The organism is Kitasatospora sp. NPDC032757, assembly GCF_055579305.1.
This window is the reverse complement of record NZ_JBVINN010000002.1, coordinates 140,087-195,836: the sequence shown is the minus strand read 5'-3', so window position 1 is coordinate 195,836 and position 55,750 is coordinate 140,087. Positions and strand designations below refer to the sequence as shown.

Here is a 55,750-nt window from a genome sequence, read left to right as displayed (position 1 = left end):
GCCGCCGAACGGGTACCAGGCGTAGCGGTGGCGCTGCTTCTCCCGCTCGGGCAGGAAGCGGTCCGGGTCGAAGCGCTCCGGCTGCTCCCAGTGGTCGGGGTGCCGGTGGGTGACCAGCGGCGCCAGGATCACCTGCGCGCCCGCCGGGATGACGTGCCCGCCGATCACGCACTCGGCCACCGCCCGCCGTCCTGTCACCGAGGCCGCCGGGTAGAGCCGCATCGCCTCCTTGAGCACCCGGGTGATGTACGGCAGCGCCTCCAGGTCGGCGGCGGTCGGCTCGCGGCCCGCGAGCACCGCGTCGGCCTCCTCCTGGGCCCGGCGCCGCTGCTCCGGGTGCCCGGCCAGCAGGTGGAGGGCGAAGGCGAGCGAGGTGGCCGTGGTCTCGTGCCCGGCCAGCAGGAAGATCAGCACCTGGTCGCGCAGCTCGTCCGGGTCGAGCCGTTCGCCGTCCTCGCCGCGCGCGAGCGTGAGCAGTGCGAGCAGGTCGTCGGACTTGCCGCCGGCGCCGTCCGGACGCAGGGCACGCTCGGCGATGATCCGGTCGCAGATCCCGTAGAGGTCCCGCTGCGCCTCGGCGCCGCGCCGGTTGGCGGGGGTCGGCCAGTTGCGCGGGGTGCGCACGGGTGAGAAGCCGCGGTCCAGGAGGTACTCCCCGAGCGCCGGGAAACTGCGGTGCACGACGTCCACCGCCGCCTCGACGTCGGCGCCGAACAGGATCCGGGAGACCGTGCGCAGCGCGAACCGGGACATCTCGTCCGCCGCGTCCACCACGCCGTCCGGCACGGCCATCCAGCGCTCGGCCAGCACCCGTGCCTCCAGGGCGATCGCGTCCACGTAGCCGTCGACCCGGCGGCGGGTGAACAGCGGCTGGATCAGCCGGCGCTGGCGCTGGTAGTCGTCGTCCTGGCTGGTGAGCAGGCCGTTGCCGACACTGGTCCGCAGCTCGTCGTAGAAGGCGCTCTCCTTGCGGAAGTTGGCCGCCTCGCTGCCGAGTACCTGGTGGGCGCCCTCCGGGGAGAAGATCACGAAGAACTCGGCCCGCAGCCCGGGCGGCCCGGCGGTGAACCGGACGACGTCGCCGTAGTCGCGCCGCGCGGCCAGGTAGGTCCGCAGCGGCCGGCGGGTGAGGTCGAACATCGAGCCGAACAGCGGGTGTCCGGACGGGCCGGGCACCCGGGCTTTCACAGTGGTCATGAGGGGGCCTCCTTCAATGGCGACCCACCAACGTAACTGACACGGCGTCACCGGAGAAGGGGGCCCCGGGGTGGCCGCGGACCGCCCGCGACCACCCCGCCCGCGCCGGGAGCGGCCCGGTCACTCGTACTCGGTGCCGCCCTTGCGGGTCAGGTAGGCGTCGCTGACCACCTTGGCGATCGCCCGCCCGCCCACCACCGGGCTCCAGCGCTCCGTCACGGGCCGGATCACCACGCCCTCGCGCAGGTGCAGTTCGCGCCCGGAGACGGTCTCCCGCCCCTGGGCGAACGCCAGCGCGGTGTCCGGGTCGAACGGCCCGCGCCACAGCTCGGGCACCACCGGCAGCTCGCCGTCCAGCAGTTCGGCGGCCGGCAGCCAGCGCAGCTGCCCCTCCACCACGGCCGACACGTCGAACGCGGCATAGCCGGGCAGCTCGGTGCGGCCGGACTCGCCGTAGGTGAGGTCCTGCACGCCGGCGCCGAAGACCTCGCCGAAGATGCCGACCCGCTCGGCCCCGAGCCGCTCCGCCAGCCGGGCGGCCACCTCCGGTATGCGGTGCGCGCGCACCGCCCGCCAGTAGAGGTTGCGCTCGTCCTCGGCCAGGGCCAGCCCCTGGGCACCGATGCCCTTGGAGGAGACCTGCACCTCGCCGGTTTCGGCGTGGTAGGTGACCAGACAGCAGCTGCCGTGCAGCTTCTCGGTCAGCACGACCGGCTCGCCGGGCTCGAAGATGCCGGGGAAGCGCTTGAGGTTCTCGATGTCCACCCAGGGCAGCAGGTCGGGCGCGCGGACCACGTCGCCGTTCATCGAGGTCGGGATCGGCGGCTGCCACTTGGTGACGCCCAGGACGTCGGCGAAGTCCTCGCCGCTCTCGGCGGCGGCGGCCAGGTCGGTGCCGGCCAGCGCGCCGGGCCGGCAGACGATGCCCTGCGACAGCTCGCCGCGCAGCCGGACCGCCTTGACCCGGTCGGCCTTGCTCCCGGCGAGCCGCCCGGTCAGGCCCAGCTCCTCGATCAGCACGGCGGGCAGCACGGCCTGCTCGGGGATGTAGACGGCGTGGTCGCCGGTGCGGTAGGCGCCCTTGGCGACCACGGCACGGTAGAGGCCGACCTGGGCGAGTTCGAGGGCGTCCGCGTTGGGATGGGCCAGGATGGTCAGCCGCTCGGCGGTGACGCGCAGTGTGGACATGGGTGTGCTCCTCCCCTTGGCTCGGCCGGTCGGCCGGCGGTGCGTACCAGGTGCCGTACCGCGTGCGGACCTGCCACACCCCGTGCGAACCGGGTGCGGCAGGCCGTGCGGACAGGTCGTGCGTGCGAGTCGGACCGACGACCTGCGCGGGTACGGACGGTGACCACTCTGGCCTCTCGGGGCACCCGTGCGCGAACGGTTTTCCCCACGGGTTCTCCAGGGTTGCCGGAGGGATTGCCGGAGGGGTTTCCTGGGATTCCTCCGGCGGTCCGGGGTGGAATCCGGGGCCCGCCGGCGCAGCGGTGCCCACCCGGTTTGAGCCTTCCGACAACCGGGCAGTGATCGGCGGCGGTCCTTGCCTGTGCAATGCGACAGACGATTTTCAGCTGGTATTTGCGGCACTATGATCGCCGTAAAGGCCGCAGCTGCGGCTGCACCCCCGCGCCCCTTCCGGCGCCCCCAGGAGGGGAAACACCCATGAGCACCCGCACCGCCCGCACCCGCAGACTCGCCGTCGCCGCCGCGGCCCTCGCTCTCAGCCTCGGGGTCACCGCCTGCGGCAGCGACGGCGACACCAAGGCCTCGGACGCCTCCGCGGGCAGCACGTCCACGAGCGCCTCCACCGGCAGCAGCAGCGCGCCGAAGGCCACCGGCGGCATCACCGTCTTCGCCGCGGCCTCGCTCAAGGAGAGCTTCACCGACCTCGGCAAGAAGTTCGAGGCCGCCAACCCCGGCGCCAAGGTGACGTTCAACTTCGGCGGCAGCTCCGCCCTCGCCAGCAGCATCAACTCCGGCGCCCCGGCCGATGTCTTCGCCGCCGCCAGCCCGGCCACCATGAAGACGGTCACCGACGCGGGCGGCGCCACCGGCGCACCCAGGACCTTCGTCAGGAACACGCTCACCATCGCCGTCCCCAAGGGCAACCCCAAGCACGTCGCGGCGCTGAAGGACCTCGCCGCCCCGGGTGCCAAGGTCGCGCTGTGCGCGAAGGAGGTGCCGTGCGGGGCCGCCGCCCTGACGGCGCTCAAGGCCGCCGGCGTCGACCTCACCCCGGTCACCCTGGAGCAGGACGTCAAGGGCGCACTGACCAAGGTCGAGCTCGGCGAGGTCGACGCGTCGCTGGTCTACAAGACCGATGTGAAGGCCGATGCTGCGAAGATCGACGGCGTGGACTTCCCCGAGGCCGACAAGGCCGTGAACGACTACCCGATCGCCGCGCTGGCCAAGGCACCCAACAAGGACGGCGCCGCCGCCTTCGTCGCCTACATCCAGTCGCCCGAGGCCCAGCAGGTCCTGACCGCGGCCGGGTTCCAGGCACCGTGAGCCACCGCACCGGCCGGTCCGCCGCCGGGGTGGCCGCCCCGGCGGCGGACCGGCCGCCCCGGCGGCGGCGCGCGAACCGCGTCCCGGTCGTGCTGCTGCTCCCGGCGCTGCTCGGGCTGGCGTTCCTCGTCCTGCCGGTGGTCGGGCTGCTGGTCCGGGCGCCCTGGAGCAGCCTCTCCGACCAGCTCACCAGCACCGAGGTGTGGGAAGCCCTGCGCCTCTCGCTGGTCTGTGCCACCGCGGCCACGGGGGTGTCGCTGGTGCTCGGAGTGCCGCTGGCCTGGCTGCTGGCGCGCACCGATCTGCCGGGCCGGCGGCTCGTCCGGGCGCTGGTCACGCTGCCGCTGGTGCTGCCGCCGGTGGTCGGCGGTGTGGCACTGCTGCTGGTGCTCGGCCGGCGCGGCATCGTCGGCTCCTGGCTGGACTCCGCCTTCGGCATCACCCTGCCGTTCACCACCACCGGTGTGATCATCGCCGAGGCGTTCGTGGCGATGCCGTTCCTGGTAATCAGTGTGGAGGGCGCGCTGCGGGCCGCCGACCCGCGCTACGAGGAGGCGGCCGCCACCCTGGGCGCCTCCCGGCTGACCGCCTTCCGCCGGGTCACCCTGCCGCTGATCGCGCCCGGCATCGCCGCCGGCGCCGTCCTGGCGTGGGCCCGCGCGCTCGGCGAGTTCGGCGCGACGATCACGTTCGCGGGCAACTTCCCCGGCCGGACGCAGACCATGCCGCTCGCCGTCTACCTGGCCATGGAGTCCGATCCGGAGGCGGCGATCGCCCTCTCGCTCGTCCTGCTGGTGGTCTCGGTCGCCGTACTGGTCGGCCTGCGCGAACGCTGGATGTCCGCCCCGTGAGCGCCCTGCGGCCGCTGCCGCCGTCCGCCCCGCCGGCGCCGGTGTCGCCGCAGTCCGCCCTGCCGGTGCCGGTGTCGCCGCCGTCGACGCTGCCGCCGTTCTCGCCGTCGCGGCCTGCGCCACCACCGCAGGAGCGGGAGGTCCGACCCGCCGGACTCCCCCTACGCCCTCCGCGCCGGGCCCCACTCGACCACGCTGCCCCCTGGACACCCACACCGTGACTGCCGCCGCCCCCGCCCTCGACGCCCGGCTGCGGGTGGACCGCTCCGCCTTCCGCCTCGACCTCGCACTCACCGCCGCCCCCGGCGAGGTGGTCGCCCTGCTCGGCCCGAACGGCGCCGGCAAGTCCACCGCCCTGCGCGCACTCGCCGGGCTGCTCCCGCTCACCGGCGGCCACCTCCGGCTGGACGGCCGCGTCCTGGAGGATCCGGCCGAGCGCCTGCACACGCCCGCCGAGGAGCGCCCGGTCGGCGTGGTGTTCCAGGAGTACCTGCTCTTCCCGCACCTCAGCGCGCTCGACAACGTCGCCTTCGGCCCGCGCTGCCAGGGCCGCCCCAAGCGTGAGGCCCGCGCCGAGGCGGCCGGCTGGCTGGAGCGGATGGGCCTGGCCGAGCACGCCGCCGCCCGCCCCGGCCGTCTCTCCGGCGGTCAGGCGCAGCGGGTGGCACTCGCCCGGGCGCTGGCCGTCCGGCCCCGGCTCCTTCTGCTCGACGAGCCGCTGGCCGCCCTGGACGCCCGCACCCGGCTCGACGTCCGCTCCCAACTACGCCGCCACCTCGCTGAGTTCGAGGCGGTGGCGGTCCTGGTGACGCACGACCCGCTGGACGCGATGGTGCTGGCCGACCGGCTGGTGGTGATCGAGAACGGGCGCGAGGTGCAGTCCGGCACCCCCGCCGAGATCGCCCGGCGGCCGCGCACCGACTACATCGCCCGGCTGGTCGGCCTCAACCTGTACCAGGGCAGCGCCGACGGCCACCGGGTCACGCTGGCGGACGGCACCGAACTGGCCACCAGCGAGGAGCTGACCGGTCCCGCCTTCGTGGCCTTCCCGCCGTCCGCCGTGACGCTCCACCGGGAGAAGCCGCAGTCCAGCGCGCGCAACGTCTGGGAGATGGAGATCGCGGGCCTGGACCTGCACGGCGACCAGGTCCGCGCCGACCTGGCCGGGGCCCTCCCGATGGCCGCCGACCTCACCCCGGCCGCCGCCGCCGATCTCGACCTCGCCCCCGGCACCATCGTGTGGGCGACGGTCAAGGCGACCCAGACGCACGCGTACCCGGCCTGAGCCCGCCGCCCCACGGGGCTACCCGGGTCCGCGGGGCCACCCGGGTCCGCGGAGCGAGCCGGGTCTGCAGGGCCACCCGGGTCCGCAGGACTACTGCGCCGGCTCCACGAATCCGGACTCGTACGCGGCGATCACCGCCTGGGTCCGGTCCCGGGCACCGAGCTTCGCCAGCACACTGCTGACGTGCGTCTTCACCGTCTGCACGCCGAGGAACAGCTGATCGGCGATCTCGCCGTTGGTCAGGCCCTGCGCCACCAGGCGCAGCACCTCGGCCTCACGGTCGGTCAGGGCGGCGCGGGCCATGGCGTCCCGGGCCGCCCGGTTGCCCTGGCCGGCGGCGAGGCGGCGGATCGTGGCGGGGAACAGCAGCGACTCGCCCGCCGCGACCAACCGGACGGCGTGGGCGATCTCGGCCGGCCGGGAGCGCTTCAGCAGGAAGCCGTCGGCGCCCGCGCGCAGGGCCTGGTAGACGTAGTCGTCGATCTCGAAGGTGGTGACGACCAGGATCTTCGGCGACCACCCGCCGGGCGTGGCGCCGTCCCGGACGAGCTCGCGGGTGGCCGCCAGACCGTCCACCCCCGGCATGCGGACGTCCATCAGCACCACGTGCGGTCGCAGTTCACGGGCCAGGGCCACCGCCTGGGCCCCGTCGGCCGCCTCGCCGACCACCCGGAGGTCGCCCTGCGCCTCCAGTACGGCCCGCAGGCCGGCCCGGACCAGCTCCTCGTCGTCGGCCAGCAGAATGTCGGTCATCACGCACCCAAGCGTAGGGGCACCCGCACGGCCAGCACCCACTCGCCGGACTCCGCGCCGGCCGAGGCCTCACCGCCGAGCAGCACGGCCCGCTCGCGGATGCCGCGAAGTCCCTTGCCGCCCCGCCGCGGTGTGCCGCGGGCGGGCGCCGCCACGGGTAGGGCGTTGGCGCAGCGCAGCTCCAACTGACCGTCCCGCAGCGCGACCCGGACGCTGATCGGCTCGCCGGGCGCGTACTTGAGGGCGTTGGTGACGCCCTCCTGGACGATGCGGTAGCCCTCGCGGGAGAGCACCCCGGGCAGCCTCCCGGACGGCACGTCGATCCACGCCTCGACCGGGCTGCCGGCCGAGCGCGCGGTGTCCAGGAGCGCGGGCAGCTGCTCGATGCCGGGCCGCTCGCGGGCGTCGCCTGCCCCGGGCGTGCCGTGCGCCCCGCCGATGCCGCGGGCGCCACCGATGCCGTTCGCCCCGCCGATGCCGTGGGCGCCGCCGGCCTCGGCGGGGTCGGCTGCCTCGCCGGTGTCCCGGAGCAGGGCGAGCGTGCGTTCCAGGTCCTCCATCGCCTGCCGCCCGGTCTCCTCGATGACTTCGAGTGCCTTGGCGACGAACGCCCCGTCGCCCACCTCGCGCGCCGCACCGGCCTGAATGACCGTCACCGTCAGGGCATGGCCGATGGAGTCGTGCAGTTCCCGCGCCAACAGGTTGCGCTCCAGCAGGCGTTCGGCCCGCAGCTCGGCGGCGGCCAGCCGCTCGGCCGGGGACGGCCCCAACAGCCTCCGGGCCATGGCGAGTTGGAGGCGGCCGGCCCAGACGACCAGCCAGCCGAGGGCGAACAGCAGCACCGGCGCCAGCATCGGGTACCACGGCAGCCCGTCCGCGGCGGGGAGCCGGAGGCCGCCCGGCAGCTGCGGCGCGGGACGGACCAGCAGGTCGAAGGCGGCGGCGGGCACCACCACGGAGAACATCCCGACGAGCGAGCCGAGAGCCACCCGTCCGGCCAGCCAGGCCGCCGTCCGGCGCCGGTCGGCCCAGCTGCGGGCGGGCTCGGCGGCGATGTCCTGCTCGCGCTCGGGCATCAACAGCAGCCGCGCCTGCACACCCTCCGCCCGGCGCATCGCCGGGAGCAGGGCGGCGAGCACCAGCAGCGCCGTGTCCACCGGGACCGCCCGCAGCAGGATCCCGCCGGGGCCGAAGGCGTACGTCCCCGGATAGATCATCAGGACGACCCCGGCGAAGATCCATCCGATGGCCAGGTGCAGCCACCGCGCGTAGGTGGCGGCGCTCAGCAAGGGCGCGAATATTCGGGGCATCCCGCCATCCTGCCAGGTCAGCGTAGTACGGGGCCCTCCCTCCCGAGAGGGAGTCAAGTCCCCTCCCCGGCGGGATCCGCCGGGAGGTCCGCTCCGGTCGAATGGGGCCATCGACAGCCGGGGCGGCTGCCGGGCCGGGGCCATCCAGACCCGGGCCGGCCCGGTCCGCACCGACCACCGGCGCGCCGGCCAGGACCGCCCACGACCGCCCACGACCGGCCCGGCCCGCCCACGAGCGGGTCGCCGGCAGCGGGACCGACAGCGACAGGACAGGGAGGGCAGCCGTGATCCAGGTTCAGGGCCTCACCAAGGAGTACGACGGGACGCGCGTGGTCGACGACCTCAGTTTCGAGGTCCGGCCCGGCGTGGTGACGGGCTTCCTCGGGCCGAACGGCGCGGGCAAGAGCACCACCATGCGGCTGATCCTCGGCCTGGACCGGCCCACCGCCGGCCACGCCCTGGTCGGCGGCCGCCCGTACGCCGGGCTGGCCGACCCGCTGCGGCAGGTCGGCGCGCTGCTCGACGCCCACGCCGTGCACGGCGGCCGCACCGCCCGCGGCCAACTGCGCTGGCTCGCCGCCAGCAACGGCCTGCCCGACCGGCGGGTCGACGAGGTGCTCGCCCAGGTCGGCCTCGCCGACGCGGCCGGCCGCCGGATCCGCGGCTTCTCGCTCGGCATGCGCCAGCGCCTCGGCGTGGCCGCCGCGCTGCTCGGCGACCCGCCGGTCCTCATGCTGGACGAGCCGGTCAACGGCCTCGACCCGGAAGGGATCCGCTGGATCCGCACGCTGCTGCGCGACCTCGCTGCCGAAGGCCGCTCGGTCCTGGTCTCCTCGCACCTGATGACGGAGATGGCGCTCACCGCCGACCACCTGGTGGTGATCGGCCGGGGCCGGCTGCTGGCGGACGCCGCCACCTCGGAGTTCATCGACCGGCACGGCCGCACCCGGATCCGGGTGCGCGCCGTGGACGGCGCCAAGCTCGACGCGCTGCTCCGCGGCTCCGGCCTGGCGGCCGAACCGGTGGACGGCGGCGCCTGGGAGATCACCGGCGCCGAGCCCGAGCAGATCGCCGCACTGGCGGCGGCCAACGGCGTGGTGCTGTACGAGATCGCCGTCCAACAGGACTCCCTGGAGGAGGCGTTCATGCGGATGACCGCCGACAGTGTCGAGTACCGGGCGGTGGCGGCATGAGTACCTCCACCGCTCTCGGAGGGAACGTCCTGCGGGCCGAGCGGATCAAGCTCACCACCCTCCGCTCGCTCTGGCTCACCCCGCTGCTCTCCGTCCTGCTCACGGCCGGCCTCGGCACCGCCGTCGCCGCGGCAATCGGCGACACGGACCCGACCCTGACCGACGACCCGGGCACCGGCATCCACTACGGGCTCAACTTCGGCCAGGCCGCACTGGCCTGCTTCGGGATCCTGCTGATCGGGCAGGAGTTCAACACCCGCATGATCGGCGTCTCCCTCACCGCCGTGCCCCGGCGCGGGCGGCTCTACGCCGCGAAGCTCGCCCTCGGCGCACTGACCGCCCTCGGTGTCGGCCTGCTCGCGACGGCCGGCTCCTTCGCCGGGTACGCCGCCTTCGCCTCCGGTGACTGGGACGGGCCCGCCTTCGCCCGCAGCGCCACCGTCGGGGTGCTCTACCCGGTGCTGCTGGTGGTGCTCTGCCTCGGCCTGACGGCCATGCTCCGCAACCTCACCGCCGCGATGGGCCTGCTGGTGCCGACGGTCTTCCTGCTCTCCCCGCTCCTCGGCGGCGTGCCGGGCGTCCGCGACGTGGTCCAGTTCCTCCCCGACCGGGCCGGCCAGTACGCGCTGCACTACGCCGACGACCCGAAGACCGCGTACGGGCACTGGACCGGCCTGCTGATCATGGCGCTCTGGGCCGGGGCGGCGGCGTACGGAGGCCTGCGCTCGATACGCCGCTACGAGGCGTGAACCGGGGCGGCCCCGCCGTCACGCCCCACGCCCCCGCCAACACCCCGCCCCGCCAACACCCCGCCCTGCCACCACACTGCTCCGCCACCACGCTGCTCCGCCGCCTGCCGCGACGACACCCGCCTGCGCCCTCCGGCGCCCGGGGAAGGGACGCTACCGATGACCACCGCCACCGCCGTACTCCGGTCCGAGCGGATCAAATTCACCACGCTCCGCTCCCAGTGGATCGTGCCGCTCGTCGCCGTCGGGCTCACGGTCGGCATCACCCTCGCGGTCAACGCCGCGTACGGGGAGGCGGACCACACTCCGGGCGAGGACCAGGCGGGCGGGATCTACTACGGCCTGCTGTTCGGCCACGTCGCCGTCGCCTGCCTCGGCATCCTCCTGATCGGCCAGGAGTTCAACACCCGCATGATCGGCGCCTCGCTCACCGCCGTGCCCCGGCGCGGGCGGCTCTACGCCGCGAAGCTCGCCCTCGGCGCCGGGCTGGGGCTGCTGCTCGGACTGGTCTCCACGGCCGGCTCGTTCCTCGCGGTCGCCGCCACCGTCGGCCTGGACCTCTCCGCCCCCGGCATGGGGCGCAGCTTCCTGGCGGGCGTGCTCTACCACCCGCTGCTGGTGGTGCTCTGCCTCGGCCTGACCGCCATGCTGCGCAACTTCACCGCCGCACTCGGCCTGCTCACGCCGATGGCCTTCCTCGGCACCACCGTGCTGGCCGCGATCCCCGGAGTGCGCGAGGCCGGCCAGTTCCTGCCCGACCGGGCCGGCCTGTACGCGATGCACACCCAGCCCGACCCCACCGTCCACTACGGGCACTGGACCGGCCTGCTGATCATGACCCTCTGGGCCGCCGCCGCGGCGTACGGAGGCCTGCGCTCGATACGCCGGTACGAGGCGTGAACCGGGGCGGATCCTCCCTTGCGGAAGCCCGGTGGCCGCCCGCCACGCGGTCCCCCGCGTGCTGTCTGCGCCCGGTCAGCCGTCGGCGGCGAGCCCTCTGCCCGGCGCCCTCCGCCGACGCTTCCCGCTCACCGGCGCAGGGCCGGGTGCTCCGCCACGACGGTGCAGCTCCCCGGGGCGATCTCCGTGAAGCCCGCGTCCTGGACCAGCGGCAGGCCGCTCGCGACCAGCTCCGCCCAGGCCGCCGGGTCGGCCGTGCGAACCGCCAGCGCGAAGCCGGTCTCGGCCCACTCCTTGCGCTGCGCGTCGTCCAGCCGCCACCACGCCAGCTGGGCGGCGTGACCGGTCTGGGCCATGGTCTTCCCGGCGCTCATCTCCAGCTCGGGGTTGAGCCAGAGCACGGGCACGCCTGGCTCGGGAGCGCCGACCGGGCCGGTCTCCTCGAGGTCGGTGCCGGAGACCTGGAGCTTGACGAGGTCCTTGGGCCAGCCGTCGAGCGGGATCGGCGGGAACACCCGGACCTCCGCCTCGCGCCCGCTCACCGTGATCCCCGGCAGCTCGCCGGCCCGGCGCCACTCGCCGCCCCGCGCCCGCCGGACCACCTTGCGGATCCGGGCGTCCTCCCAGGCCGCGACCCGCTCCGCCCACTCGCCGTCCGGCTCGGTGACCCGGGGGTCGGCCAGCAGGGTGAGCACGGCTCGCGCCGAGGTCTCCAGCGCGTCGGTCCGCCCGGGCGGGGTGGCCCGCTCCAGCCGGACGAGGAGCGGCAGCACGTACTGCGGCCGGGCGTCGCGGTCCTCGGGGGCAGGGTCAGGGACGGGGGCGTCGAACGGAGAAGTCACCCGTCAAGCATGCCAGCCCCCACCCCGCCGCGATCACGCCAGGTGGAGATCGTCAGGGGGCCGGGAGGAACGGAAGGACCGATCCGGTCGAGCCGACCTGGGAGGCCGGGGAAGCCTGGGAATCCGGGGAAGCCGGGGAAGCCGGCGAGGCCGGGGAAGCCGGCACCGGTAGGGGTCAGGAAAGGCAGGCGTCAGGAAAGGTAGTCCTCCGCCCCGCCGTCCCGCCGGATGTCCAGGGTCACGCAGTGGAAGCCCCCGCCGAGCACCCGTGAGTGACGGAGCCGGTGCGGAAGGACGGTGATGCCCGCGTGTTCCAGCTGCTTGACCAGACTCTGCTGGCCGGACTCCACGATGGCGGTGTCGGGGCTGACCATCAACAGGTTCATGCTGATCCAGCTCTCACTGAGCGCATGCTCGGGCGAGTCCGCAGCCGGCTCGGCGGGCGGGCACCAGAGGATGTCCCAGCCGCGCAGGGGCTCGGGCACCGTCTCGGGGCTGATCCGCTCCGGGTTGAGCAGCACCAGGCCCGGCCGCAGCAGAGCGATGGTGCTGTCGATGTGGGTGTAGCCGTAGATGCCGCGCAGCGGGTGCAGCCGCAGGTCGCCGAGCAGTCCGAGGGTGGACTCCAGCCACTTCAGGCCGAGTTCGTTGCCGCTTCGGGAGACCTGGTAGAACACGTCGCGGCCGAGCCTCAGCACGTTGGCGGCGTCGAACACGGGCTCGGCCTCACCGAGCAGGGGCAGCCCGTCGGTGTCGAACTCGAAGAGCGTGTCGTCCAGTCGCGGACGCGGTGCGGCCAGCCACCGTGCCCCGCCTCGCAGATACTCCTGGAAGAGGTCACGCAGGCCGAACACCTCGAAGTAGCGGTGGCGCATCGGGCTCGCCACCTCGATCACCGTCTCGCCGACGACCAGGGTGAGGTCACGCGGGCAGTAGGAGTGGAAGCCGCCGTCTGCGCGCCACTCGGGGGCGGCGAACTCGGCGCTGTGGTCAACGATTTCGGGCCGGCGCACGGTGACGCCGAGCCCGCGAAGGGTGGCGGCCAGCGCGTCCAGGTCCTCCTCCGTCTCCTCGATCACCTGCTGCGGGTAAGCGCCGACCGGGATCGTGGCGAGCTCGGCGGCGCTGGTCTTCGGGAAGCAGGACAGCCAGGACGAGGGGTCGGACTGCTCGGGCAGCCGTGCGCCCACCGCGCTGCCGACCACCACCTCACGCAGCGTGGTGAACTCGTCCCAACTGTGCACCGGACGGGCCGGCTGGGCCGGGCTGGCCGAACTGGACATGACTCCCCCTTGACGCGGATTCGGGATCGGTAGGGACGGCTGGAACACCGGGTCGGCCCCCGACTGCGGGAGCCGCTCCGCACGACGGAGCGCGGGAGGAACCGGCGAAGAACGACAACCCCCGGCGAGCAACCGCGAGGAACGGCAAGAACGACGGGTAACGGCGACGAACGGCAAGAAGTGGCGAGAACCGAAGGAACATCGGACACGGCAGGGCAGGGCAGAGCACAGCGCGAACACCCACAGGAAGCGGCTACCGAAAAACGCCGATCCGGCGGCGGAATGGCCTCGAACGTCGGTAAACCACCGCAGCGGCGCCGGCCGATCACGATGGACGGGAAATCCCCGGCCGGGCAGGCGAATTCACAGGTTGCCTGAGCCGGGATCGATCGCCAAGCTACCCGGCCGCCCGACGGCCGCGCAAGCAGGTGATCGACATTCCCGGCCCCGGCCGATCGGCCCGCCGATCAACAACGCCGTTGTTCAACTCCCTTTTCCCCGAGGCCGATCAAAGCCGCCAGGCGCGCCGGATCCGGTGCCCGCCCGCCAGCGTCAGCAGCGCCCCGCCGGCCGCCGCCACCCCGGCCAGCGCCAGGCTCTGCCGCCGGGCCCGGCGGCGGTCGGCGGCGGCCGCACGAAGCGCCGCCGCCAGGAACGCCCGCTCGACCCCGCCCGAGGCCAGCTCACCGGACGCCATCCGCCGGCGCACCTGGTCCAAGCGGGCGCCTCGGTAGAGCAGTTCGGGGTCACGGTCGGCTGCCGCCCAGCTCCGCGCGGCCACGGTGAGCCGCCGCTGCTCGCCGCGCTCCTCCCGGCCTTCGGCCAGCCAGTCGCGCAGCCTGGGCCAGGCCTGCGGCAGGGCGTGGTGGGACAGCTCCACGGTGTCCCGGTCCAGTACCACCAGCCGGGACCGGACCAGCCGTTCGAGCATCGCGGGCACTCCGGGGTCGTCGAACTCGCCGCGCCCGACCGGCTTTCGCGCACCCTCACCGCCGGCTCCCGGGGCGGGTTCGCCGCCGAGTCGCAGGAACACCGCCCGGGCCCGTTCCCGGTCGGCCGCGCCCAGCCCGTCGAACAGCGCCTCGGCGGTCCGCGCGAGCGCCCCCTCGAATCCGCCGGTGGCCTGGAACCCGGCCAGGGTGAGCGCGTTACCGCTGCGCCGCCGCCACGTCTCCAGCAGGGCCGAAGACAACAGCGGCAGCGCTCCGGGCTGTTGGGCCACGGCGGAGATCAGGACCGCGAGCAGCGCGCCCTCGACGGTGCAACCGGCCCGCAGTGCCGGCTCGGTGATCGCCCGGCGCAGCTCGTCCGGCGCGGGTGCGCCCACGGTCAGCACGGCGTCGTGGCAGGCGGCGGCCAAGCCTGGGTGCTCGGCCCGCAGCGCGGCACTCCGGTCGGACCGGACCACCAGGACCACCTTGCACCGGAAGCCCTCCCCGCCCCCGACGCCGCGGGAGGTACCGTCGGCGGCCGCCACCAGGGCGTCCAGGAAGCGCGTGCGCTCGCCGGCGTCCCCGCACCGCGTCCACAGCTCCTCGCCCTGGTCCACCACCAGGACCGGATCGCCGCCCCGCGCCCGCTCGTACCCCTCGCTCCCGGCGGCGTCCAGGCCGGCTCGCACGCCCCGGGCCTGCCCGGCTCGCTGCCCGAGCCGGGCGATCGCGGGCCCGTACGCCTCCATCGGCCGTTCGCCCGGGGTGAGCAGCGCCACCGGCGCCGCGCCGGCGCCCGGCCTCCCCGCACCGGCCCCGCCGCGATGGCCCGTCGCACCGCGAGGCCCTGCGCAGCCACCGGTTCCGTCACCTCCGCCCGGGCCCCCGGCTCCGCCCAGGCCCCCGATCCGGGCCAGCAGCCCGGCCCTGACCAGCGAGGACTTGCCCACCCCGGACGGCCCGGTGACCAGCACCAGCCGCCGCTCGCCCAGCAGTCCGACGAGCTGGTCCAGTAGCGCCTCGCGCCCGAAGAACCGCTCCGCATCCGCCGCCTCGTACGCCGCCGCACCCGGGTAGGGGGCGCGTCCGGCGTCCTGGGCCCGGCGCCGGGCGGCGGTGTCGGCGGCCAGTTCGGCGGCGAGCAGCTGCCAGCGGTGCTGCCACTCGCGGACGTCGCCGCCGCACGCCTGCACGTACGCGAGGGTGACGGCGAGGCTGGGCAGTCTGCGCCCTCCGGCGGCCACGGAGAGGCTGGCGGCCGAACAGTGCGCCCGGACGGCGAGTTGGCGGTAGGGCGGTGTCCCGGCACGTTCCCTGAGCGCCCGTAGGTCGCCGGCGAACCGCAGCAGCGGCCCGTCCCCCTGGTCCAGTGGACTCTCCCGACGCGGCACAGCAGTCCCCTTCTCCGTTGAAGTGGTGACCTTCACGCGCATCCCCCAAGATTCATCATGCGCAGGACAGTTGGCGTCAAACAATGGGACCTTCGGGCCGGTTGTTCCGAGTTGATGTTCAATGTCCAGCCGCACGGCGCCGAACAAAGCCGGTGGGATAGAACCGGGAGCCGCAGACTTCGCTGACTTCGGAGATTTCCATGAAGTTCACGCGGTACTGCCGTTCCCTGCTGTCCACACCCGCGATGGCGGTGGAGCGGTACGCCAAGAGCCACCAGTCCGGGGCCGATATCGCCATGGTCGATCTGGAGGACTCGGTCCCGCCCGCACGAAAGGAGGAGGCCCGCCGGCTCGCCGAGGAGTTCTTCGCCCTGCCGTCCAGCAAACTCGCCCGGAGCGCGGTCCGTATCAACTCCCTTTCCGGCCCGGACGGTTTGCGCGATCTGATCGCCATCACGCGCTACCGCGTGAAGCCGGACATCGTCCTGATCCCGATGGCGGAGTCCCCCCGCGACATCGAGATCGCGGCCGGTGCGCTCGGGCCGGACTGCCCGGAGACGGAGTTCCTCGCCGTTGTGGAGACGCCGCTCGGGATCGAGCACGCGCCCGCCGTCGCGGCGGCCGGACACCGGCTCCGCGGGCTGGTCTTCGGCTCCGCCGACTACGCCTTCGCGGTGGGCGCCCGGCTCTCCTGGGAGGCGCTGGCGCACGCCCGCGGCCGGGTCGTCAACAGCGCCCGCGCCGCCGGGGTGGAGGCGATGGACGCGCCGTTCTTCGAGGTCGCCGACATCGACGGACTGCGCCGGGAGGCCGCGCTCGCCAGGGACTTGGGCTTCAGCGGCAAGATCGCCGTCCACCCGCGCCAGCTCCCGCTCATCAACGAGGCGTTCAGCCCGGACGAGCAACTGCTGGAGCGGGCCCGGCGGGTGGTGGAGGCGGGGCGGGAGAACGGCCGCTCGGTCACCGTCGTGGACGGGGTGATGGTCGGCATGCCGTTCTTCGAGGCCTCCCAGCGCCTGATCGAGCAGTTCGCCCCACCGGAGCCGCCCGTACCACCCGCAACGCCCGTGTCCCCCGTCCTGGCCGCACCGCCCGGGCTCCCCGCAGCAGCCGCGCCAACCGCACCGATCGCACCGACCGATATCAGGGAGAAGCGACCATGACCGCAGCAGCCGAATCGATCCGGGGCCCACGCCGGTACCGCAACGCCGAAAAGATGCTCGCCACCGCCGACCCGGTCTGGCAGACGGCGGGTGCCAACGGCCTGATCGGCATCAAGGTGGACTCGGAGTCCAACAACCGGCTGATCGTCCGGGAGACCGGCCACGAGTTCGCCAACATGGTCTCCTGCGCGTACCTGGGCCTGAACAACCACCCGCAGGTCGCGGCCGGTGCGGTGGACGCGCTCACCGAGTCCCGGAGCACCTGGCTGGTCACCTCCACCACCCGGATCCGGCACAACCTGCTGGTGCAGCTGGAGGAGGAGCTGGGCGAGCTGTTCGGCGCGCACATCCTGCCGGGCGCCTCCTGCACCGCGCTGACCGCCGGCATCCTGCCGCTGATCGCCTCCGGCCACCTCGACGGCACCTGCGACGGCACCGGCGGCGGGCCCCGGGTGATGGTCTTCGACCGGTTCTGCCACTTCTGCATGGCGTACGTGAAGCCGATCTGCGCGGACGAGTCGCTGGTGCTCAACTGCCCGCACAACGACCTGAACTACCTCGAGGACATCTGCCGCAGGTACCCGCGGGTCGCCTACGTGGCCGACGGCGCGTACTCGATGGGCGGCGCAGCGGCCCTCGACGGCCTGCTCGAACTCCAGGACCGCTACGGCCTGTTCCTCTACATCGACGACTCGCACTCGCTCTCCATCATGGGTGAGCGCGGCGAGGGATTCGTCCGCTCCCGGCTGGAGATGAACCCGCTGACCGTCATCGCCGCCAGCCTCGGCAAGGGCTTCGGCACCGGCGGCGGCATCGCGATGCTCGGCAACCGGGAGCAGTTCGAGTTCCTGCACCGGCACGCCGGGCCGGTCGGCTGGTCGCAGAACGTCGCACTGCCGCTGGTCGGCGCCTCGCTGGGCAGCGCCGCCATCCACCGGTCGCCCGAACTCGCCGAACTCCAGGCCAGGTTGAACCGCAACATCGACCTCTTCGACGAGCTGCTGCCGACCACCTTCGCCGGCAACGGCCTGCCGGTGCGCCGGGTCGACGTCGGTGACGCCGAGCGCGCGGTCAAGCTCTCCGCCCAGCTCTTCGAGCGCGGCTTCTACAGCTCTGCGGTGTTCTTCCCGATCGTCCCCAAGGGCGAGGCCGGCCTGCGGCTGATGCTGCGCTCCGACATGGACGAGCGCCTGATCACCGAGTTCGCCGGCCACGTCAAGGAACTGACCTCCGACCTCTGACACTTGGGAGCAGCGCATCATGGACGAACCCGAGCCGGCCGGCTACCGGCTGATCGGCGAGCGGCGCTACCGCGAGGTGGTCGGCCGCTACTACGAGGAGTTCACGGTCGGCGACGTGATCGAGCACCGCCCCGGGCGGACGGTGACCGAGTTGGACAACGTGCTGATGAGCATGCTCAGCATGAACGACGCCCCGCTGCACATCGACGCCGCGTACAGCGAGCACACGCCCTGGGGGCGGCCGATCGTCTCCAGCCTGGTGACGCTCAGCATCGTCGGCGGCATGACCGCCCGCTCCACCAGCGGGCGGACCATCGCCAACCTGGGCTGGGAGAACATCCGGATGACCCATCCGGTGTTCACCGGGGACACCCTCTACGCGGAGACCGAGACGCTGGCGAAGCGGCTCTCGAAGAGCCGCACCGGGCAGGGCATCGTCAGCTGCCGCACCACCGGGACCAAGTCCACCGGCGAGGTGGTGGTGGTCTTCGAGCGCAGCTTCCTGGTCCCGCTGCGCGGCCACGGCCTGGACGAGGTCACGGGCTACTGAGAGGACGCCGAACCGCCGGCGAACGGCGACCGGCGCATGACGACCGGCAGCCGACGGATCTCACCGTCCGTCAGCTGCCGGACGTCCACTCCCGCCTGCCACCTGTCGCCTGTCACCTATGACCGGCTACCGGGCACCGGCTACGGGTTCTGTGCCGTCGCCCCGCCGCGGGACTCCCGCCGCACGTCCACCAGCACCTTGCCCATCGTCTCGCGCCCGCCCATCGCCCGGTGCGCGCCGGCCACGCCGTCGAGCGGAACGACCCGGTCGATCCGCGCGACCAGCCGCCGCTCCCGCGCCAGCCGGAACAGGTGCTCGGCGACGCCGGCGAACAGCGTCCGGTCGTCCAGCAGGTGCTGCAGCCAGAAGCCGAGCACGCCGGCCGAACCGTCCGCCAACTCGGCCACCGAGAAGGACTCCTCCGGGCCGCCGCGGGCCCCGACGCAGAGCAGCCGGCCGAACGGCGCCAGCGCGGCCAGGCCGGAGCGCAGCACCGCGCCGCCGACCGAGTCCACGAAGAGGTCCACTCCCCCCGACTCGCCCAGCCGGGCGGCCAACTGCGGGTCGGCCGGGTCGAGTGCGGCGTCCGCACCGAGCGAGCGGACGAACTCCCGCTTGGTCGCCGTCGAGGCCAGGCCCACGACCCGCCCCGCGCCCAGCTCACGGGCCAGCTGCACCGCCAGGTGCCCGACCCCGCCGGCCGCCGCCGTCACCGCCACCCGCTCGCCCGGCCGCAGCCGCCCGAGCAGGGTCAGCGCGCCGTAGGCCGTGGCCCCCTGCTCCAGCAGCGCCAACGCCTGCTCGTCACTGACGCCGTCCGGCACCTCCACCGTGAACGCCTGTTCTGCGCAAACCACTTGGGCGTATCCGCCGCCCGTGCGAAGGAGGGCCGCGACCCGCCGACGGTCGCCGCGCCGCCGGCCGACCACGTCCGCGCCGAGCACGGCGGGCAGCGGGTAGCGCTGGTACTCGCCCGCGCGGCAGTGCAGGTCGGCGTAGTTGAGGCCGGCCAGGGTGACGTCGATCAGTACCCGGCCGGGCCCGGCTCCCGGTTCGGGCACGGTCTCCGTCCGGAACTCCTCCGGCCCGCCGTAGCGGTGGATCACCGCCGCCCGCATCACCGGAGGCCCGACAGCAGCCCCGCCGGTCACTGCGCGAAGAGTCCGAGCAGCCGGCCTTCCGCCGCCCTGGCCGCCGCCGCGTCCTCGGCGATCACGCAGTACATCACCGAGCCGTCGGCGGGGCCGAAGTCGGCACTGAACACCACGCCGGTGCGCGTCGCCGGATCGAAGGCCAGTCCGGCCCTCTCGACCGCCGCGACGGCTTCCGGGAAGGACGGCACGTGCAGGCCGGCCAGCTCCAGGATCACCCGGGCGGTGCGGTGTTCGGCACCGACCAGGCGCGCGAACAGCGCGTCGTGCAGGTGCGTCGAACCGGTCAGCCGCCCGTTGGTCTCGCTGAAGTACAGCTCGCCCTTGGGCGTGAGGAAGGCGTCCGCGCTGAGCGTGCCGCGGTAGCCGAGCACCCGAAGCGACTCGCACAGCCGGGCGGCCAGGTCGACGAGTTCGGCCAGCGTGCCGGCGTCCGGGGTGACCGGCGGGGTGATCTCGCCGACCACCACCGGGTCCATCACCATCTCCCCGCAGCCCGACAGCACCGAGCCGTGCCCGCCGATCGCGAACTCCGCGTACAGCGGCACTGCATCGGTGAAGTACCGTTCCACGACGACGCGTTGGCTGCGTCCTCCGGTCAGCCACTCCCAGCGCTCCGCGACGTACGAGGCGACCGCATCCCGGTCCGCCAGCGACACGGCCCGCTGCGCGCCGGCGGGGGTGACCTGCTCGTCCCGGCTGAGGATCTCGTTGCCGAAGCCACCGGCCTGGTACTCGACCTTCATCATCACGCTGTGGCCCTGCTCCAGCAGGCCGTTGACCGCCGCCTCCACCTGCTGCGGCGAGGTGGCGACCGTCCCCGGCGGGACGGGCACCCCGGCGCCGGCGGCCAGGGCCCGGAACACCGCCTTGCTGTTGACCAGCGCATTGCCGCCCTGCGCGGCGAACGCGTGCCCCGGCAGGGCGTGTTCGGCGCCGAGCGCGACGGCGAGGTCGGCCACGGCGGCGTTCGGCGAGATCGCCAGCACCTTGTCCACTCGTCGCCCGGCGAGCGCCTGGCGCAGCTCCTCACGGAAACCCGGGTCGGCCAGCCGGTCCGGGGTGAGGATGTCGTCGCCCTCGCCGCCCGAGGGCGGCACCACCACGGTCAGGCTCTCCGCCCGGGTGCCGGTCAGTCCGGTGACGTAACCGAGGTACGCCGGGTCCGGCGCCCAGGGCAGCACCAGGACGTCGTGGTCCTCCGCGAACCAGAGCATCCGCTGGGCCCCGCACCCGGCGAAGAGCCGCTCCAGCGGCGTCATCCCGGTGAGGTCCCCGACCATCTCCTCGGTGCGGTTGTTTCCGATGCACAGCGTCGTCATCTGCCGAACTCTCCCCATCGCCGGTCGGTGCAGCGCTCCAGGTGTAGCGCACCGGGGTTGTTCGGGTTCGGGGCTCGGCCATTGAACAAAAACGGTGAACAACCGCCCCCGCCCACCCCCCCTGGAACATCCGGCACAGGCGCCACCGGACAGCCCGGCGAAAGCCTCGCCACGTCGACACCTGGCCGCATCGACACCCCGGCACGTCGGCACGTCGCCACTCGACACCTCGGCACGTCGGCACGTCGACACGTCGGCACGTCGACACGTCGGCACGTCGGCACGTCGACAGCTCGACGCCTCGGCTGGGCACCTCGGCGCCTCGCCGCCCGAGTGCCTCAGCGCAGACGTTGCCGCAGTTCGTCGACGGCCGACCGGATGCCGGCGCTGTAGACGTCCTCGGGCAGCGCGTCCAGGCTCCGTACGGCACGCTCCAACTGCTCGCGCGCCTGGTCGGGCTCGCCGAGCTTGAGGTGGTCGGAGGCCAGATTGAGGTGCAGTGACGGATAGAAGGCGCGAACCTGGAGGGCGGACTCGTAGGTCTGGGCCTGCTCGGCGGTCAGCGAGTCGGCGGCGGCCAGCGCCCGCCGGTCCCACTCCAGCTCGGCGCGCGGGTCGTCCTGCAGGTCGGCCAGGTAGTGGGCGAGCACGCAACGGTGGAACACGTCACGTTCGCCGAGCGCCTCCCACAGCCGCTCGAAACTGTCCCGAGCCTGCGCCGTCCGCCCGCGCTGCGCGGCCTGGACGCCGTCGAGGCCCAGCGCGATCCGGGCCAGTGCCGGATCGTCGGCCGCCTCCAGCTCGCCGCCGGACACATCAACATCGGACATATCGGACATGCTCGCAGCCTAGCCGCCGGCCGTGTCGCCCGCGCTGCACCGGGACGCCGCCCACCGCAACGGCCGGCCGGCAGGTCGCCAGCTCGCCCAGCCGGCAGGTCACACAGCCGACAGGTCGGCCGGCCGCCACGCCCTCCGGTCACCCCGCCGTCAGCGCCGGTAGCCGCGCTGCGGGTCCCGCTCCTCCGCGTCCTCGTACACCAGGAACCAGCCCTCCGGGTGGGTGGCCGCGAGCAGCAGCTCGGTGCGCTGCTCGGCGGTCAGCTCCGGATCGCCGTCGTCCGGCCCGAAGACGCCGAACAGCTCGTCGTGGCAGCCGTCCCAGTCGTAGTCGTAGAGGTCGGCCGGAAGGTCGCCCATCATGTCGGCGACCGACTCGGGCTGCGCACCGAGCAGCGCGCGGGCGTCCACCAGGGCCATCCGCAGCGCGATCTCCTCGGCCAGGCAGCGTGGCAGCGGCCATTCGCCGAGCGCGAGGTCGTCGGCGAGGTCGTCGAAGGAGCGGGCCATCGTGCGGCGCCAGGCCCGGTGCAGACGCCAGGTGCGCTGCGGCAGCCGGCCGAAGACCGTCCAGTCCGCCTCATCGCCGTCGGTGACCGGCTCGTCCTCGTGCTCCTCCAGGTCGTCATAGGCGGCGTCGGCCAGGCCGAGCAGCTGGGCGTGGAGCAGACAGGCGGTGCGCGGGGTGAGGGTCCAGTCGCCGGTTCCGCCGCCGCCGTCCTCGTCCTCGCCGCCGTCCAGCGGGAACAACTCGGCGAAGTCCGGCGCGAAGTCCTCGGTGACGCTGATCTCCAGCGTGCCGCCGATCGCCTCGACGCCCGGGATCGCGGCCACCAGCCGGTCCGGGTGGAGCAGCGCGCCGAGTGCCGCGTTGGCGTCCTCGGCCACCTCGCGCAGCAGTTCGCGGCGCTGGCCGGCCGGGTCGATGCCGTCGAAGTCCAGCTCCTCCACGGCCGCGATCGCGGCCGCACGCAACGCCGGCCAGTCGGAGATCCGCAGGCCCAGCACCACCGTCGCCTCGATCTCCTGCGCGCCGGAGTCCTCCGCCGCGCCCGGCCCCTGTGGATGATCGCTTCGCTCGCCCATGGGGCTACGGTACGGCTTTTCGGGCGCCCGATCACCGGTCTGTCCGAGCTTCCCGCCGTTCCCCCCACCCTTCCCGGCCATTCCCGGCCCTTCCCGGCTTCTCCGCACGCCTCGGCGGGCCCTCCGCATCCCTTCCCCTGCCCGCCCGGTGGCTTCCCGCCCTTCTCCGCCCGGGCCCGGCCACGCCTCTGGGCCCGGAGGCCGGCCGGCCCGCAGGATGGGCCCATGGCGAACATCGAGGAATTCGGCGGCGGGCAGCGCCCGGACGCCCAGGTACTGGTCGTGACAACCAATGACATCCCCGGCTTCCGGGTCGACCACGTGATCGGCGAGGTCTTCGGCCTGACGGTCCGCAGCCGGCACCTCGGCAGCCAGATCGGGGCCTCGCTCAAGTCGCTGGTCGGCGGCGAGCTGCGGGGTCTGACGAAGACCCTGGTGGAGAGCCGCAACGAGGCGATGGAGCGGCTGGTCGAGCAGACCAAGGCGCGCGGCGGCAACGCGGTGCTCATGTTCCGTTTTGACGTCAGCGAGGCTGCGGACGTCGGCACCGAGGTCTGCGCCTACGGCACCGCCGTGGTGATCTCCCCGGCCACCTGAGCCGGCTGCCCGAGTCGGCTGCCCTCCTCGGCTGCCCTCGTCGGCTGCCCGACCAGGCCGGCCGCTCTGCCTGCCCCACCCGGCCGGCTGCCCCGGCCGGCTGCCCTGACCGGCTGTGCCCCGCCGCCGGGCCCGCCCGTGCGGCGGGGAACACTCCCCTCCCGTCCGATGTTTCATCGGCGTGACTGTTTACGGTGCAACCAACGAGGGCGCGGCAGCAGGCGGGACCCCGGCCGCCGTCACGTCGCTGGCCGCCGCCGGAACACGGCGGGTCGACGTCCTGGTGGTGGGCGCCGGGCAGGCCGGCCTGTCCGCCGCCTACCACCTGCGCCGCCGCGGCTTCGCCCCCTACCGGGCGGACACCGACGGCGGCTTCGTCGTGCTCGACGCCGACGACGCCCCCGGCGGCGCCTGGGCGCACCGCTCGCCGACCCTGCGGATGGCCACCGTGCACGGCTTCCACGACCTGCCCGACTTCGAGCTGCCCGAGCCCGACCCGGACGCCCCCGCCCGCGAGGTGGTCCCGGGGTACTTCGCGGCGTACGAGGCGAAACACGCGCTCCCGGTGGTGCGCCCCGTCCGGGTCCGGGCGGTCCGCTCCGAGTCCGACCGGCGCGACGCCCGGCTGCTGGTCGAGACCGACGACGGCACCTGGTCCACCCGGGCGCTGATCAACGCCACCGGCACCTGGACCCGCCCCTTCCTGCCGCACTACCCCGGCCACTTCGCCGGCCGGCAGCTGCACTACGCCGAGTACCGGGGGCCGCAGGAGTTCGCCGGAAAGCGCGTCCTGGTGGTCGGCGGCGGCGCCTCGGCGATCCAGGTGCTGTCGGAGGTCGCGGCCGTCGGCGAGACGGTCTGGGTCACCCGCACCCCGCCCGTCCACCACGAGGGACCGTTCACCCCCGAGTACGGCCGGGCGGTGGTGGCCAAGGTCGAGGAGCGGGTCCGCCAGGGCCTTCCGGTGCGCAGCGTGGTGAGCGTAACGGGGCTCGGCCCGTCCGTCGCCTACCGCCGCGCCGAGGAGCTCGGCGCGCTGCACCGCCGCCCGATGTTCGACCGCCTCACCGAGCACGGCGTCGCCTGGGGCGACGGCCCCGGGGCGGACGAGCTGGCCGTCGACGCGATCGTCTGGGCCACCGGTTTCCGCCCCGAGGTCGGCCACCTGGCCCAGCTCGGCCTGCGCTCACCCGGCGGCGGCATCGCCCTCACCGGCACCGCCGCCACCGCCGACCCGCGCGTCCACCTGGTCGGCTACGGCCCTTCGGCCAGCACCATCGGCGCCAACCGGGCGGGCCGGGCCGCCGTCAACGACCTCGTCGCCCTGCTCGGCGCCCCGGCCCGGAAGGCCGCCGTGCCGGCTCAGCGGTCGTAGTCGACCGTCACCCGGTCGGTGAGCGGACGGGCCTGGCAGGTCAGCACGTAGCCGGCGGCCAGCTCCTTCTCCTCCAGAGCGAAGTTGCGGCGCATCTCCACCTCGCCCTCGGTCACCAGGGCACGGCAGGTGCCGCAGACGCCGCCCTTGCAGGCGAACGGCAGGTCCGGGCGGGAGCGCTGCGCGCCGTCCAGGACGGACCGGTCGCGCGGGAGGGTGAGTGTGCTGCCGCGCCCGTCGAGGACGACGGTGACCTCGCTGTGCGCGCCGTCGCCGGCCGCCTCGGGCTCCCGTCCGTCGGCGCGCTCGGCGGCCGGCTCGTCCTCGGCGTGGAACAGCTCCTGGTGCACCCGCGCACCCGGCACGCCCAGCCCGGCCAGCAGTTCCTTCGCCCCGGCGACCATCCCGAACGGGCCGCAGAGCCACCAGTGGCCGACCCGCTCCACGTCCACCAGCGCCTTCAGCAGCGCCCCGACCCGCTCCGGGTCCAGCCGGCCGCTGAGCAGCTCGGCGTCCCTGGTCTCCCGGGAGAGCACGTGCACCAGCTGGAACCGGCCGAGGTAGCGGTCCTTGAGGTCCGCCAGCTCGTCGGCGAACATCACGGTGTCGCTTCGCCGGTTGCCGTAGAGCAGGGTGACGGTGGAGGTGCGGTCGGCGGCCAGCACCGAGGCGGCGATGGAGAGCATCGGGGTGACACCGGAACCGGCCGCGAGCAGCACGTGGTCGGCGGGCTCGCCCAGCTCGGGGGTGAAGAGACCGGACGGGGTCAGCACCTCGACCTCCTCGCCCGGCACCGCCTCGCGCACCAGCCATCGGGAGAACAGACCTCCCGGCACCTCACGGACGGCGATCCGCAGCGGACCGCCGACGGGGGCGCAGATCGAGTACGAGCGGCGCTCGTCGGCACCGTCCACCACCCGGCGCAGCGTCAGCGTCTGCCCGGGCCGGAACGCGAACTCCGCGGCGAGCCCGTCCGGCACCTCGAAGGTCACCGCGACGGCGTCCTCGCAGAGCCGCTCCACCTCGGCGATCCGCAGGTGGTGGAAGGCCGGGCGACGGGCGGGGCGGGCAGCCGGGGCATGGGCATCGGCGGGGGCATCGACGGGGGCGACGGCCGGGGCGGCATCGGCGGGCGCGGGGGCGGCATCGGCAGCGGCGGCCATTCAGATCTCCTTGACGCGTTCGAAGGGCTCGCGGCAGTCGCGGCAGCGCCACAGCGCCTTGCAGGCGGTCGAGCCGAAACGGGACAGCTCCTCGGTGTCGGTGCCGCCGCAGAGCGGACAGGCCACGACGTGGCGGGTCGGGCCGAGGGCCAGCAGGCCCGGGGACGTCCGGCGCCCGGAGGCGGGCCCGGGCGGGGCGATGCCCGCCTCGGCGAGCTTGCGGCGGCCCTCCGCGGTGATCAGGTCGGTGGACCACGGCGGATCCAGCCGCAGCCGGACCCGGACGTCCGCATAGCCGGCCGCGCGCAGCCGCCGGTCCACGTCGGCCGCCATCTCGGCGACGGCCGGGCAGCCCGAGTAGGTCGGGGTCAGCCAGGCGGTCACGACATCGCCGCCCACCTCGACCTCCGCCAGCACCCCGAGGTCGGCCAGCGTGAGCATCGGCAGCTCGGGGTCCGGCACCGTGGCCGCGACCTCCCAGGCGTCGCTGAGCACGGTCACCACGTCGCCCCCGGGTGTGCGCGGGCCACCACCTGGAATTCGGCCAGCAGCGGACCGAGCGCCTCGGTGTGCACGCCGTCCCGCCCGGCCCGGCCACCGACCGTGGCCAGCGCCGACGCCTGCGGCACGGCCAGCCCGGCCTCGCCGAGCACCGCGGCCAGCTCCCGCAGCACCGGTTCGCGCAGCGTCCCCGGGTCGACGCCGACCCGCAGCTCCACCGGGTGCGCCGTGAACAGCTCGTCCATCAGCGGCCAGACCGCGTCCAGACCGGCCTGCATCCGCTGCGCCGAGAACGGCGTGCCGTCGCCGAGCCGCAGCGTCCACGCGGTGGCGTACTCGCGGTGGTAGGCCAGCTCCTTGACGCCCCGGGCGGCGACCGCCGCCAACACCGGGTCGCGGTGCCCGGCCAGCGCCTCGTACAGCGCACCGCGCGCGGTCGCGAAGAGCAGCAGCCGGGCGACGGAGTGGGCGAAGTCCCCGTTCGCCGCCTCGACCAGGCGGACGTTGCGGAAGTCGTGCTCCTCGCGCCAGTACGCGAGGTCGTCCTCGGTACGGCCGGAGCCGTCCGCCTGGCCGGCCCGGGTGAGCAGCTGGCGGGCCTGGCCGAGCAGGTCGAGGCCGAGGTTGGCGAGCGCCACCTCCTCCTCCAGCTCCGGAGCCCGGGTGCACCACTCGATCAACCGCTGGGCGAGGATCAGCGCGTCGTCGCCGAGCATCAGGCAGTAGGCGGCGAGGTCGGCGCCGTCCAGGCCGGCCGGGACGGTGGTGTCCACACCGAGCAGCGGGTCGGCGAAGCCCGTCCCGTACGCCCAGCGGCCCTCGCCCTGGGGCCCGGGGGACGCCTCGGAGAGGCTCAGGTAGACGTGGTCGTCCTCGTGGCCGTCGTGGCCGTGGTGGCTTTCGTGGCCGTGGTGGCCGTCGCTGCTGAGGTGGCCCTGGCTCTCTGGGCCGGTGTGGCTGTCACGCCCGGTGTGGCGGCCGGTCACGGTGTCGTCGGTCATGGTTCTGCTGCTCCCCGTCAGATGTGCGGGACATCCTCGGGGATGTCGTAGAAGGTCGGGTGGCGGTAGACCTTGTCGCCGCTCGGCTCGAAGAACGGGTCCCGCTCGTCCGGGGTGGAGGCGGTGATCGCGTCGGAACGGACCACCCAGAGGCTGACGCCCTCGTTGCGCCGGGTGTAGAGGTCGCGGGCCGCGAGCAGCGCCATCCGGTCGTCGGGCGCGTGCAGCGAACCGACATGGACGTGGTTCAGCCCGCGCCGGGGGCGCACGAACACCTCGTACAGCGGCCAGCCGGCCTTGGACTCGGTCACTTTCCGTTCTCCTGTTCCGCGTGGCGCTGCGCATCGGCGTGGTTCGGGGCGTCGGCGTGGTGCCGGGCTTCGGTCTCGGGCCGGGCTTCGGCGCGGCGCTTCTGCGCGTAGACGGTGGCGGCCTCGCGGACCCAGGCGCCGTCCTCGTGGGCGGCGCGGCGGCGCTCGATCCGCTGGGCGTTGCACGGGCCCTGGCCCTGGATGACGCGGGTCAGCTCGGACCAGTCCGGTTCGCCGAAGTCCCAGCCGTCGCGGTCCTCGTTCCACCGCAGCTCGGGGTCGGGGAGGGTGACGCCGAGGTGCTCGGCCTGCGGGACGGTCATGTCGACGAAGCGCTGCCGCAGCTCGTCGTTGGTGTGCCGCTTGATCCGCCAGGCCATCGAGCGGGCGGTGTTCGGCGAGTCGCCGTCCGAGGGGCCGAACATCATCAGCGACGGCCACCACCAGCGGTCCACCGCGTCCTGCACCATCCGGCGCTGGGCCTCGGTGCCGCGCATCATCGTCATCAGCAGCTCGTAGCCCTGGCGCTGGTGGAACGACTCCTCCTTGCAGACCCGGACCATGGCGCGGGCGTACGGGCCGTAGCTGCAGCGGCAGAGCGGCACCTGGTTGCAGATCGCGGCGCCGTCGACCAGCCAGCCGATCACGCCGACGTCGGCGAAGGTGAGGGTCGGGTAGTTGAAGATCGAGGAGTACTTCTGCCGGCCGGAGATCAGCTTCTCGGTCAGCTCGGCCCGGTCCACGCCGAGGGTCTCGGCGGCGGCGTAGAGGTAGAGGCCGTGGCCGGCCTCGTCCTGGGCCTTGGCGAGCAGGATCGCCTTGCGGCGCAGCGACGGGGCCCGGGTGAGCCAATTGCCCTCGGGCTGCATGCCGATGATCTCGGAGTGGGCGTGCTGGGCGATCTGGCGGATCAGGGTGGCCCGGTAGGCGTCGGGCATCCAGTCCCGGGGCTCGATCCGCTGCTCGGCGGCGACGACCGCCTCGAACCGCTCCTCCTGCACCTGCTCGGGGACCGGCTCGGCCACCTCTGTTGTCACCACGGTCCCCTCTCACGTCCTGCGGCCTGCCGGCTTGCTGCCTTGCTGCGTGCCGCCTGCTGTCGTGCGGCGCGGGGCTGATGGCGGCTGGTTCCGCTGCCGCCCGCGCTACCGACTGACCGTTCGGTCGGTTCCATTGTGCGTGGTGAGACGGCAGCCTGACAAGGGAATCAGGCCGCCGTACGCCGCGGACCCCGGGCCGGGACTCCGGATCGGGGTTCCGGCCCGGGGCCCCAGCGGGCCGGGAGGGCGGACCGGGGCGGGCCCTGCGCGCAGCCCTCGACGTGGGCCGGGCATGGGCCGGGCACGGTCGTCGCCTGGGCTTCCCCTGCCGTGGGCTTCCCTGCCGTGAGCTTCCCTGCCGGTGCGCCCGATCCTCGTACGACTGGACCCCTCGTGCGGCTGGACCCCAGCACGCCCGGCCCCCAGCTCGCCTAGACAGACGGGCGCAGGCGGGCCAGCTCCTCTGCGCGGGCGGCGCGCTCGGCGAAAACCTTCTCCCTGCGGTCCTCCATCCGGCGCAGCGCGGTCCGGCGGCCCCGGTGCGAGAGCCGGTCGATGTAGAGGCTGCCGTGGAGATGGTCGGTCTCGTGCTGGAGGCAGCGGGCGAAGTAGCCCCGACCCTCCACGACCAGCGGGCTGCCGCCCAGGTCGCGGCCGCGCACCACTGCGACGTCCGGACGTGCCAGCTCCAGGTGCGGGCCGGGGACGGAGAGGCAGCCCTCCTCGGCCTCGGCCAGCCGGCGGGCATCGGCGGGCAGCTCGTCCAGCACCGGGTTGAGGATGTGGCCGACGTGCCGGACGCCGTCCTCGTCGAAGCAGTCCCAGACGAAGACCTGGAGGTCCACGCCGATCTGGTTGGCGGCAAGCCCGGCGCCCTCGGCCACCCACATCGCGGCGAACATGTCGTCCACCAGCCGCGACAGCTCGGGCGTCCCGAACTCCTCCTCCCTCACCTCCCGGCACCTGCGGTGCAGCACCTCTTCGCCCACCACCGTGATCCGGCGCACCTCCCCGCGCAGGGCCTCCGGCGGCACCTCCGGATAGGCCGCCACCCACTCCCCCTGCACCCGTACCGACCCGCGCTCCGCCCGCGATGCCCGGGCCGACCGCGACGCGTGCGGTGCCTGCGGCGCCTCCAGTGCCTGCGGTGGCCGTGCCGCCCGTGGTGCCTGCACTGCCAGTGACGCCGGCACCGCCAGTGACTCCTGCGGCTCCTGCGACCCCTGCATGGACGACTGTTCGACCATGGCCGGACTCCCCTCTCCTGAGCTTTCAGTGCGCCTATCCATACTTTGCAAAGTGTGACTTTGCAAATAATGGATGAGGGGAATCGCGGCGATCTGGGGCATTTCCTCCCCGGTGGCTTGCCAGAGACTTTGCAAACAGGCATCTTTGCAAAGTGACCACCGACGAGACGCCGCCGACCGAGCCCCCGCGCCCGCTGGATGCCGCGAACCCTGCGGAGGCGCGGGAGCCGAAGCCGCTGGAGATGCCGCCGAACCGGCCGTTGCCGCACCACCCGATCCGGCTGGCGCTGCTCGACCTGATCGCCGAGTGGGGGAAGATCACCTCCAACCAGGCGGCTCAGCATCTGCACCAGAGCTCCGGCACCTGCTCGTTCCACCTGCGTCAGCTCGCCCGCTACGGTCTGATCGAGGAGGCACCCACCGTCGACGGCCGGGCCCGCCCGTGGCGGCTCAGGTGGGAGGGATCGCTGATGCCCCCCGGCAGTGCCGCCGTGACGGCGGCCGAGCCGGGCTCCCCCGCCCCGTCTCCGCCGTCGTCACGGCGAGGCACCCCCGGCCTGGCCGCCGGTCTCGCGGAGGACCTCGCAGAGGATCTTGAGGACACCAGCTACCGCCAGTGGCTCGCCCACCGGGCGCAGGCCCCCGCCGAGTGGCAGCGCGACGAGGCGTCCAGCGACGTCCTTCACCTCAGCCCCGAGGAGCTGGCCGATCTCGGCGCCGCCGTCCGCGCGCTGCTCGCCCCCTACCGACGCCGCGGGCCCGCGCCCGGCACCCGCCCGGTGGCCGCGGTGACCCGCCTGTTCCCGCTGCTCGACCACCCTTCCGAGGGCGGCGGTCGGCTCTAACGGCCGGTGATCCGCTGGCCAATGGCCGCTGGCCGCTGGCCGCTGGCCGCTAAACAGTGACCGGCAGGCAGTGGCCAGTAGCCCACGGCCACCGGCCCGCCGCCCCGACGGAACCGCACGATGACGCGGGCCCGCCGCCCGGCCTGCGCCGGACGACGGGCCCGTTGCTCCGGACTCCGGACCGCGTCAGCCCTCCGACCGGTCCCGCAGACGTGGCAGCGGTACGGCGAGAAGCGCCGCCAGCAGGGCGATCCGGGGGGCCAGCTGATCGATCCGGATGTGCTCGTGCCGGGCGTGTGCCCCGGCGCCGACCGCGCCGAAGCCGTCCAGCGTCGGCAGCCCGCGCGATCCGGGCAGGTTGGTGTCCCCTGCCCCGCCGGCCGGAGCGCCGTCCAACTGCTGCCCGAGCACCGCGGCGAGGGACCGGACGTGCCGCAGCAACGGGTTGGCCGAGCGCTCCTGCCAGGCCGGCCGGCTGGACAGCACCTCCGTCCGCACCCGCGCCCCCGGGCGCAGCGCGGTGAGGCGGGCCAGGCTGTCGAGGGTGCGGCGTTGTGCCTCGGCGGTGGCGAAGCGCAGGCCGAGTTCGGCCTCGGCTCGGCCGGCGATGACGTTGGCACGGGTGCCGCCGCTGATCCGTCCGGTGTTGAGTTCGGTGCCGGGCCGGCCGGCGAGTCCGCGGACGGCGACCAGCTGGTCGACGAGTTCGTCGACGGCGGAGACGCCCTGGGCGGCGTCGTTTCCGGCGTGCGCCTCGCGTCCGGTGACGGTGAGGCGCACCCGGGTGCTGCCTCGGCGGGCGGTCTTGAGCCGGCCGTCCGGGTGGGGCGGTTCGAGGCCCAGTACGGCGGCCGCACCGCGCAGTTGGCGTTCGACCAGGCGGCGTCCGTCGGGGCTGCCGACCTCCTCGTCCGAGACGACGACCAGCCGGACGGTGCGGTGCGGGCGCTGGCCGAGGTCGGCGAGCAGGGCGAACGCGCCTTCGAGGGCCGCGAGTCCGCCCTTCATGTCGACGACGCCGGGGCCGCTGAGCGTGCCGTCCTGTTCGGTGACCGGCCAGTCGTTGAGGATGCCGGCCGGCCAGACGGTGTCGTGGTGGCCGACCACGAGGAGGTGCGGCAGGGTCTCGTCCTGGCCTTCCCATTGGAGGACCAGGTGGTCGCCGGCCGGGCCGGGCTCGCGGTGGACGGTGGCGCCGGTGGCGCGGAACCCGGCGGCCAACTCCTCGGCGAGGGCGTTGAGTCGGGGGGCGTCGCCGCTGGGCGACTCCATCCGGGCGAGGTCGGCGCAGCGGCGGCGGACGGCGCCGGCCAGGGTGCGGGCGCGTGTGCTGATGGCCTGGGGCAGTCCGGGGAGTGCGGCGGTGGGGCTGAGCTGGCTGTCACCGTCGGCGGCGGGTGGGGCGGCAGCGGGAGTGTTCGCCGGGAGAGGTGGCAGCACGACGGCGGTGGCGGTCGTGGCGGTGGCGGTCGTGGTGGCGACGGTTGCCGTGGTGGTGACGGTTGCCGTGACGCCGGCGGTCGTGGTGATGGTGACGGCGGTGGTGGGTGGGACGGCCGTGGCGGTGGCGGCGGTTACGGTGCCGGCGGTTGCGCTGCCGGCTCCTGTGCCGAGGGCCGGAACGGGCGCGGGCGCCGGTGTGGAGGCCGGTGCGGCAGCGGTGGCGGTGGCGACGACGTCGGCCGGGGCGAGTGCGGGCTCGGTGGTCACGGTCGGTGTGACGGGCGGCCGGACGGCTTGGGGACTCAACGCTCGCCTCCGCGGCCGCCGCCGGTATTCAGCGGCCGCACCGGCCGGCTGGACCAGCCCGGGTGTCCGGACCAACCGGGACGTGCGGCCCCGGCCAGACGTACGGTCCGCCAGGGCGGCCCGTCTGGCCCAAGTGCGGTGGAACGGCTGGGCGGCATGCTTGGCATTGCGTCCTCCTCGCTCGATCCGGTAGCCCCGGTCGGCCCGGAGCCCCGTGGACGGCGGCTTCGATGCGGCGGGCGCAGTGACTGCACCGCCGCAGGGAAGCCGAGATGTGAGCCTAGAAGAACCGTTCGGTTTCCTGCGAGGTGGCCCTGTTCCCAGCGTGCCGGAGGCCGGGCCCGCCTCGGGCGCCCGCCGGAGAACGGTGGCAGGCGTACGGCGCGCGGGCCTGGGTCGGCGCGCGAGCGCGGTCGCCGGATCGCGCCCATCTCCACCATGGACCCCACGCCCGGGTTCGGCAGCGCAAACGGCCAAGGCACGGCATTTCCACGCCGGATGGGTGACTCCGGCTCAACGCTCGGTACCAGGCAGCGGGTCGCGGGTGGTGACGGCGGAGGGGCCTGACAGGAGGGGCGGCGGCCGGCGCCGCGGACCGGTACCCGGCCGCCGGTGTGGTCCGCCGCTGCCGTCGGCCCAGGTCATCAGTCACGGTCATCGGTCACGCTCATTAGGCGCGCTCGTCCGTCGCACTCGTCAGTCTCCGTCGTCCCTCGTTCCTCGTACCTCATTCCTCGTTGGTCACCGGTCGTTGGTCACCCGTCTCCGCCGTCAGTCGCCGTCGTCGACGACTCCGGCATCGCGGGCGAGCAGGGCGGCTTGGACGCGGTTGCCGACCCCGAGTGCGGTGAGGATCCGGCTGACATGGGCCTTGACCGTGCTCTCGCGCATCCCGAGGACACCGGCGATCTCGGCGTTGGACAGTCCGCGGGCGAGCTCTCGGAGCACGTCCGTCTCCCGCGGGGTGAGCCCGGCGACGCGGCCTCGGGCGGCGACCGAACGCGGGGCGCCGCTGCGGTGGTAGCGGTCGATGAGGCGGCGGGCGGCGGCCGGGTGCAGCATGCCGTGGCCGTCCGCCACGATGTGGACGGCGCGGGCGATCTCGGCGGGCGGAGTGTCCTTGAGCAGGAAGCCGTCGGCGCCGGCGGCGAGCGCCCGGTAGACGTACTCGTCCAGGTCGAAGGTGGTGAGCGCGATGACGCGCGGGCCGTCTGGCAGCTCGCGCAGGCGGCGGGTGGTGGCGATGCCGTCGAGCCGGGGCATCCGGATGTCCATCAGGGCGACGTCGATGCGTTGGCGGCGGGCAAGCTCGACGGCCTGGAGTCCGTCGGCGGCCTCGGCGACGACGGTGAGGGCCGGGTCCTGGATGAGCAGGTCGACGAGGCCGAGGCGGACCAACGCGTCGTCGTCGACCACCATGGTGCGGATCATGTGCCCTCTCCAGGTGGTGTCGGCGAGCAGTCCGGCCGGGCCTGCGGCTGGGTGTGCCGCCCGCTCAGCGGCGCGGTGTGCTGCGCGGTGTGCGGCCGCGGGGCCGGCCGGGCCCGGGGTGGCGGTGTGGGCGGGCGCTCGGGCGACGGGAGGCGGGCCGCGAGGCGGAAGCCGCCGTGGCCGTCGGTGCCGGCATCGAGGTGTCCGCCGAGCGCGCCGACCCGTTCGGCGAGCCCGACCAGCCCGTACCCACCGCCGGCGCAGGCCCCGGACGGTGCCGGCCGCCCCGGGCCGTTGCACACCTCGACGGTGGTCGCCGGGGCGCCGTAGCGGACGCGGACGCGGACGGTGACGGGTGCGGCGTACGCGTACTTGCGGGCGTTGGTCAGCGCCTCCTGCACCAGGCGGTGGACGGCCAGGCGGTGGGTGGTCGGGACGGTCTCCGGGTCACCGTCGAGGGCGAGTTCGACCGTCTGCCCGGCGGCGGCGGCCTCTCCGACGAGTTCGGTGAGGTCCCGCAGGGCGGGCGCGGGAACCGGCGCGGGAACCGGCGCGGGAACCGGCGCGGGAACCGGCGCGGGAACCGGCGCGGGGACCGGCGCGGGCACGGGTGTGAGCTCGGCCTCGGGCACGCGTGCGGAGTGCGACCGGGCTGGTACGGCCTCGGCCGGACGGCGCGGTGCCGGGGCGGCCGAGGTGTGCCGGGGATCGGGCGCGAGCGGCCCGGGTCGGTCGAGTGGCCGGGACCGGCCCGCTGACCGCAGTCCGGCCGCCAAGGTCGGTACGGCGGGCAGACGCGGCTCGTCCGGAGGGTGGGGCGTTTTCGGCGGGTGGCGCTCGTCCGGTGCGTGGGGCGTAGCGGTCGGGTGGGGCGTGGCGGTCGGGAGCCGGGGTTCGGAGCGGAGGACGCCGAGGACGTCGCGCAGGTCGTCGAGGGAGCGGGCGGCCGTCGAGCGGAGAAGTTCGAGCCGGTGGGCGAGCCGGTCGGGGTCGTCGGCGGCGGTGCCCGCGGCGGCCTGGTCGTGCAGCACCCCGGCGTGCAGGACGAGCAGGCTGAGGCGGTGTGCCAGGACGTCGTGCATCTCCCGGGCGATCCGGGCGCGTTCAGCCGAGCGGGCGTGTTCGGCGCGGAGTTCGCGCTCGCGGCGCAGCGCGTCGACCTGGGCGTGCAGGGTGTGGATCAGGACGCGGCGGCCGTGCAGCCAGAGGCCGAGGGAGAGGGCGGCGGCCTCGACGAGCAGTTGTGAGCCGGTGGTTCCGGCCCAGCCGAGGAGCGAGTCGGCGCGGACCGCGCTGAGGACGGCAATGGCGGCTCCGCCGGCCATGGCGGGCCCGGCGCGGCCGGTGGAGGCGAGGTAGTAGACGCTGAACAGGCCGGGGAAGGCGCGGTTGAGCAGGCCTGCGGTGACGACGGGAAGGACGGCGGAGGCGACCGGGTGGCGGCGGGCGAGGACGAGGGAGAGGGCGGCGAGGGCGGCGGCGGCCGTGCGCAGCGGTCGGTAGGGCGCGTCGGTGACGACCCACTGGGTGTACGTCTCCTCGGCCGCGAGGGCGAGGACGGTGAGCAGGAGCAGGGTCTCCGCCCAGCGGCGGCGGTCGGGCGCGTACCAGCCGAGCAGGGCGGTGGCGGGCGGGCGCGGGCCGGGGTGCTGCAGGTGGCTTGAGTAGTCGGGGTGCTGCGGCTGGCCTGAGTGGTCGGGGTGCTGCGGCTGGCTTGAGCGGTCGGGGTGGTGCGGGTGGCGCGGCTGGCCGGGGTGGCCGGTGTCCTGCGGGCGGCCTGTGGTCACGCGGTCTCCTCCCGTCGGCCTGGGCCGATGTTATGGGCCGCCCTGGCCTCTGGTCCCCTGTCCAAAGACCAATGCCACCCTCGACTTTCGTCGGGGGTGGGCGTCTCGGTTCGGCCGATTCGGGCGGCTCCGGGCGGCTCTAGCTTCGGTTTCATGACGACGGATCAGCTCGGCCCACGCCCCTACTCCCCGCCGCGGCCCTCGGGTGAAGGTCCCGGCCGACCGGCCGGTGACCGGCTGTTGTTCCTCGGTGAGGCGCTGCGCACGTTCCACGGTACGGGCGCACTGGCGCCGAGTGGGCCGGACTTGGTGAACGCCCTGGTGGTCCCGGTGACCAGCCGTCCGGACCGGCCGCTGTCGGTGTTGGAGGTCGGCGCCGGGACGGGGGTGGTGACCCGGCGGCTGGCCCAAGTGCTGCGGTCGGGCGACCGGTTGCACGTGGTCGAGGCGAATCCGCGGTTCGCCGACCGGCTGCGGGACGACGCGGAGCTGGCCCGGCGCGGGCCGGAGGTCGGCTTGCGGCTGTCGGTCTGCCGGGTGGAGGAGCTTCCGGAGGGCCGGCCGGAGGGCCGGGCGGAGGCGTGGGACCGGGCCGGGGACGGTGTCGGGCACGCGGGCGCCGGCAACAGCACCACCGGCACCGCTACCGCCACCGGCACAGGAGGTGAGCGGTACGACGTGATCGTCTCCGGCCTGCCGTTCACCAACTTCGAGCCGGCGCACGTGCAGCACATCCTGGACCTCTATCTGCGGCTGCTGGTGCCGGGCGGGGAGCTCACCTACTTCGGGTACCTGGGCACCATGGCCGCCCGGACTCTGGTGTCGGGGACCCGGCACGGGGCGCGGCACCGGGCGGTGGTGCGGCTGCTGCGACGGTTCGAGGCGGCGTACGGGCTGGGGAGCCGGACGGTGTGGCGCAACCTGCCGCCGGCCCGGGTCCACCTGCTGCGCGCGCCGGTCGCCGGGCGGGTGCGGCAGCCGGGCGGCACGGCGCCCTCGGTGACGCCGACCGGGGCGACGGGCGGGTCGACGGGCGGGGCGGTGAGCGGCGCTCGATGATGGACCGGGGCCGGCCCCGGCTCCGCGTCCGGCAGCGAGGAGCCTCCGATGACCGTCACGGTTCGAGACGCCGAAGCCAGCAGCCGCTTCGAGGCCTGGGCGGACGACGCCCTGGCCGGCTTCGCCGAGTACATGCGCAGCGACCACCTGGTGGTGTACCCGCACACGGTGGTGCAGCCGGCCTTCGAGGGGCAGGGGGTCGGCGGCGCGCTGGCCCGGGCGGCCCTGGAGGACGCCCGTGAGCGCGGGCTGCCGGTGCTGGCGACGTGCCCGTTCATCAAGGCGTGGATGCTGCGCCACCCCGAGTACGCGGACCTGGCGTACGAGAACCGCAGCCGGGTGAGCGACTGATGGGCGGCGGGGAGGGCGCCGGGACGGCCGGCGGACCCGGCCGGCCGGGTCCGAAGACGTACGAGCCGTGGGGATCTTGGTGACCTTCGACCCGCAGATCTGCCGGCACGCGGCCTCGTGCGTGGGCGGTGGCGCGGCGGCGAGCGAGGCGGCGGTCTGAGGCAGCGGGCGCGGGCGGAGGGCGGGGGCGGAGGGGGGCGGAGGGGGGAACACGACGGACGGACGGCGTCCCTCGGCGGGCATCCCTCGGTCACCGAGTGACAGATGACAGAAAACAGATAACAGATTACGACTGACAGATTTTGAATTCTGTTAGCCGTCGTGCCATGGTTGGACTCGGCCACCCACCACCCCCGGCCATCGCCGCACCCCGGCCCATCGCCGCACCCCGGCCATGGCGCCCACGCCGACGCCCACGCCGAACCCCTCCCCGTCAGGAGCACCCCGTGTCCACCACTCCCCGGATCCACCGGCGCGCCCTCGGCTCGACCGGCCTCACCACCTCCGCCCTCGGCCTCGGCTGCATGGGCATGTCCGACCTCTACGGCCCGGCCGACGAGGCGGAGAGCATCGCGACCATCCACGCCGCGCTCGACGCCGGCGTCACCCTGCTCGACACCGGCGACTTCTACGGCATGGGCCACAACGAGCTGCTGATCCACGACGCACTGCGCGGCCGCGACCGCGGGAGCGTCCAGATCAGCGTGAAGTTCGGCGCCCAGCGCGACCCCGGCGGCCAGTGGCTCGGCTACGACGCCCGCCCGGCCGCCACCAAGACCGCCCTCGCCTACACGCTGCGCCGCCTGCGCACCGACTACATCGACGTCTACCGCCCGGCCCGCCTCGACCCGGACGTCCCGGTCGAGGAGACCGTCGGCGCGATCGCCGACCTGGTCAAGGCCGGCTACGTCCGCCACATCGGCCTGTCCGAGGTCGGCGCCGACACGCTGCGCCGCGCCGCCACCGTCCACCCGATCAGCGACCTGCAGATCGAGTACTCGCTCATCTCGCGCTCCATGGAGGACGAGATCCTGCCCGCCGCCCGCGAGCTGGGCATCGGCGTCACCGCGTACGGGGTGCTGTCGCGCGGCCTGCTCAGCGGCCACTGGAACAACGACCGCGCCCTGGCCGGCGCCGACTTCCGCGGCCACAGCCCGCGCTTCCAGGGCGACAACCTCACGCACAACCTCAAGCTGGTGGAGGCGCTGCGCGCGGTCGCCGCCGAACGGGGCGCCGGCGTCGCCCAGGTCGCGATCGCCTGGGTCGCCTCGCGTGGCGAGGACATCGTCCCGCTGGTCGGCGCCCGCCGCCGTGACCGGCTGACCGAGGCCCTCGGCGCCCTGGACCTCACGCTCACGGGGGCCGACCTGGCCGCCATCGAGGCCGCCGTCCCTGCCGGGTCCGCCGCCGGGGAGAGGTACGCTGCCGCTCAGATGGCCCACCTCGACAGCGAGCACTGACCGCGGCACCCGCCCCGGCCGACGCAACGCGGCCGGGGGCGGGCCGGGCCGGTACGACAAGCACCCCGACAACTCGCAGCACGCACCGCCACCCGCCACCCGCAGCACCGCCAGCCGCAACACCGTCCGCCAGCCACCGGCGGGCGCACCACCGTAAGGACGTACCTCGCCGTGACCACGGACAGCGCACTCACCCCCGAGCAGATCCTGAGCGCGACCGAGGACGTCCTCAGGCGGTTCGGCCCGGCCAAGGCCACGGTCGTGGACGTCGCCCGCGCCCTCGGTGTCAGCCACAGCAGCGTCTACCGCTTCTTCCCGAGCAAGGCCGCGCTGCGCGAGGCCGTCACCCAGCGCTGGCTCGACCAGGCCCACAGCGACCTGCAGTTCATCGCCACCGAGCCCGGCCCGGCCGTCGAGCGGCTGCACCGCTGGCTGGAGACGCTGTTCGCCGCCAAGCGGAAGAAGGCGCTCGACGACCCGCAGCTGTTCGCCACCTACATGGCGCTGGTCGCCGAGACCAGCAGCACCGTCGAGACGCACCTCGACACGCTGGTCGGCCAGATCGGCCGGATCATCCAGGACGGTGTCGGGACCAAGGAGTTCAGGCTCGCCCACATCGGCTCGACCGCCCGCGCCGTCTTCGAGGCGACCGCCCACTTCCACGACCCCGCGTACGCCTCCGAGTGGGCCGACCCGCACGCCCAGGAGCGTTTCGAGGCCCTCTGGAAGCTCATCCTCGGCGGCCTCCGCACCCCGTAGGACCGTCAAGAAAGGGCAGGACGCCCAGCAGGCCGCCGAGCAAGCCGCCGGACACGACGCCGAACAGGCCGTCCGGCGGGACCTCCCGGCGGAACGCAGGGCCCCGCCCCGGCGCTGCGCCGGGGCGTTGATCCACTCGCCGACCCGCGCCACGGCCCGGCAGACCGGCACGCACAGTTGATCTCACCCGGAGGACGACCAAGCGCGCCACCCGACCCGCCCTGGACAGCCTGCAGGGGCTCGCCCTCGGCGATGCCTTCGGCGACCGCTGGTTCTCCGTCCCGCCCGACGAGGCACCCGCCGCCGTCACCGCCCACCTGGCCGGCCCGCCCCCTGGCACTGGACGGACGACACCGCGATGGCGCTCGTCCTGGTGCGCCACCTCATCCGGAACGGCGAGGTGGTACCGGACGCGCCGGCGCTGGAGTTCACCGAGGAGTACGTCTCCGACTACGGACGCACGTACGGCCCCTCGATGCACGGCGTGCTGCGCGAGATCGACCGCGGCGCCGACTGGCGGACCGTCACCGCGCGGCAGTTCGGCGGCCAGGGCTCGTACGGCAACGGCGCCGCGATGCGGGCCGCGCCGCTCGGCGCCCGGTTCGCGGAGGACCTCGGCACGGCCGCCCGGCAGGCCGAACCGCAGGCGCTCACCACGCACTTCCACCCGGAGGCGGTGACGGGAGCGGTTGCGGTCGCCCTCGCGGCGGCGCTCACCACCCGCAGTCGCGGCCGACAACCGCCTTCCCGCGTTGAGTTGCTGACCGAGGTGGCCGGCCGGCTGCCGGCCAGCGACGTCCGCTCCGGGCTGCGGTCTCGCGGACGTGCCCGCCACCTGGCCGGCCGCCCGCGAAGAACTGCCCGCCTGGGTCGCCGACGTGTGACCCGGCCGGGCCGTCGCCGGCACCGGGCGGGACCGGGCCCGCGGCCTCCGCACCCGGCCCGCGGGCGGCGTCAGCGGCGGGAGTTGCCGAAGAGGATCCGGTACAGGATCAGCAGCACCAGCGCCCCGCCGATCGCCGACGCCCAGGTGGCCAGGTCGAAGAAGTGCGCGGCCACCGGCCGGTGCAGGAAGTGCGAGGAGATCCAGCCGCCGACGAAGGACCCGGCGATGCCGATCAGGGTGGTCACGACCAGGCCTCCCGGGTCCCTCCCCGGCAGCAGCAACTTGGCCAGGGCCCCGGCCACCAGGCCCAGCACGATCCACGCGACGATACCCATGCGTCCTCCCACCCTCCACGGCACCACGACGGCGGTCCCGTCCGGGCCGCTCCTGCCGCGAAGGACGCATCGGTGCGCCCCCGCGGTTCCGGTGCGCCGGGCGTGGCACCCGCCCCCGGGGCGGCCCGGGCCGCGATGCTGCGGCCATGCGCATTCTGATCGCCACCGCCGGCTCCCGGGGCGACGTGGCCCCCTTCCCCGGACTCGGCGCCCGGCTGCACGCGGCCGGCCATCAGGTCGCCGTCGCGACCCACGCCACCTTCGCCGACTCCGTCCGCGCGGCCGGGCTGGAGTTCCGCGCCCTCCCCGTCGACCCGCGCGCCGAACTCGCCTCCACCCGCGGCCAGCGCCTCCTCCAGGCCGGCGCCGGACCGCTCGCCATCCCCCAACTCCTGCGCCCGCTCGGTCGCCGCCACCCTCGCGAGCGAAGACGGCACGGCGAAGGTCCTCGCCGCCGTCGAGCGGCTCGGCGACGTCGCCCGCCGGGCCTCCCACGGACGGCGCCCCACCGAACCGGACGGCACTCCCCGCGCAGGACGCCCCACCGGTGACGCCGCCCGGCGGGCGGCGGCGCCCGTGGTCACGCGCGGGTGCCGCGCCCCGTCGTCACGGTGAGTGCCGTGTAGAGGGCCAGGGACGTGGTGAGACCGACGGCCCAGCCGTAGTCCGCGAGGGGTTCGAGGAACGGGACGAGACCGTCCGCCGGGAAGGGGCCGCCGTGGGAGCCGCCGACGGCGAGGAGGCCGCCGGCCAGCAGGGCGGTGACGGCGCGCCAGTTCCAGCCGGCGGTGTACCAGTAGGCGCCGTGCGGGCGGTAGAGGTCGGCGAGGTGGAGGCGGGTGCGACGCAGGAGCCAGTAGTCGGCGATGAGGACACCGGCGACGGTGCCGAGCAGGCCGCCGACGACGCCGAGCCAGGTGAAGATGTAGACGTGCGGGTCGGAGATCAGCTTCCAGGGGAGGACGGCTATCCCGATGACACCCGTGATCAGCGCCCCGGTGCGGAAGTTGACGAGGCGCGGCATCAGATTGGCGAGGTCGTAGGCGGGTGAGACCACGTTGGCGGCGATGTTGACGGAGAGGGTCGCGACGAGGACGGTCAGCAGGGCGAACAGGATGCCGACCGGGTTCTCCATCCTGGCGGCGAGCGCGATCGGGTCCCAGACGGGTTCGCCGTAGACGGCCTGCGAGCCGGAGGTGACGAGGACGGAGAGCAGCGCGAAGAGGGTCATGGTGGTGGGCAGGCCGAGGGCCTGGCCGCGGATCTGCGCGCGCTGGCTGCCGCCGAAGCGGGTGAAGTCGGGGATGTTGAGGGAGAGGGTCGACCAGAACCCGATCATGCCCATGAGGGCGGGGAAGAAGACCTTCCAGAAGTCGCCGTCCCAGCCGAGCCGGGAGGGCTGGTCGAGCAGCGGGCCGAAGCCGCCCGCCTTGACGGTGATCCAGACGAGCAGGGCGAGGGCCCCGACGATGACGAAGGGCGCGGCCCAGTTCTCGAAGCGGCGCAGGGTCTCCATGCCGCGGGCGATGACGGCCATCTCGACCAGCCAGAACAGCAGGAAGGAGAGCCACTGCGTCCACGGGTAGCCGCCGAACTCGGCGGCGGTGCGCCAGGATTCACCGAAGAGCTTGCCGGCGAGCAGGAAGATTCCCTCGCCGCCGATCCAGGTCTGGATGCCGAACCAGGCGCAGGCGACGGCGGCCCGCAGGAGGGCCGGCAGGTTGGCGCCGCGCAGGCCGAAGGAGGCGCGGGCGAAGACCGGGAAGGGGATGCCGTACTTGGTGCCCGCGTGGCCGGTGAGCAGCATCGGCGCGAGCACGATGAGGTTGGCGAGGGCGATGGTGAGGACGGCCTGTTTCCAGTCCATGCCGAGGGCGACGAGGCCGGAGGCGAGGGTCCAGGACGGGATGTTGTGGGCCATGCCGACCCAGAGGGCGAGGAAGTTGTAGGTGGTCCAGGTGCGGCGGCCGACGGGGACGGGGCGCAGGTCGTCGTTGGTGTAGCCGTTGGCTGGCAGGGCCGGGGCGGCCGGGTCCAACTCGACCCGGCCGTCGGCGTGCTGGAGCTGGCGTGCCGGCTGCGCGGAGCCGCCCCCTATCGCGGCGGTGCCGGTCATTGACGGGTGCCTTCGCGCAACTGGGGGATGACGTCGGTGCCGTAGGCGTCGATGGTGGCTTCGACGGCGTCGTGCATGGCGTAGACGGCGAACTGGTCGACGCCGAGGGCGCGGAGCTGGTGGAGGCGTTCGCGTTGGGCCTCGACCGGGCCGATGAGGCAGAAGCGGTCGACGATCTCGTCGGGGACGAAGGCGGTGTCGGGGTTCCCGGCCCGGCCGTGGTGACTGTAGTCGTAGCCTTGGCGGCCCTTGATGTAGTCGGTGAGGGCGTCGGGGACGAGGGCGGAGTGCTCGCCGTAGTGGGTGACGAGGTCGGCGACGTGGTTGCCGACCATGCCGCCGAACCAGCGGCACTGTTCGCGGGCGTGGGCGAGGGCCTGCGGGGAGTCGTCGGTGGTGACGTAGGCGGGGGCGGCGACGCAGATGGTGACGCCGTCGGGGTCGCGGCCGGCTTCGGCGGCGGCGTTGCGCACGGCCTTGATCATGAACTCGGTGAGGTAGGGGTCGGCGAGTTGGAGGATGAACCCGTCGGCCTGACGCCCAGTCAGGTTGAGCGCCTTCGGTCCGTACGCACCCATCCAGACGGGCAGCCGGGCGCCGGGGCGGACCCAGGGCAGGTGCATGTCGGTGCCGTCGACCTCGACGGTGCGGCCTTCGGCCAGCTCCTTGATGGCGTGCATGGCTTCGGAGAGCCGGGCGAGGGTGGCGGGGCGGCGGCCGGCGACGCGCATGGCGGAGTCGCCGCGGCCGATGCCGCAGACGGTGCGGTTGCCGTACATGTCGTTGAGGGTGGCGAAGAGGGAGGCGGTGACCTCCCAGGTGCGGGTGGAGGGGTTGGTGACCATGGTGCCGACGGTCAGCTTCGTCGTCTCGGCGAGGATGCGGCTGTAGATGACGAAGGGTTCCTGCCACAGGACGCAGGAGTCGAAGGTCCAGCCGTGGGTGAAGCCGGCCCGTTCGGCGCGGATCATGCGGTCGATGAGCAGGCGGGCGGGCGGGTCGGTCTGCAGGACGAGGCCGATGTCCATGAGGGCTCCAGGGGCTTCGGGGGCGGGGAGGTGTGCCCGGGAGGTGCCGGGCTCCGGGCCCGGGCGCGCGTGCGGCCGGGCCAGGTGGGTCTGCCGGGCTCCGGGGCCGGGTGGGCGTCCCGGACCGGGCGGGTGGCCCGGCCCGGCTGGATGTGCCTGACGGGGCGGGTGTGCCGTGCCCGGGGCCGGAGAGCCCGGCCCCGGGCGGCGGCGGAGGTCGGACCGGGGTCAGACCAGGTACTGGCAGGTGTCGCGGCGCAGGAAGGTGCCGTGGCCGGCGCGGCCGAGCCACCGGCCGTCGTCGAGGACGACGGTGCCTCGGGAGATCACCGTCCGGGCGCGGCCGGTGAGCCGACGGCCTTCGTAGGCCGAGTAGTCGACGTTCATGTGGTGGGTGGCGGCGGAGACGGTCTGCACGGCGGTGGGGTCGTAGACGACCAGGTCGGCGTCGGCGCCGGGGGCGATGGTGCCCTTGCGCGGGTGGAGGCCGAACATCCGGGCCGGGGTGGTGCAGGCGATCTCGATCCAGCGGCGCCGGGTGAGGTGTCCGTCGACCACGGCCTGGTGGAGGAGGTCCATGCGGTTCTCCACGCCGGGCAGGCCGTTGGGGATCTTGGAGAAGTCGCCGCGGCCGAGCTCCTTCTGGCCCACGTAGCAGAACGGGCAGTGGTCGGTGGAGACCACCTGGAGGTCGTTGGTACGCAGGCCGCGCCAGAGTGCGGCCTGGTGTTCGCGGGGCCGCAGCGGGGTGCTGCACACGTACTTGGCGCCCTCGAAGCCGTCGGCGCCCTCCTCGGCGAGGTTGTCGGTGGAGAGGAAGAGGTACTGGGGGCAGGTCTCGCCGAAGACGTTGTGGCCGTCGTCGCGGGCGCGGGTGAGTTCGGCGAGCGCGGAGGCGGCGGAGACGTGGACGACGTAGAGGGGGCTGCCGGCGACCTGGGCGAGCTTGATGGCGCGGTGGGTGGCCTCGGCCTCCAGGAGTTCGCGGCGGACTTCTCCGTGGTAGCGGGGAGCGGTCCGGCCGGCGGCGAGGGCCTGTTCGACCAGCACGTCGATGGCGATGCCGTTCTCGGCGTGCATCATGATCAGCCCGCCGTTGGCGGCGCCGCGCTGCATGGCGCGCAGGATGCGCCCGTCGTCGCTGTAGAAGACGCCGGGGTAGGCCATGAAGAGCTTGAAGGAGGTGGACTCGCCGGAGTCGACGAGGGCGTCCATCTCCTTGAGGACGCCGTCGTTGACGTCGGAGACGATGGTGTGGAAGGCGTAGTCGACGGCGCAGTTCCCGTCGGCCTTGGCGTGCCAGGCGTCGAGGCCCTCGCGCAGGGAGCCGCCGACGGGCTGGACGGCGAAGTCGACGATGGTGGTGGTGCCGCCCCAGGCGGCGGCGCGGGTGCCGGTCTCGAAGGTGTCGGAGGCGGCGGTGCCGCCGAAGGGCAGCTCCATGTGGGTGTGGGCGTCGACGCCGCCGGGGATGACGTAGTGGCCGGTGGCGTCGATGACGGTGTCGGCGGTCCAGGCGAGGGCGGCGTCGCTGCCGGTGGCGGCGAGGGCCACGATGCGTTCGCCCTCGACCAGGACGTCGGCGTGGAGTTCGTCGGCGGCGGTGATGACGAGGCCGCCGCGGATGACGGTACGGGTGGTCACGGTGCGGTCCCTCTCACGCCTCGGTCAGGGGTCCGTAGGCCTCGGGGCGGCGGTCGCGGTAGAACGCCCACTGCCGGCGGACCTCTTCGATGAGGTCGAGGTCGAGGTCGCGGACGACGAGCTCCTCCTCCTTGTCGGAGGCGACGTCGCCGACGAACTGGCCGCGCGGGTCGACGAAGTAGGACGTGCCGTAGAAGTCGTTGTCGCCGTACTCCTCGGTGCCGACCCGGTTGATGGCGGCGACGAAGTACTCGTTGGCGACGGCGGCGGCGGGCTGTTCGAGCTGCCAGAGGTAGGCGGAGAGGCCGCGGCTGGTGGCGGAGGGGTTGTAGACGATCTGGGCGCCGGCCAGGCCCAGGGCGCGCCAGCCCTCGGGGAAGTGGCGGTCGTAGCAGATGTAGACCCCGACCTTGCCGACGGCGGTGTCGAAGACGGGCCAGCCGAGGTTGCCGGGCTTGAAGTAGTACTTCTCCCAGAAGCCCTTGACCTGGGGGATGTGGTGCTTGCGGTACTTGCCGAGGTAACGGCCGTCGGCGTCGATCACGGCGGCGGTGTTGTAGTAGACGCCGGGCTGGTCCTCCTCGTAGACGGGGACGACCACGACGAGGCCGAGTTCGCGGGCGAGGTCCTGCATCCGGCGGACGGTGGGGCCGTCGGGCACGGCCTCGGCCCAGCGGTAGTGCTCGGGCTCCTGGACCTGACAGAAGTAGGGGGCGTTGAACACCTCCTGGAATCCGATGATCTTCGCACCCTGGGCGGCGGCCTCGCGGGCGTACCGCTCGTGGAGGGCGATCATCGTCTCCTGATCCCCGGTCCACCGGGTCTGGACGAGGGCGGCGCGGACGATCTGCGACATGGGTACCTCCGCAACTCCGTGGCCCGGCCGGGGGGTCGGGCCTGCGGTCTGAGGGTTGACGGGGCGGTTCTGGCTGCGGGTTCACACGTGTGCCGGCCAACGCATCTACGTGCGTAGAACGTGGTGCGTAGACCGTAGGCCCGGCCTCGGTGGCCTGACAATACGTCGGACGCAACGCGGCTGGGGCGGTCTTCTCACGCGGACACGCAGGGTCGAGTAGATGGGATGAAACGGTCATCTACCCCGCTAGGACTCTCCTTACTCATTCGGGTGAATCCTGTGCGGGGTACTGCGTATCGGGGTAGTACGCGCCATGATGCTGCTCCGGTACGTCACCGGGCAGTGGCCGACAGTGATCCGCGCCGCCCCGGGCGGCCGGGTCCCGGGTGGTGCACGGGGAGGTGGTCGTGGTGGCGGTGTCCGAGGAGCTCTCCGCGTCCGTGCCGCGCCGCCCGGTGCCGCCCTGGGCCGGCCTGCTGCTCGCGCTCGGCGTGCCCGTGCCGCTCGCACTGGGGTGGCTGCTGTACCGCCACTGGGCCCCCGCCGTACGGGGCGTGGCCCTGGAGCTGGCCGGCACCCGGGCGGCCGCCGAGGCCGTGGCCGGCGGGCAGCTCTCGGCGTACCGCTCGGCCCTGGCGGCCGGCTGGTGGCTGCTCGGCGGCTGCACCCTGACACTCGCCGCGGCCGGGCTGCTGGGCCGGTACGTGCTCATCCGGCCGCACTGGCGGCTCACCGCGCTCGCCTGCGGCGGCGCCGGGCTGCTTGCGGGTGCCTGCGGCCTCACCGGGAACGCGCTGCTGGGCGCGGGGCTGGACGGGGTGGACGCGGCCGGCTCCGACGCCCCCTTCGCCGCCGCGTCCGCGCTCGCCGCCGTCAGATGGCTGCTGCTCCTGCCGGCCGCGGCGATCGCCCTGGTCATCGTCGGCGTCACCCTCCACCGTGCACTGCGCGCCCTGCTGCGCCACCCGGCCGAGGCCGCCGCCGATCCCCCCGTGACCCCCGGGGCGCCCGCACTGGTCCCGCCCTGGCCGGTGGCCACCGCCCGCGGCGGGCACTGGCCGCCCGGCCGCCGCGCGAGCCCGCCGCTCGACCACCGCGCCCGCTGGCGCAACGGCGCCGTGGTGCCGCCGGGCCGGGAGCACGCCCGGCTGGGGTTCTGCGTCTCCGGCGGCGGCATCCGCTCCGCCTGCATCACCCTCGGCGCCCTCCAGGAGCTGCGGCCCTGGCTGAAACAGGCCCGCTACCTGGTGTCCGTCTCCGGCGGCGGCTACACCGTCGGCGCGCTGCAACTGGCGCTCAGCGACGCGGCGCCCGGCGGCCCGGTGCACGCCGTCTCCGGCCTGACCGCGGACGACGTCCTGGAGCCCGGCTCCCCGGAGGAGGACCACCTGCGCCGGCACGCCAAGTACCTGGCGGACGGCGCCGGGCAGTGGCTGGTCGCCCTCGGGACACTGCTGCGCGGCCTGGTCGCGGCGCTCACCCTGCTGCTCGCCACCGTCCTGGTGATCGGTCTCGGGCTCAGCCGCTTCTACCACCTCGTACCGCTGGCCGACCTCGACGGCCTGGCCGCCGCCGGCCTGCGCACCGGCGGGGCCGCCGTGCCCGGCCCGCTCACCGTCCGGGCGCCGGCCGTACTGGCGCTGATCGGGCTGCTCGCGGCCGCCGTCGCCTGCTGGCTGCTCTGGCTGCTGGCCTTCTCGCTGCTCGGCTGGAACACCCTGCTGCCGCGCGCGCTGCGCCGGCTCTCCCACGGCGCGCTGGCGCTGGCGGCGCTGCTGGCCGTCGGCGTCCTGATGGTGCCCGGGCTCGCCTGGGGCGCGGTCCGGCTCCAGGCGGCGCTCGCGGTCGGCGCCCGGCAGACCGGCGCGGGCATCAGCCTCACCGTCCTGCTCAGCTACCTCGCGGTGCTGCTCGGCATCCTCTGGCACGGGCGCCGGGCCGTCGAGCAGGGCGCGGCGGCGCTCGGCGGGCTGGTGCACGGCGTCGGCCGCATCGGCGGCGGGATCGGCAGCCGGATCGCCGAGTACCTGCTCGTCTGGTCGGCGCTGGCCGCGCTGTCTGCGGGCGCGCTGCTCGCCCTCGGCTGGGCGGTCGCCACCGGGCACGCCTGGCCGGCCGCCGCCCAGGTGCTGCTGCCGCTCGTGCTCGGATCGGTCGGGCTCAACCTCGACCAGACCTGGATGGGCCTGCACCCGTTCTACCGGCGCCGGCTCGCCTCCGCGTTCGCCGTCCGCCGCTCCACCGAGGACGGCGAGGTGCTGGCCCGGCCGTACCACTTCTTCCGCGAGCAGACCCGGCTCAGCCACTACGGCGCCCGGCACCCCGGCTTCCCGCAGGTGGTGTTCGCGGCGGCGGCCAACCTCTCCGGCAACTCCCGTACGCCGCCGGGGCGCCGGGCCGTCTCGTTCACCTTCTCGTACGACTACGTGGGCGGGCCGGACGTCGGCTACGCCCGGACCGACCTGCTGGAGCGGCGCACCCGGCGGCACATCGCCCGGGACCTCACCGTGCAGTCCGCGATGGCCGTCTCGGGCGCCGCTTTCTCCTCGGCGATGGGGCGTCAGTCCCGCGCCTACCAGGGACTGTTCGCGGTCACCAACGCCCGGCTCGGCAGCTGGCTGCCCAACCCGGCCGTCCTCGGACCGCTCTGGGCGCCCGACCGCGACTGGCGGCGCGCGCCGCAGCCCGCCGTCCGCCGGCTCCCGTACCAACTGCGCGAGCTGTGCGGGCGGTTCCCGATGGACGGCCGGTTCCTGCTCACCACCGACGGCGGCCACTACGAGAACCTCGGGCTGGTCGAGCTGCTCCGGCACGGCGTCCGCACCGCGGTCTGCATCGACGCCAGCGGGGACACCTCCTACGCGGCCACGCTGGCGGCGGCGATCACGCTCGCCCGCGAGGAGCTGGGCATCACCATCACCCTCCACGAGCCCGAACTGCTGATCCCCGGCAGCGCGGACGGGCAGTCGCTGCACGGTCTGGCGGCACGCCTGGCCGAGCGTCTCTCCGCACGAACGGTGATCACCGGGTCCATCCACTACCCGGACGCGCTCACCGTCCCGGACGAGAACGGCGAGGGCGGTGGGGGCGGCGAAGACGGTGGCGGCGGCAAGGACGGCGACCGCTCCCGCGACGGAGGCGGCGACGGCGGGAACCTCGGCACGCTGATCGTCGTCCAGGCCGTGCTGACCGCCGACATGCCCTACGAGCTGCATTCGTACGCGGTGGCCAACCCGGCCTTCCCCAACGACTCCACCAGCGACCAGTGGTTCGACCACCGGCAGTTCGACGCCTACCAGACGCTGGGCCGCCACCTGGGCGAGCAGGCCGCGCCCGTGATCAAGGCGGCACTGGCCGGCACCGGCCCCGGTGTTCCCTCCCCCGTGCCGCCGCCCCCGGGCGCTGCGGCGCCCACCGTGCAGCCGGGCACCGAGCAGAACGCCCCGCCGAACACCCCCCACACCCGCCCGCACGTCCCGGCACCGGCCCCGCCCGCACCCCGGAGCGCCACGCAGGGGTGACGGGCTCGCTTGACTCGTGCCCTTCCCGTCAGGAAGGATCCGGCGCATGGACTCCGGCACCACTCTGGTCTGCCGCCTGCACGTCGATCTGCGACGCCAGGCGAGTTCCATCTGTGCCTGTTGACCCTGCCTTTCCCCGCCGGTCCCACCCTGTGACGTCCTCCAGGGCCCGCACCGCGCACCCGCACCCGCATTCCTGACGCGCCCCGCCCGGCGCACCCGTGCCCGCCCCGCTCGTCCGCGGACACCTGCATCCGCGCCCGGGCACGGCCACCCGCCCTCCGCTCGCTCCGCCTTCCCCGAGGACGCCCACATGAGCCTGGACCTCGCAGCCGACACCGCAGACACCCCGACGTCCACCACCACCGCGACCTCGGTGGCGGCGCCCGCCGCCGCCGAGGAGACCCGCGCCCCGCTCACGCCCAACGCCCTGCGCACGATCGTCCGCGAGCTGGCCGAGCGGCCCGACCGGTGGATCCAGCACGTCCGGCTCTCCACCGACGAGCGCTGGTACCGGCGGCTGGCGGCCGACGAGGACCACGAGGTCTGGCTGATCAGCTGGCTGCCGGGCCAGTCCACCGGGTTCCACGACCACGGCGGCTCGCGCGGCGCTTTCACCGTCGCGCTCGGCGAGTTGGAGGAGCTCTCGCTCGGCGGGCCCGAGCAGGGCCTGCTGATCCGCCGGGTGCCGGCCGGCACCGCCCGGGCGTTCGGCCCCGAATACGTGCACGACGTCCGCAACACGGCCTCAGGCCCGGCCGTCACCCTGCACGCCTACTCGCCGCCGCTGAGCTCGATGGCGCACTACGACCTGCGGGCCGGCGGCCTGGTCCGCACCTCGCAGGAAGGACCGGAGCAGTGGTGACCACGATTGACGACCTGGTGGAGCGTGCCCGCGAGGGCGTCCACCGGCCCGGGGCCCGGGAGGCCTACCAGGCGCAGCTGGACGGCGCGCTGCTGGTGGACATCCGGCCGGCGGCGCAGCGGGCGGCCGAGGGGGAGATCCCGGGGGCGCTGGTGATCGAGCGCAATGTGCTGGAGTGGCGGCTCGATCCGACCGGCAGCCACCGGATCCCGGAGGCGACGGGGTACGACGTGGAGGTGGTCGTGGTCTGCTCGGAGGGCTACGCCTCCAGTCTGGCCGCCGCCTCGCTGCGCGAGCTGGGGCTGCACCGGGCGACGGACCTGGACGGCGGTTTCGTCGGCTGGGCCGCCGCGGGGCTGCCGACCCGGCCCGGCGGCTGAGGCCGGGCTCCGGCCGGAAGGGGGCCGGGCTCAGCCGGGCTCACACGGCGGGGCCGCCGGCCGGTCGTCCGGCGCCGGGGAGGCCCGCCCGAGTGGTACGCCGGAGACAGGAGATGATCCAGGTCATAGTCTGATCGGAGTTTCCGCCGGTCCGATGCTGGGCAGCCACGCGGGCGGAAGAACGTCCGGGCAGTTGATATGACAGACCGACGGATGCACTACGCACCGTCAAGTGTCGACAAACCGCCACCGACCGACAGACCGCCACCATCGGCGCCGCCACCACGGGGCACCGAGACGAGGAAACTCCCCGTGATCAGATTCGACGGCGCCGGCAAGCGCCACCCCGACGGCACCATCGCCGTCGGGAGCCTGGACCTCGACGTCCCCACCGGCCGGATAACCGTGCTGGTCGGCCCCTCCGGCTGCGGCAAGACGACCCTGCTGCGCATGGTCAACCGGATGGTCGAGCCGACCTCGGGCCGGGTACTGCTCGACGGCACGGACGTCGCCCGGCTGGAGCCCGCCAAGCTGCGCCGCGGCATCGGCTACGTGATCCAGCAGGCCGGGCTCTTCCCGCACCGCAGGGTGATCGACAACATCGCCACCGTCCCCTACCTCCTCGGCTGGGACCGCAAGAAGGCCCGCGCCCGGGCCGCCGAGCTGCTGGAGCTGGTCGGGCTGGCGCCCGAGACCGGCAAGCGGTACCCGTTCCAACTCTCCGGCGGCCAGCAGCAGCGCGTCGGCGTGGCCCGCGCCCTGGCCGCCGACCCGCCGGTCCTGCTGATGGACGAGCCGTTCAGCGCCGTCGACCCGGTGGTCCGCGCCGGGCTCCAGGACGAGTTGCTGCGGCTCCAGTCCGAGCTGCACAAGACGGTGCTGTTCGTGACGCACGACATCGAGGAGGCCGTGCGGCTCGGCGACCAGGTCGTCGTCCTGCGCGAACAGGGCCGGATCGCCCAGCTCGCCGACCCGCACACACTGCTCACCGCGCCCGCCGACGACGGGGTGGCCGCCTTCCTCGGCCGTGACCGCGGCCTGCGCGGCCTCGGGCTGCGCCCCGCCACCGCCGTCACCGTCCGCCCGGTGTCCGACGGGCTGCGCTACGGCGGCTGGGAGTTGGCACTGGACGACGAGCGCCGCCCGATCGGCTGGATCGACCGCGACGCGGCCACCGCCACCCTGCACCCGGCGGCCGGCTACCGGCCCGAGACCGACACCCTGCGCAGCGCGCTCGACGCCACCGTCCTCTCCCCCGCCGGCGTCGCCGTCGCTCTGGACGCCGACGGCCGGGCCACCGGGACGGCGAGCCGCGAGGCCGTCCTCGCCGCGCTGGCGGCAGCGCCCGCCCCCGCGAAGGCGGCCGGACCGAAGGCGGCCCCCCGGCCCCCGGCGGACGGAGCCCCGTCGACCCCATCGGACGGAGCCACCCCGACCCCGGCCGACGGGGCCGCCTCGACCGCGACGGACGGAGTCGGCGGTGGACGATGAACCGCTCGTCCGCTGGTACTGGATCGGCGACCACCTCGGCTACCTCGGCGACCTGCTCGCCGACCACGCGGTGATCGCCCTGCTCCCGGTGCTGATCGGCCTGCTGCTGGCCGTCCCGCTCGGCCTGCTCTGCGCGCGCTTCCCCCGGCTCTACCAGCCGTTCGCCGCCGTCTTCAACGTCGTCTACGCGCTGCCCTCGGTGGCCGTCTTCGTGCTGCTCATCCCCTACACCGGGCTGGCCACCCAGGCGACCGTGATGATCCCGCTCACCTTCTACGCCGTGGCCGTCCTGCTGCCGACGACGGTGGACGGGCTGCGCGCCGTCCCCGAACCGGTCCGGCAGGCGGCGACCGCGATGGGCTACGGGCCGTGGCACCGGCTGGCGGCCGTCGAACTGCCCGCCGCCGTGCCGTACCTGGTGGCGGGGCTGCGGGTGGCCGCGGTCTCCAGCATCTCGCTGGCCAGCGTCGGCGCGCTGATCGGCCGCGGCGGGCTGGGCTACCTGTTCATCGACGGCTTCCAGCGCACCTTCCCGACCCCGATCGTGGCCGGCATCGTGCTGATCGTCCTGCTGGCACTGGCCGTCGACCTGCTGCTGCTGGGCGCCCGGCGGCTGCTCGCGCCGTGGGCCGTCCGGGAGAAGGGGGCCGTCCGGTGAACTGGTTCTCCTGGCTGGGGGACTTCTTCTCCTCCCCGGACCGCCGCAGCGGGCCGGACTCCATCGTGCACCGCGTCACCGAGCACCTGCTGCTCTCCGGCGAGGCGCTGCTCTGGGCGGCCCTGCTCGCCGTCCCGCTCGGCCTGCTGATCGGTTACACCGGGCGCGGCGCGGCCGCCGTGACCTCGCTGGCCGGCGCCGCCCGCGCACTGCCCACGCTCGGGCTGGTGACGCTGGCGGTTCTGCTGGCCGGGGTCGGCGACACCGCCGTCCTGGTGCCGCTGGTCGCGCTCGCCGCGCCGCCGCTGCTGGTGGCCGCCGTCGAGGGGGTCCGCGGCACGGACCCGGACGTCCGGGACGCGGCGCGCGGCGTCGGGCTGACGCACCCGCAGGTGCTCCGGCAGGTCTGCCTGCCCTCCGCGCTGCCCACCCTGCTGGCCGGCTTCCGGACCGCGACCGTCCAGGTGATCGCGACGGCCACGGTCGCCGCGTACGTCGGCCTCGGCGGCCTCGGCCGCTACGTCATCGACGGGCTGGCCACCCGGAACTACGCCGTCACGGCGGGCGGCGCACTGCTGGTGGTGCTGCTCGCGGTCGGCATCCAGCTCTTCTTCGCCCTGCTCGCCCGGTACGCGCTCCCGCCCGGGCTGCGTGCCCAGCGCCGGGCCGGCTGATCCTCGTTCACGCACTCGAAAGGACACACATCACCATGTCGACTTCCGCACCCCGCAGAAGCGGCCGCCGGGCCCTGGCTCTCGCCACCCTCGCCGCGCTCGCCCTCGGCGCCACCGCCTGCTCCTCCTCCGGCGGCGACCCGCTCGGCGGCGGCTCCTCGTCGGCGGCCGCGTCCGGCGCGGGCGGCTCCGGAGGCTCCGGCTCGACCGTGGTGGTCGGCTCGGCGAACTTCCCCGAGAACGTGCTGCTCGGCTCGATCTACTCGCAGGCGCTGAAGGCCAAGGGCGTCAAGGTCGAGGAGAAGTTCAACATCGGCAGCCGCGAGGTGCTCTACGGGCAGCTGCAGAACGGCAGCCTGACGGTGCTGCCCGAGTACAACGGCGCGCTCCTCACCTACCTGGGCGGCACGGCGTCCTCGCCGGCCAAGGAGGACGTCAACGCCGCGCTGGCGAAGACCCTGCCGGCCTCGCTGGGGCTCCTGGAGTCCTCGCCCGCCGAGGACAAGGACACCCTGAGCATCAGCCAGGAGAGCGCCGACAAGTACAACCTGAAGAGCATCACCGACCTGGCCGCCAAGGCGGGCGAGTTCACCATCGGCGGCCCGCCGGAGTTCAAGTCCCGCCAGGAGCAGCCGCTCAAGGACGTCTACGGGCTGAGCTTCAAGGAGTGGAAGCCCACCGGCGAGACCACCGCCAACGCGGTCAAGGACGGCTCGATCCAGGTCGGCAACGTGTTCTCCACCGACCCGAAGATCGCCCAGCTGAAGCTCGTGCCGCTGACCGACCCGAAGGGCCTGTTCGGCGCGCAGAACGTCACGCCGCTGGTCAACAAGGCGGGCGTGGACGCCACCGCGACGGCCGCGCTCAACGCCGTGTCGGCCAAGCTGGACACGGCGGGGCTGCTGTCACTGATGCGGAAGGTCGCCATCGACAAGGAGGACCCGTCGGCGGTGGCCAAGGAGTGGCTGAAGACCAACGGGCTGGGCTGAGCCCGGCCGGGCCGGGCCCGGCAGGTGCGGGCCCGGCAGGTGCGGGCCCGGCAGGTGCGGGGCGGCTCCGGGGGTGATCCCCGGGCCGCCGCGCTCCCGCTTCCGCCGCCCGCGCCGTCGCCCCCGTGCTCCCCGACGCCGTTGCCCGCACCTGCTCCCCGACGCCGCTACCGGCGCCTGCCTCCCGCTCCCGTGGCCCCTGCCTCGTCCGCTCCCGTCCCGCACCTGCTTTCCGGGCCCCTTTCCCACGTCTGAGGATCTTCCCTTGGACGGCGCGAACATGACAGTGTGGCGGAATGCGCACTCGTCTCCTCGCCGCCACCCTCACGGCGTTCGCCGCGGTGAGCCTCGCCGCCTGCTCCAGCTCGGGCTCCGGCACCACCGCGACCGGCGCCTCCGCGAGCGGCACCCCCACCGCCCCTGCCGCCACCACTGCCGCCGCCACCACGCCCGCCACCGGCGCCGCGAGCGCCCCGGCCACCGGCGACACCACCGCGCCGCCCGCCGCGACCACGCCGGCCACCCCCACCCCCGGCGCCCCCGACGGATCGTCGCCCGCAGCGGCCTCGTCGCCCGGCACCCCCGATGCCGCCGGGACCCCGGCGCCGCCCAAGCCCGCCCCGCCGACCGATGCCGGACTGCCCGCCAAGCCAGGCGACGACGTCACCGCCAAGCTGGTCACCGCACTGAACGCGATCGACCCGGCGATCGTCGGCGGCAAGCCCGACCAGGCCGTCGACCGGGCCCGCAACCAGTGCCAGTCGATGTACCAGTTCCCCAAGGACCGCGCCAAGCTGGTCGAGCTGGCCAACCAGCGCTTCACCGCGCCGGACCACCCGCAGGGCTTCGGCGCCGAGAAGGCCGAAAAGATCCTCGACGCCCTGCGCGCCACCCTCTGCCCTCCGGCCTGATCGACCCGGATCCGCACCCCTCGTGCAGCCCGGTGTCCTGAGCGCCGGGCGGGGGGGGGGGGGGGGGGGGGGGGGGGGGGGGGGGGGGGGGGGGAGGGGGGGGGAGGGGGGGGGGGGGGGGGGGGGGGGGGGGGGGGGGGGGGGGGGGGGGGGGGGGGGGGGGGGGGGGAG

At 74.3% G+C, this 55,750-nt stretch carries 51 protein-coding genes and 1 pseudogene (1 of these 52 only partly in view); 27 read left to right on the top strand and 25 right to left on the bottom strand.

Translation table 11 applies throughout. The features are described from left to right. Positions 1–1,197 carry the 5' portion of a cytochrome P450 gene (locus tag ACZ5WK_RS03960; RefSeq protein WP_465544652.1) on the bottom strand. It extends 171 nt beyond the left edge of the window, so 1,197 of the gene's 1,368 nt are visible here — the first part of the coding sequence; its start codon is at positions 1,195–1,197; the stop codon falls past the left edge of the window. Between the two features lie 120 nt (positions 1,198–1,317). Next, a complete protein-coding gene (locus tag ACZ5WK_RS03955) occupies positions 1,318–2,385 on the bottom strand; it encodes an RNA ligase (ATP) (RefSeq protein ID WP_465544650.1) in 1,068 nt (355 codons plus the stop codon). 477 nt (positions 2,386–2,862) lie between these two features. On the opposite strand from ACZ5WK_RS03955, the gene modA reads away from it, so the two are divergent. The 3 genes from modA (at position 2,863) to ACZ5WK_RS03940 (ending at position 5,844) form a co-directional block, all read left to right on the top strand. After that, positions 2,863–3,708 carry a molybdate ABC transporter substrate-binding protein gene (gene modA, locus ACZ5WK_RS03950; protein WP_465544648.1) on the top strand — a complete coding sequence of 282 codons (846 nt, stop codon included), beginning with the start codon at positions 2,863–2,865 and terminating at the stop codon, positions 3,706–3,708. A gap of 29 nt (positions 3,709–3,737) precedes the next feature. Beyond that, positions 3,738–4,559 (top strand): ABC transporter permease, encoded by an 822-nt coding sequence (locus tag ACZ5WK_RS03945; protein ID WP_465545223.1) that lies wholly within the window; start codon positions 3,738–3,740, stop codon positions 4,557–4,559. 217 nt (positions 4,560–4,776) lie between these two features. Further along, complete coding sequence (locus ACZ5WK_RS03940) at positions 4,777–5,844, top strand: ABC transporter ATP-binding protein (RefSeq protein ID WP_465544646.1); 1,068 nt, start codon at positions 4,777–4,779, stop codon at positions 5,842–5,844. A gap of 90 nt (positions 5,845–5,934) precedes the next feature. Here ACZ5WK_RS03940 and ACZ5WK_RS03935 read toward each other — a convergent pair whose 3' ends face one another. Both ACZ5WK_RS03935 and ACZ5WK_RS03930 read right to left on the bottom strand, forming a co-directional pair. Continuing rightward, complete coding sequence (locus ACZ5WK_RS03935; protein ID WP_465545221.1) at positions 5,935–6,597, bottom strand: response regulator transcription factor; 663 nt, start codon at positions 6,595–6,597, stop codon at positions 5,935–5,937. Then, complete coding sequence (locus tag ACZ5WK_RS03930; RefSeq protein ID WP_465544644.1) at positions 6,597–7,907, bottom strand: sensor histidine kinase; 1,311 nt, start codon at positions 7,905–7,907, stop codon at positions 6,597–6,599. The genes ACZ5WK_RS03935 and ACZ5WK_RS03930 overlap by 1 nt, the downstream gene beginning before the upstream one ends. A 284-nt stretch (positions 7,908–8,191) precedes the next feature. Between ACZ5WK_RS03930 and ACZ5WK_RS03925 the strand changes: the two genes are divergently transcribed. The 3 genes from ACZ5WK_RS03925 to ACZ5WK_RS03915 all read left to right on the top strand — a co-directional run bounded on the left by ACZ5WK_RS03925 (position 8,192) and on the right by ACZ5WK_RS03915 (position 10,749). Continuing rightward, entirely contained in the window at positions 8,192–9,100 is a 909-nt protein-coding gene (locus ACZ5WK_RS03925; RefSeq protein WP_465544642.1) for an ABC transporter ATP-binding protein, read from the top strand. Next, positions 9,097–9,849 (top strand): hypothetical protein, encoded by a 753-nt coding sequence (locus ACZ5WK_RS03920; protein WP_465544640.1) that lies wholly within the window; start codon positions 9,097–9,099, stop codon positions 9,847–9,849. The genes ACZ5WK_RS03925 and ACZ5WK_RS03920 overlap by 4 nt, the downstream gene beginning before the upstream one ends. A 159-nt stretch (positions 9,850–10,008) precedes the next feature. Next, positions 10,009–10,749 carry a hypothetical protein gene (locus ACZ5WK_RS03915; protein WP_465544638.1) on the top strand — a complete coding sequence of 247 codons (741 nt, stop codon included), beginning with the start codon at positions 10,009–10,011 and terminating at the stop codon, positions 10,747–10,749. 128 nt (positions 10,750–10,877) lie between these two features. On the opposite strand, the gene ACZ5WK_RS03910 is transcribed toward ACZ5WK_RS03915, so the two are convergent. The 3 genes from ACZ5WK_RS03910 to ACZ5WK_RS03900 form a co-directional block, all read right to left on the bottom strand. Further along, positions 10,878–11,591 carry an aminoacyl-tRNA hydrolase gene (locus ACZ5WK_RS03910; RefSeq protein ID WP_465544637.1) on the bottom strand — a complete coding sequence of 238 codons (714 nt, stop codon included), beginning with the start codon at positions 11,589–11,591 and terminating at the stop codon, positions 10,878–10,880. A gap of 191 nt (positions 11,592–11,782) precedes the next feature. Then, positions 11,783–12,874 (bottom strand): inosamine-phosphate amidinotransferase 1, encoded by a 1,092-nt coding sequence (locus ACZ5WK_RS03905; RefSeq protein WP_465544635.1) that lies wholly within the window; start codon positions 12,872–12,874, stop codon positions 11,783–11,785. Between the two features lie 508 nt (positions 12,875–13,382). Continuing rightward, complete coding sequence (locus ACZ5WK_RS03900; protein WP_465544633.1) at positions 13,383–15,197, bottom strand: ATP-binding protein; 1,815 nt, start codon at positions 15,195–15,197, stop codon at positions 13,383–13,385. Between the two features lie 200 nt (positions 15,198–15,397). Here ACZ5WK_RS03900 and ACZ5WK_RS03895 point away from each other — a divergent pair, with 200 nt between their 5' ends. Genes ACZ5WK_RS03895 through ACZ5WK_RS03885 form a run of 3 tightly spaced genes read left to right on the top strand, consistent with a single transcriptional unit; the run spans position 15,398 to position 18,151 of the window. Beyond that, positions 15,398–16,360, top strand: a complete 963-nt coding sequence (locus ACZ5WK_RS03895) for an HpcH/HpaI aldolase/citrate lyase family protein (protein ID WP_465544631.1) — start codon at positions 15,398–15,400, stop codon at positions 16,358–16,360. Further along, entirely contained in the window at positions 16,357–17,601 is a 1,245-nt protein-coding gene (locus ACZ5WK_RS03890; RefSeq protein ID WP_465544629.1) for an aminotransferase class I/II-fold pyridoxal phosphate-dependent enzyme, read from the top strand. The genes ACZ5WK_RS03895 and ACZ5WK_RS03890 overlap by 4 nt, the downstream gene beginning before the upstream one ends. 19 nt (positions 17,602–17,620) lie before the next feature. Beyond that, complete coding sequence (locus ACZ5WK_RS03885) at positions 17,621–18,151, top strand: MaoC family dehydratase (RefSeq protein ID WP_396319844.1); 531 nt, start codon at positions 17,621–17,623, stop codon at positions 18,149–18,151. Between the two features lie 140 nt (positions 18,152–18,291). Here the strand turns inward: ACZ5WK_RS03885 and ACZ5WK_RS03880 are convergent, their stop codons facing one another. The 4 genes from ACZ5WK_RS03880 to ACZ5WK_RS03865 all read right to left on the bottom strand — a co-directional run bounded on the left by ACZ5WK_RS03880 (position 18,292) and on the right by ACZ5WK_RS03865 (position 22,549). Beyond that, positions 18,292–19,302: a quinone oxidoreductase family protein gene (locus tag ACZ5WK_RS03880; protein ID WP_465544626.1), complete on the bottom strand. Its 1,011-nt coding sequence runs from the start codon at positions 19,300–19,302 to the stop codon at positions 18,292–18,294. After that, positions 19,299–20,624: a preATP grasp domain-containing protein gene (locus ACZ5WK_RS03875; RefSeq protein ID WP_465544624.1), complete on the bottom strand. Its 1,326-nt coding sequence runs from the start codon at positions 20,622–20,624 to the stop codon at positions 19,299–19,301. The genes ACZ5WK_RS03880 and ACZ5WK_RS03875 overlap by 4 nt, the downstream gene beginning before the upstream one ends. Positions 20,625–20,962: 338 nt before the next feature. Then, entirely contained in the window at positions 20,963–21,463 is a 501-nt protein-coding gene (locus tag ACZ5WK_RS03870; RefSeq protein WP_465544622.1) for a hypothetical protein, read from the bottom strand. A 150-nt stretch (positions 21,464–21,613) separates the two neighbouring features. Further along, on the bottom strand, positions 21,614–22,549 hold the full coding sequence (locus tag ACZ5WK_RS03865; RefSeq protein WP_396319840.1) for a hypothetical protein: 936 nt from the start codon (positions 22,547–22,549) through the stop codon (positions 21,614–21,616). A 225-nt stretch (positions 22,550–22,774) separates the two neighbouring features. Between ACZ5WK_RS03865 and ACZ5WK_RS03860 the strand changes: the two genes are divergently transcribed. After that, on the top strand, positions 22,775–23,146 hold the full coding sequence (locus ACZ5WK_RS03860) for a YbjQ family protein (RefSeq protein WP_465544619.1): 372 nt from the start codon (positions 22,775–22,777) through the stop codon (positions 23,144–23,146). Between the two features lie 247 nt (positions 23,147–23,393). Next, a complete protein-coding gene (locus ACZ5WK_RS03855; protein WP_465545219.1) occupies positions 23,394–24,521 on the top strand; it encodes an NAD(P)-binding domain-containing protein in 1,128 nt (375 codons plus the stop codon). On the opposite strand, the gene paaE is transcribed toward ACZ5WK_RS03855, so the two are convergent. The 6 genes from paaE to def form a co-directional block, all read right to left on the bottom strand. Then, positions 24,509–25,684, bottom strand: coding sequence for a 1,2-phenylacetyl-CoA epoxidase subunit PaaE (gene paaE / locus ACZ5WK_RS03850; protein WP_465544617.1), 1,176 nt, complete (start codon positions 25,682–25,684; stop codon positions 24,509–24,511). The two genes, ACZ5WK_RS03855 and paaE, sit on opposite strands and share 13 nt — an antisense overlap. Further along, entirely contained in the window at positions 25,685–26,188 is a 504-nt protein-coding gene (gene paaD / locus ACZ5WK_RS03845) for a 1,2-phenylacetyl-CoA epoxidase subunit PaaD (protein WP_465544615.1), read from the bottom strand. It lies immediately after the preceding gene. Then, positions 26,182–27,186, bottom strand: a complete 1,005-nt coding sequence (paaC, locus tag ACZ5WK_RS03840; protein ID WP_465544614.1) for a 1,2-phenylacetyl-CoA epoxidase subunit PaaC — start codon at positions 27,184–27,186, stop codon at positions 26,182–26,184. The genes paaD and paaC overlap by 7 nt, the downstream gene beginning before the upstream one ends. A 17-nt stretch (positions 27,187–27,203) precedes the next feature. Continuing rightward, the gene (gene paaB, locus ACZ5WK_RS03835) at positions 27,204–27,497 is read right to left on the bottom strand and encodes a 1,2-phenylacetyl-CoA epoxidase subunit PaaB (RefSeq protein ID WP_218199217.1); all 294 of its coding nucleotides are present in this window, start codon (positions 27,495–27,497) and stop codon (positions 27,204–27,206) included. Then, on the bottom strand, positions 27,494–28,498 hold the full coding sequence (gene paaA, locus ACZ5WK_RS03830; protein ID WP_465545217.1) for a 1,2-phenylacetyl-CoA epoxidase subunit PaaA: 1,005 nt from the start codon (positions 28,496–28,498) through the stop codon (positions 27,494–27,496). The genes paaB and paaA overlap by 4 nt, the downstream gene beginning before the upstream one ends. A gap of 470 nt (positions 28,499–28,968) precedes the next feature. Beyond that, positions 28,969–29,604 carry a peptide deformylase gene (def, locus tag ACZ5WK_RS03825; RefSeq protein WP_465545215.1) on the bottom strand — a complete coding sequence of 212 codons (636 nt, stop codon included), beginning with the start codon at positions 29,602–29,604 and terminating at the stop codon, positions 28,969–28,971. Positions 29,605–30,026: 422 nt separating this feature from the next. Between def and ACZ5WK_RS03820 the strand changes: the two genes are divergently transcribed. Then, on the top strand, positions 30,027–30,629 hold the full coding sequence (locus ACZ5WK_RS03820) for an ArsR/SmtB family transcription factor (protein WP_465545213.1): 603 nt from the start codon (positions 30,027–30,029) through the stop codon (positions 30,627–30,629). Positions 30,630–30,815: 186 nt separating this feature from the next. Here the strand turns inward: ACZ5WK_RS03820 and ACZ5WK_RS03815 are convergent, their stop codons facing one another. From ACZ5WK_RS03815 to ACZ5WK_RS03805, 3 genes are all read right to left on the bottom strand, one after another. Continuing rightward, positions 30,816–32,339 (bottom strand): M20 family metallopeptidase, encoded by a 1,524-nt coding sequence (locus ACZ5WK_RS03815; RefSeq protein WP_465544612.1) that lies wholly within the window; start codon positions 32,337–32,339, stop codon positions 30,816–30,818. An 810-nt stretch (positions 32,340–33,149) separates the two neighbouring features. Next, positions 33,150–33,809, bottom strand: coding sequence for a response regulator (locus tag ACZ5WK_RS03810; RefSeq protein ID WP_465544610.1), 660 nt, complete (start codon positions 33,807–33,809; stop codon positions 33,150–33,152). Then, the gene (locus ACZ5WK_RS03805; RefSeq protein WP_465544609.1) at positions 33,806–35,596 is read right to left on the bottom strand and encodes a sensor histidine kinase; all 1,791 of its coding nucleotides are present in this window, start codon (positions 35,594–35,596) and stop codon (positions 33,806–33,808) included. The genes ACZ5WK_RS03810 and ACZ5WK_RS03805 overlap by 4 nt, the downstream gene beginning before the upstream one ends. A gap of 153 nt (positions 35,597–35,749) precedes the next feature. On the opposite strand from ACZ5WK_RS03805, the gene ACZ5WK_RS03800 reads away from it, so the two are divergent. The 5 genes and pseudogenes from ACZ5WK_RS03800 to ACZ5WK_RS03780 form a co-directional block, all read left to right on the top strand. Then, a complete protein-coding gene (locus ACZ5WK_RS03800) occupies positions 35,750–36,655 on the top strand; it encodes a class I SAM-dependent methyltransferase (RefSeq protein WP_465544608.1) in 906 nt (301 codons plus the stop codon). A 48-nt stretch (positions 36,656–36,703) separates the two neighbouring features. Then, a complete protein-coding gene (locus tag ACZ5WK_RS03795; protein ID WP_396319828.1) occupies positions 36,704–37,006 on the top strand; it encodes a GNAT family N-acetyltransferase in 303 nt (100 codons plus the stop codon). Positions 37,007–37,452: 446 nt separating this feature from the next. After that, complete coding sequence (locus tag ACZ5WK_RS03790) at positions 37,453–38,466, top strand: aldo/keto reductase (protein WP_465544605.1); 1,014 nt, start codon at positions 37,453–37,455, stop codon at positions 38,464–38,466. Between the two features lie 171 nt (positions 38,467–38,637). Then, entirely contained in the window at positions 38,638–39,225 is a 588-nt protein-coding gene (locus ACZ5WK_RS03785; RefSeq protein ID WP_465544603.1) for a TetR/AcrR family transcriptional regulator, read from the top strand. A gap of 268 nt (positions 39,226–39,493) precedes the next feature. After that, positions 39,494–39,955: pseudogene (locus ACZ5WK_RS03780) on the top strand (ADP-ribosylglycohydrolase family protein); the annotation flags it as partial. Between the two features lie 224 nt (positions 39,956–40,179). Here the strand turns inward: ACZ5WK_RS03780 and ACZ5WK_RS03775 are convergent. After that, positions 40,180–40,446, bottom strand: a complete 267-nt coding sequence (locus tag ACZ5WK_RS03775) for a GlsB/YeaQ/YmgE family stress response membrane protein (protein WP_396320145.1) — start codon at positions 40,444–40,446, stop codon at positions 40,180–40,182. 146 nt (positions 40,447–40,592) lie between these two features. Here ACZ5WK_RS03775 and ACZ5WK_RS03770 point away from each other — a divergent pair, with 146 nt between their 5' ends. Further along, positions 40,593–40,997 (top strand): glycosyltransferase, encoded by a 405-nt coding sequence (locus ACZ5WK_RS03770; RefSeq protein ID WP_465544600.1) that lies wholly within the window; start codon positions 40,593–40,595, stop codon positions 40,995–40,997. Between the two features lie 29 nt (positions 40,998–41,026). Here the strand turns inward: ACZ5WK_RS03770 and ACZ5WK_RS03765 are convergent, their stop codons facing one another. From ACZ5WK_RS03765 to ACZ5WK_RS03750, 4 genes are all read right to left on the bottom strand, one after another. Beyond that, a complete protein-coding gene (locus ACZ5WK_RS03765) occupies positions 41,027–42,562 on the bottom strand; it encodes an NCS1 family nucleobase:cation symporter-1 (RefSeq protein WP_465544598.1) in 1,536 nt (511 codons plus the stop codon). Continuing rightward, complete coding sequence (locus ACZ5WK_RS03760; RefSeq protein WP_465544596.1) at positions 42,559–43,590, bottom strand: TIGR03842 family LLM class F420-dependent oxidoreductase; 1,032 nt, start codon at positions 43,588–43,590, stop codon at positions 42,559–42,561. The genes ACZ5WK_RS03765 and ACZ5WK_RS03760 overlap by 4 nt, the downstream gene beginning before the upstream one ends. A gap of 228 nt (positions 43,591–43,818) precedes the next feature. Next, a complete protein-coding gene (gene hydA, locus ACZ5WK_RS03755) occupies positions 43,819–45,234 on the bottom strand; it encodes a dihydropyrimidinase (RefSeq protein ID WP_465544594.1) in 1,416 nt (471 codons plus the stop codon). Positions 45,235–45,247: 13 nt separating this feature from the next. After that, positions 45,248–46,090 (bottom strand): nitrilase-related carbon-nitrogen hydrolase, encoded by an 843-nt coding sequence (locus ACZ5WK_RS03750; protein ID WP_396319821.1) that lies wholly within the window; start codon positions 46,088–46,090, stop codon positions 45,248–45,250. Positions 46,091–46,497: 407 nt separating this feature from the next. Between ACZ5WK_RS03750 and ACZ5WK_RS03745 the strand changes: the two genes are divergently transcribed. From ACZ5WK_RS03745 to ACZ5WK_RS03705, 9 genes are all read left to right on the top strand, one after another. Next, entirely contained in the window at positions 46,498–49,611 is a 3,114-nt protein-coding gene (locus tag ACZ5WK_RS03745; protein ID WP_465544592.1) for a hypothetical protein, read from the top strand. 46 nt (positions 49,612–49,657) lie between these two features. Then, a complete protein-coding gene (locus tag ACZ5WK_RS03740) occupies positions 49,658–49,735 on the top strand; it encodes a putative leader peptide (RefSeq protein ID WP_101948289.1) in 78 nt (25 codons plus the stop codon). A gap of 189 nt (positions 49,736–49,924) precedes the next feature. Beyond that, positions 49,925–50,476 (top strand): cysteine dioxygenase, encoded by a 552-nt coding sequence (locus ACZ5WK_RS03735; RefSeq protein WP_465544590.1) that lies wholly within the window; start codon positions 49,925–49,927, stop codon positions 50,474–50,476. Beyond that, the gene (locus ACZ5WK_RS03730) at positions 50,470–50,856 is read left to right on the top strand and encodes a rhodanese-like domain-containing protein (protein WP_465544588.1); all 387 of its coding nucleotides are present in this window, start codon (positions 50,470–50,472) and stop codon (positions 50,854–50,856) included. Before ACZ5WK_RS03735 ends, ACZ5WK_RS03730 begins: the two co-directional genes overlap by 7 nt. A gap of 312 nt (positions 50,857–51,168) precedes the next feature. Beyond that, entirely contained in the window at positions 51,169–52,347 is a 1,179-nt protein-coding gene (locus tag ACZ5WK_RS03725) for an ABC transporter ATP-binding protein (RefSeq protein ID WP_465544586.1), read from the top strand. Beyond that, complete coding sequence (locus tag ACZ5WK_RS03720; RefSeq protein WP_396319816.1) at positions 52,337–53,005, top strand: ABC transporter permease; 669 nt, start codon at positions 52,337–52,339, stop codon at positions 53,003–53,005. Before ACZ5WK_RS03725 ends, ACZ5WK_RS03720 begins: the two co-directional genes overlap by 11 nt. Beyond that, on the top strand, positions 53,002–53,679 hold the full coding sequence (locus ACZ5WK_RS03715) for an ABC transporter permease (protein WP_465544584.1): 678 nt from the start codon (positions 53,002–53,004) through the stop codon (positions 53,677–53,679). The genes ACZ5WK_RS03720 and ACZ5WK_RS03715 overlap by 4 nt, the downstream gene beginning before the upstream one ends. Positions 53,680–53,714: 35 nt before the next feature. Beyond that, complete coding sequence (locus ACZ5WK_RS03710) at positions 53,715–54,668, top strand: ABC transporter substrate-binding protein (RefSeq protein WP_465544582.1); 954 nt, start codon at positions 53,715–53,717, stop codon at positions 54,666–54,668. Positions 54,669–54,964: 296 nt separating this feature from the next. Beyond that, complete coding sequence (locus tag ACZ5WK_RS03705) at positions 54,965–55,579, top strand: hypothetical protein (protein WP_465544580.1); 615 nt, start codon at positions 54,965–54,967, stop codon at positions 55,577–55,579. Positions 55,580–55,750 lie beyond the last annotated feature (171 nt).

Bases quoted from the DNA above. Each gene is read 5' to 3' on its own strand.
- ACZ5WK_RS03875 (WP_465544624.1), bottom strand. From the start codon at position 20,624: ATGACGACGCTGTGCATCGGAAACAACCGCACCGAGGAGATGGTCGGG.
- ACZ5WK_RS03800 (WP_465544608.1), top strand. From the start codon at position 35,750: ATGACGACGGATCAGCTCGGCCCACGCCCCTACTCCCCGCCGCGGCCC.
- ACZ5WK_RS03710 (WP_465544582.1), top strand. From the start codon at position 53,715: ATGTCGACTTCCGCACCCCGCAGAAGCGGCCGCCGGGCCCTGGCTCTC.
- ACZ5WK_RS03810 (WP_465544610.1), bottom strand. From the start codon at position 33,809: ATGATCCGCACCATGGTGGTCGACGACGACGCGTTGGTCCGCCTCGGC.
- ACZ5WK_RS03885 (WP_396319844.1), top strand. From the start codon at position 17,621: ATGGACGAACCCGAGCCGGCCGGCTACCGGCTGATCGGCGAGCGGCGC.
- ACZ5WK_RS03860 (WP_465544619.1), top strand. From the start codon at position 22,775: ATGGCGAACATCGAGGAATTCGGCGGCGGGCAGCGCCCGGACGCCCAG.
- ACZ5WK_RS03935 (WP_465545221.1), bottom strand. From the start codon at position 6,597: ATGACCGACATTCTGCTGGCCGACGACGAGGAGCTGGTCCGGGCCGGC.
- ACZ5WK_RS03895 (WP_465544631.1), top strand. From the start codon at position 15,398: ATGAAGTTCACGCGGTACTGCCGTTCCCTGCTGTCCACACCCGCGATG.
- ACZ5WK_RS03920 (WP_465544640.1), top strand. From the start codon at position 9,097: ATGAGTACCTCCACCGCTCTCGGAGGGAACGTCCTGCGGGCCGAGCGG.
- ACZ5WK_RS03750 (WP_396319821.1), bottom strand. From the start codon at position 46,090: ATGTCGCAGATCGTCCGCGCCGCCCTCGTCCAGACCCGGTGGACCGGG.
- ACZ5WK_RS03930 (WP_465544644.1), bottom strand. From the start codon at position 7,907: ATGCCCCGAATATTCGCGCCCTTGCTGAGCGCCGCCACCTACGCGCGG.
- paaC (WP_465544614.1), bottom strand. From the start codon at position 27,186: ATGACCGACGACACCGTGACCGGCCGCCACACCGGGCGTGACAGCCAC.
- ACZ5WK_RS03765 (WP_465544598.1), bottom strand. From the start codon at position 42,562: ATGACCGGCACCGCCGCGATAGGGGGCGGCTCCGCGCAGCCGGCACGC.
- paaE (WP_465544617.1), bottom strand. From the start codon at position 25,684: ATGGCCGCCGCTGCCGATGCCGCCCCCGCGCCCGCCGATGCCGCCCCG.
- ACZ5WK_RS03795 (WP_396319828.1), top strand. From the start codon at position 36,704: ATGACCGTCACGGTTCGAGACGCCGAAGCCAGCAGCCGCTTCGAGGCC.
- modA (WP_465544648.1), top strand. From the start codon at position 2,863: ATGAGCACCCGCACCGCCCGCACCCGCAGACTCGCCGTCGCCGCCGCG.
- ACZ5WK_RS03705 (WP_465544580.1), top strand. From the start codon at position 54,965: ATGCGCACTCGTCTCCTCGCCGCCACCCTCACGGCGTTCGCCGCGGTG.
- ACZ5WK_RS03870 (WP_465544622.1), bottom strand. From the start codon at position 21,463: ATGTCCGATATGTCCGATGTTGATGTGTCCGGCGGCGAGCTGGAGGCG.
- ACZ5WK_RS03905 (WP_465544635.1), bottom strand. From the start codon at position 12,874: ATGTCCAGTTCGGCCAGCCCGGCCCAGCCGGCCCGTCCGGTGCACAGT.
- ACZ5WK_RS03865 (WP_396319840.1), bottom strand. From the start codon at position 22,549: ATGGGCGAGCGAAGCGATCATCCACAGGGGCCGGGCGCGGCGGAGGAC.
- ACZ5WK_RS03890 (WP_465544629.1), top strand. From the start codon at position 16,357: ATGACCGCAGCAGCCGAATCGATCCGGGGCCCACGCCGGTACCGCAAC.
- ACZ5WK_RS03820 (WP_465545213.1), top strand. From the start codon at position 30,027: ATGCCGCCGAACCGGCCGTTGCCGCACCACCCGATCCGGCTGGCGCTG.
- ACZ5WK_RS03760 (WP_465544596.1), bottom strand. From the start codon at position 43,590: ATGGACATCGGCCTCGTCCTGCAGACCGACCCGCCCGCCCGCCTGCTC.
- ACZ5WK_RS03775 (WP_396320145.1), bottom strand. From the start codon at position 40,446: ATGGGTATCGTCGCGTGGATCGTGCTGGGCCTGGTGGCCGGGGCCCTG.
- ACZ5WK_RS03955 (WP_465544650.1), bottom strand. From the start codon at position 2,385: ATGTCCACACTGCGCGTCACCGCCGAGCGGCTGACCATCCTGGCCCAT.
- ACZ5WK_RS03770 (WP_465544600.1), top strand. From the start codon at position 40,593: ATGCGCATTCTGATCGCCACCGCCGGCTCCCGGGGCGACGTGGCCCCC.
- ACZ5WK_RS03740 (WP_101948289.1), top strand. From the start codon at position 49,658: ATGGACTCCGGCACCACTCTGGTCTGCCGCCTGCACGTCGATCTGCGA.
- ACZ5WK_RS03735 (WP_465544590.1), top strand. From the start codon at position 49,925: ATGAGCCTGGACCTCGCAGCCGACACCGCAGACACCCCGACGTCCACC.
- ACZ5WK_RS03915 (WP_465544638.1), top strand. From the start codon at position 10,009: ATGACCACCGCCACCGCCGTACTCCGGTCCGAGCGGATCAAATTCACC.